Source organism: Pseudoalteromonas sp. SaAl2 (assembly GCF_052947895.1).
The window spans coordinates 2,478,862-2,536,532 of the sequence record NZ_CM129605.1 but is presented as its reverse complement, the minus strand read 5'-3'; the positions used below and the strand labels follow the sequence as shown (position 1 = coordinate 2,536,532).

Annotated in this window: 55 protein-coding genes and 6 pseudogenes (1 of these 61 running past the window's edge); 32 read left to right on the top strand and 29 right to left on the bottom strand. The window is 40.1% G+C overall.

The features are described 5' to 3' along the window. Both ACU8V8_RS12025 and ACU8V8_RS12020 read right to left on the bottom strand, forming a co-directional pair. On the bottom strand, window positions 1-429 hold the 5' portion of the coding sequence (locus tag ACU8V8_RS12025; protein WP_446887646.1) for a VRR-NUC domain-containing protein. 135 nt of this gene lie to the left of the window's left edge; 429 of the gene's 564 nt are visible here — the first part of the coding sequence; the start codon lies at window positions 427-429; the stop codon falls past the left edge of the window. Continuing rightward, the gene (locus ACU8V8_RS12020) at window positions 395-1,585 is read right to left on the bottom strand and encodes a hypothetical protein (protein ID WP_446887645.1); all 1,191 of its coding nucleotides are present in this window, start codon (window positions 1,583-1,585) and stop codon (window positions 395-397) included. Before ACU8V8_RS12020 ends, ACU8V8_RS12025 begins: the two co-directional genes overlap by 35 nt. A 185-nt stretch (window positions 1,586-1,770) precedes the next feature. Here ACU8V8_RS12020 and ACU8V8_RS12015 point away from each other — a divergent pair, with 185 nt between their 5' ends. Both ACU8V8_RS12015 and ACU8V8_RS12010 read left to right on the top strand, forming a co-directional pair. Beyond that, a complete protein-coding gene (locus tag ACU8V8_RS12015; RefSeq protein ID WP_446887644.1) occupies window positions 1,771-2,748 on the top strand; it encodes an LLM class oxidoreductase in 978 nt (325 codons plus the stop codon). Next, window positions 2,741-3,553, top strand: a complete 813-nt coding sequence (locus ACU8V8_RS12010) for an SDR family NAD(P)-dependent oxidoreductase (protein WP_446887643.1) — start codon at window positions 2,741-2,743, stop codon at window positions 3,551-3,553. The genes ACU8V8_RS12015 and ACU8V8_RS12010 overlap by 8 nt, the downstream gene beginning before the upstream one ends. Window positions 3,554-3,555: 2 nt before the next feature. On the opposite strand, the pseudogene ACU8V8_RS12005 reads toward ACU8V8_RS12010, so the two are convergent. Further along, window positions 3,556-4,462 (bottom strand): annotated as a pseudogene (locus ACU8V8_RS12005) (LysR family transcriptional regulator). A gap of 100 nt (window positions 4,463-4,562) precedes the next feature. On the opposite strand from ACU8V8_RS12005, the gene ACU8V8_RS12000 reads away from it, so the two are divergent. Beyond that, window positions 4,563-5,552 (top strand): zinc-dependent alcohol dehydrogenase family protein, encoded by a 990-nt coding sequence (locus ACU8V8_RS12000; protein ID WP_446887642.1) that lies wholly within the window; start codon window positions 4,563-4,565, stop codon window positions 5,550-5,552. A 104-nt stretch (window positions 5,553-5,656) separates the two neighbouring features. Here the strand turns inward: ACU8V8_RS12000 and ACU8V8_RS11995 are convergent, their stop codons facing one another. Together ACU8V8_RS11995 and ACU8V8_RS11990 are read right to left on the bottom strand one after the other, a co-directional pair. After that, complete coding sequence (locus ACU8V8_RS11995) at window positions 5,657-6,319, bottom strand: substrate-binding domain-containing protein (RefSeq protein WP_446889635.1); 663 nt, start codon at window positions 6,317-6,319, stop codon at window positions 5,657-5,659. Continuing rightward, window positions 6,319-6,678: a substrate-binding domain-containing protein gene (locus ACU8V8_RS11990; RefSeq protein ID WP_446887641.1), complete on the bottom strand. Its 360-nt coding sequence runs from the start codon at window positions 6,676-6,678 to the stop codon at window positions 6,319-6,321. The genes ACU8V8_RS11995 and ACU8V8_RS11990 overlap by 1 nt, the downstream gene beginning before the upstream one ends. Before the next feature lie 600 nt (window positions 6,679-7,278). On the opposite strand from ACU8V8_RS11990, the gene betI reads away from it, so the two are divergent. The 5 genes from betI (at window position 7,279) to ACU8V8_RS11965 (ending at window position 13,109) form a co-directional block, all read left to right on the top strand. Next, complete coding sequence (gene betI / locus ACU8V8_RS11985; RefSeq protein ID WP_446887640.1) at window positions 7,279-7,869, top strand: transcriptional regulator BetI; 591 nt, start codon at window positions 7,279-7,281, stop codon at window positions 7,867-7,869. Window position 7,870: 1 nt separating this feature from the next. Beyond that, a complete protein-coding gene (gene betB / locus ACU8V8_RS11980; RefSeq protein WP_446887639.1) occupies window positions 7,871-9,334 on the top strand; it encodes a betaine-aldehyde dehydrogenase in 1,464 nt (487 codons plus the stop codon). Continuing rightward, window positions 9,334-11,004 carry a choline dehydrogenase gene (betA, locus tag ACU8V8_RS11975; protein ID WP_446887638.1) on the top strand — a complete coding sequence of 557 codons (1,671 nt, stop codon included), beginning with the start codon at window positions 9,334-9,336 and terminating at the stop codon, window positions 11,002-11,004. Before betB ends, betA begins: the two co-directional genes overlap by 1 nt. Window positions 11,005-11,174: 170 nt before the next feature. Then, window positions 11,175-12,392 (top strand): BCCT family transporter, encoded by a 1,218-nt coding sequence (locus ACU8V8_RS11970; protein WP_446887637.1) that lies wholly within the window; start codon window positions 11,175-11,177, stop codon window positions 12,390-12,392. Window positions 12,393-12,401: 9 nt separating this feature from the next. After that, entirely contained in the window at window positions 12,402-13,109 is a 708-nt protein-coding gene (locus ACU8V8_RS11965) for a TorF family putative porin (RefSeq protein WP_446887636.1), read from the top strand. 101 nt (window positions 13,110-13,210) lie between these two features. Here the strand turns inward: ACU8V8_RS11965 and ACU8V8_RS11960 are convergent, their stop codons facing one another. The 4 genes and pseudogenes from ACU8V8_RS11960 to ACU8V8_RS11945 form a co-directional block, all read right to left on the bottom strand. Beyond that, window positions 13,211-14,014 carry a substrate-binding periplasmic protein gene (locus ACU8V8_RS11960; RefSeq protein WP_446887635.1) on the bottom strand — a complete coding sequence of 268 codons (804 nt, stop codon included), beginning with the start codon at window positions 14,012-14,014 and terminating at the stop codon, window positions 13,211-13,213. A gap of 171 nt (window positions 14,015-14,185) precedes the next feature. After that, window positions 14,186-15,430, bottom strand: a complete 1,245-nt coding sequence (locus ACU8V8_RS11955) for a hypothetical protein (protein ID WP_446887634.1) — start codon at window positions 15,428-15,430, stop codon at window positions 14,186-14,188. After that, complete coding sequence (locus tag ACU8V8_RS11950) at window positions 15,427-16,263, bottom strand: ABC transporter ATP-binding protein (RefSeq protein WP_446887633.1); 837 nt, start codon at window positions 16,261-16,263, stop codon at window positions 15,427-15,429. The genes ACU8V8_RS11955 and ACU8V8_RS11950 overlap by 4 nt, the downstream gene beginning before the upstream one ends. A 2-nt stretch (window positions 16,264-16,265) precedes the next feature. Next, window positions 16,266-16,641: pseudogene (locus tag ACU8V8_RS11945) on the bottom strand (GntR family transcriptional regulator). A gap of 94 nt (window positions 16,642-16,735) precedes the next feature. Between ACU8V8_RS11945 and ACU8V8_RS11940 the strand changes: the two are divergent. From ACU8V8_RS11940 to ACU8V8_RS11930, 3 genes are read left to right on the top strand one after another with little or no spacing between them, the layout of a single operon-like run. After that, a complete protein-coding gene (locus ACU8V8_RS11940) occupies window positions 16,736-18,256 on the top strand; it encodes an alpha/beta hydrolase (RefSeq protein ID WP_446887632.1) in 1,521 nt (506 codons plus the stop codon). 3 nt (window positions 18,257-18,259) lie between these two features. Then, window positions 18,260-18,994, top strand: coding sequence for an ABC transporter ATP-binding protein (locus ACU8V8_RS11935; RefSeq protein WP_446887631.1), 735 nt, complete (start codon window positions 18,260-18,262; stop codon window positions 18,992-18,994). Beyond that, the gene (locus ACU8V8_RS11930) at window positions 18,991-20,136 is read left to right on the top strand and encodes an ABC transporter permease (RefSeq protein ID WP_446887630.1); all 1,146 of its coding nucleotides are present in this window, start codon (window positions 18,991-18,993) and stop codon (window positions 20,134-20,136) included. Before ACU8V8_RS11935 ends, ACU8V8_RS11930 begins: the two co-directional genes overlap by 4 nt. Window positions 20,137-20,201: 65 nt before the next feature. Here ACU8V8_RS11930 and ACU8V8_RS11925 read toward each other — a convergent pair whose 3' ends face one another. From ACU8V8_RS11925 to ACU8V8_RS11905, 5 genes are all read right to left on the bottom strand, one after another. Continuing rightward, entirely contained in the window at window positions 20,202-22,508 is a 2,307-nt protein-coding gene (locus ACU8V8_RS11925; RefSeq protein ID WP_446887629.1) for a TonB-dependent receptor domain-containing protein, read from the bottom strand. Window positions 22,509-22,780: 272 nt separating this feature from the next. Next, window positions 22,781-23,410, bottom strand: a complete 630-nt coding sequence (locus tag ACU8V8_RS11920; protein ID WP_446887628.1) for an SDR family oxidoreductase — start codon at window positions 23,408-23,410, stop codon at window positions 22,781-22,783. Between the two features lie 184 nt (window positions 23,411-23,594). Further along, window positions 23,595-24,647: an MFS transporter gene (locus ACU8V8_RS11915; RefSeq protein ID WP_446887627.1), complete on the bottom strand. Its 1,053-nt coding sequence runs from the start codon at window positions 24,645-24,647 to the stop codon at window positions 23,595-23,597. Continuing rightward, a complete protein-coding gene (locus ACU8V8_RS11910; RefSeq protein WP_446889634.1) occupies window positions 24,647-25,120 on the bottom strand; it encodes an MFS transporter in 474 nt (157 codons plus the stop codon). The genes ACU8V8_RS11915 and ACU8V8_RS11910 overlap by 1 nt, the downstream gene beginning before the upstream one ends. Further along, the gene (locus ACU8V8_RS11905; protein ID WP_446887626.1) at window positions 25,051-25,821 is read right to left on the bottom strand and encodes an MFS transporter; all 771 of its coding nucleotides are present in this window, start codon (window positions 25,819-25,821) and stop codon (window positions 25,051-25,053) included. The genes ACU8V8_RS11910 and ACU8V8_RS11905 overlap by 70 nt, the downstream gene beginning before the upstream one ends. A 105-nt stretch (window positions 25,822-25,926) precedes the next feature. Between ACU8V8_RS11905 and ACU8V8_RS11900 the strand changes: the two genes are divergently transcribed. Continuing rightward, window positions 25,927-26,835, top strand: a complete 909-nt coding sequence (locus ACU8V8_RS11900) for a LysR family transcriptional regulator (RefSeq protein ID WP_446887625.1) — start codon at window positions 25,927-25,929, stop codon at window positions 26,833-26,835. A 165-nt stretch (window positions 26,836-27,000) separates the two neighbouring features. Beyond that, entirely contained in the window at window positions 27,001-27,474 is a 474-nt protein-coding gene (locus ACU8V8_RS11895; RefSeq protein ID WP_446889633.1) for a VOC family protein, read from the top strand. Window positions 27,475-27,528: 54 nt separating this feature from the next. On the opposite strand, the gene ACU8V8_RS11890 is transcribed toward ACU8V8_RS11895, so the two are convergent. The 4 genes and pseudogenes from ACU8V8_RS11890 to ACU8V8_RS11875 form a co-directional block, all read right to left on the bottom strand. Further along, window positions 27,529-27,912: a hypothetical protein gene (locus ACU8V8_RS11890; RefSeq protein ID WP_087532319.1), complete on the bottom strand. Its 384-nt coding sequence runs from the start codon at window positions 27,910-27,912 to the stop codon at window positions 27,529-27,531. Further along, window positions 27,909-28,276 (bottom strand): annotated as a pseudogene (locus tag ACU8V8_RS11885) (hypothetical protein). The gene ACU8V8_RS11890 and the pseudogene ACU8V8_RS11885 overlap by 4 nt, the downstream one beginning before the upstream one ends. Window positions 28,277-28,455: 179 nt before the next feature. Continuing rightward, a complete protein-coding gene (locus ACU8V8_RS11880; protein ID WP_446887624.1) occupies window positions 28,456-29,346 on the bottom strand; it encodes a dienelactone hydrolase family protein in 891 nt (296 codons plus the stop codon). A 143-nt stretch (window positions 29,347-29,489) separates the two neighbouring features. Continuing rightward, on the bottom strand, window positions 29,490-29,708 hold the full coding sequence (locus ACU8V8_RS11875) for a hypothetical protein (protein ID WP_087531962.1): 219 nt from the start codon (window positions 29,706-29,708) through the stop codon (window positions 29,490-29,492). A 123-nt stretch (window positions 29,709-29,831) separates the two neighbouring features. Here ACU8V8_RS11875 and ACU8V8_RS11870 point away from each other — a divergent pair, with 123 nt between their 5' ends. Next, window positions 29,832-30,692 carry a PA4780 family RIO1-like protein kinase gene (locus ACU8V8_RS11870; protein WP_446887623.1) on the top strand — a complete coding sequence of 287 codons (861 nt, stop codon included), beginning with the start codon at window positions 29,832-29,834 and terminating at the stop codon, window positions 30,690-30,692. A 1-nt stretch (window position 30,693) separates the two neighbouring features. Here ACU8V8_RS11870 and ACU8V8_RS11865 read toward each other — a convergent pair whose 3' ends face one another. Next, the gene (locus ACU8V8_RS11865) at window positions 30,694-31,920 is read right to left on the bottom strand and encodes a TMEM143 family protein (protein WP_446887622.1); all 1,227 of its coding nucleotides are present in this window, start codon (window positions 31,918-31,920) and stop codon (window positions 30,694-30,696) included. Between the two features lie 297 nt (window positions 31,921-32,217). Between ACU8V8_RS11865 and ACU8V8_RS11860 the strand changes: the two genes are divergently transcribed. From ACU8V8_RS11860 to ACU8V8_RS11850, 3 genes are all read left to right on the top strand, one after another. Beyond that, window positions 32,218-33,432, top strand: coding sequence for a L,D-transpeptidase family protein (locus ACU8V8_RS11860; protein ID WP_446887621.1), 1,215 nt, complete (start codon window positions 32,218-32,220; stop codon window positions 33,430-33,432). A gap of 165 nt (window positions 33,433-33,597) precedes the next feature. Then, window positions 33,598-34,593, top strand: a complete 996-nt coding sequence (locus tag ACU8V8_RS11855) for a D-Ala-D-Ala carboxypeptidase family metallohydrolase (RefSeq protein ID WP_446887620.1) — start codon at window positions 33,598-33,600, stop codon at window positions 34,591-34,593. 18 nt (window positions 34,594-34,611) lie between these two features. Then, on the top strand, window positions 34,612-35,193 hold the full coding sequence (locus ACU8V8_RS11850) for a YqaA family protein (RefSeq protein ID WP_446887619.1): 582 nt from the start codon (window positions 34,612-34,614) through the stop codon (window positions 35,191-35,193). Window positions 35,194-35,195: 2 nt separating this feature from the next. Here ACU8V8_RS11850 and ACU8V8_RS11845 read toward each other — a convergent pair whose 3' ends face one another. From ACU8V8_RS11845 to ACU8V8_RS11815, 7 genes are all read right to left on the bottom strand, one after another. Continuing rightward, entirely contained in the window at window positions 35,196-36,293 is a 1,098-nt protein-coding gene (locus ACU8V8_RS11845) for a hypothetical protein (protein ID WP_446887618.1), read from the bottom strand. Window positions 36,294-36,408: 115 nt separating this feature from the next. Continuing rightward, window positions 36,409-36,858 (bottom strand): hypothetical protein, encoded by a 450-nt coding sequence (locus tag ACU8V8_RS11840; RefSeq protein WP_446887617.1) that lies wholly within the window; start codon window positions 36,856-36,858, stop codon window positions 36,409-36,411. A 22-nt stretch (window positions 36,859-36,880) separates the two neighbouring features. Beyond that, window positions 36,881-38,023, bottom strand: coding sequence for a PepSY-associated TM helix domain-containing protein (locus tag ACU8V8_RS11835; protein WP_446887616.1), 1,143 nt, complete (start codon window positions 38,021-38,023; stop codon window positions 36,881-36,883). Between the two features lie 129 nt (window positions 38,024-38,152). After that, the gene (locus tag ACU8V8_RS11830) at window positions 38,153-38,977 is read right to left on the bottom strand and encodes a mechanosensitive ion channel family protein (protein WP_446887615.1); all 825 of its coding nucleotides are present in this window, start codon (window positions 38,975-38,977) and stop codon (window positions 38,153-38,155) included. A gap of 49 nt (window positions 38,978-39,026) precedes the next feature. Further along, window positions 39,027-39,734 (bottom strand): LrgB family protein, encoded by a 708-nt coding sequence (locus ACU8V8_RS11825; protein ID WP_446887614.1) that lies wholly within the window; start codon window positions 39,732-39,734, stop codon window positions 39,027-39,029. Further along, the gene (locus ACU8V8_RS11820) at window positions 39,727-40,113 is read right to left on the bottom strand and encodes a CidA/LrgA family protein (RefSeq protein WP_446887613.1); all 387 of its coding nucleotides are present in this window, start codon (window positions 40,111-40,113) and stop codon (window positions 39,727-39,729) included. Before ACU8V8_RS11820 ends, ACU8V8_RS11825 begins: the two co-directional genes overlap by 8 nt. 87 nt (window positions 40,114-40,200) lie before the next feature. Continuing rightward, window positions 40,201-40,992 carry a crotonase/enoyl-CoA hydratase family protein gene (locus ACU8V8_RS11815; protein ID WP_446887612.1) on the bottom strand — a complete coding sequence of 264 codons (792 nt, stop codon included), beginning with the start codon at window positions 40,990-40,992 and terminating at the stop codon, window positions 40,201-40,203. A gap of 266 nt (window positions 40,993-41,258) precedes the next feature. On the opposite strand from ACU8V8_RS11815, the gene ACU8V8_RS11810 reads away from it, so the two are divergent. The 6 genes and pseudogenes from ACU8V8_RS11810 to ACU8V8_RS11785 all read left to right on the top strand — a co-directional run bounded on the left by ACU8V8_RS11810 (window position 41,259) and on the right by ACU8V8_RS11785 (window position 47,364). Then, a complete protein-coding gene (locus ACU8V8_RS11810) occupies window positions 41,259-42,467 on the top strand; it encodes an efflux RND transporter periplasmic adaptor subunit (RefSeq protein ID WP_446887611.1) in 1,209 nt (402 codons plus the stop codon). A gap of 8 nt (window positions 42,468-42,475) precedes the next feature. After that, window positions 42,476-42,871, top strand: a pseudogene (locus ACU8V8_RS11805) (efflux RND transporter permease subunit); the annotation flags it as partial. Then, window positions 42,783-45,593 carry an efflux RND transporter permease subunit gene (locus ACU8V8_RS11800; protein ID WP_446887610.1) on the top strand — a complete coding sequence of 937 codons (2,811 nt, stop codon included), beginning with the start codon at window positions 42,783-42,785 and terminating at the stop codon, window positions 45,591-45,593. The pseudogene ACU8V8_RS11805 and the gene ACU8V8_RS11800, both read left to right, overlap by 89 nt. A 107-nt stretch (window positions 45,594-45,700) precedes the next feature. Beyond that, window positions 45,701-46,021: an HI1450 family dsDNA-mimic protein gene (locus ACU8V8_RS11795; protein WP_087531975.1), complete on the top strand. Its 321-nt coding sequence runs from the start codon at window positions 45,701-45,703 to the stop codon at window positions 46,019-46,021. Window positions 46,022-46,080: 59 nt separating this feature from the next. Continuing rightward, complete coding sequence (locus tag ACU8V8_RS11790) at window positions 46,081-46,896, top strand: DUF481 domain-containing protein (RefSeq protein WP_446887609.1); 816 nt, start codon at window positions 46,081-46,083, stop codon at window positions 46,894-46,896. A gap of 18 nt (window positions 46,897-46,914) precedes the next feature. After that, window positions 46,915-47,364 (top strand): hypothetical protein, encoded by a 450-nt coding sequence (locus tag ACU8V8_RS11785; RefSeq protein WP_446887608.1) that lies wholly within the window; start codon window positions 46,915-46,917, stop codon window positions 47,362-47,364. Between the two features lie 50 nt (window positions 47,365-47,414). On the opposite strand, the gene ACU8V8_RS11780 is transcribed toward ACU8V8_RS11785, so the two are convergent. After that, a complete protein-coding gene (locus ACU8V8_RS11780; RefSeq protein ID WP_446887607.1) occupies window positions 47,415-47,900 on the bottom strand; it encodes an FKBP-type peptidyl-prolyl cis-trans isomerase in 486 nt (161 codons plus the stop codon). Window positions 47,901-47,912: 12 nt separating this feature from the next. Beyond that, entirely contained in the window at window positions 47,913-48,824 is a 912-nt protein-coding gene (ygfZ, locus tag ACU8V8_RS11775) for a CAF17-like 4Fe-4S cluster assembly/insertion protein YgfZ (RefSeq protein WP_446887606.1), read from the bottom strand. 174 nt (window positions 48,825-48,998) lie between these two features. On the opposite strand from ygfZ, the gene ACU8V8_RS11770 reads away from it, so the two are divergent. Then, window positions 48,999-49,250 carry an FAD assembly factor SdhE gene (locus ACU8V8_RS11770; protein ID WP_446887605.1) on the top strand — a complete coding sequence of 84 codons (252 nt, stop codon included), beginning with the start codon at window positions 48,999-49,001 and terminating at the stop codon, window positions 49,248-49,250. Window positions 49,251-49,257: 7 nt separating this feature from the next. Beyond that, window positions 49,258-49,641 (top strand): hypothetical protein, encoded by a 384-nt coding sequence (locus ACU8V8_RS11765; protein ID WP_446887604.1) that lies wholly within the window; start codon window positions 49,258-49,260, stop codon window positions 49,639-49,641. Here the strand turns inward: ACU8V8_RS11765 and nadB are convergent. After that, window positions 49,631-51,246 (bottom strand): annotated as a pseudogene (gene nadB / locus ACU8V8_RS11760) (L-aspartate oxidase). The gene ACU8V8_RS11765 and the pseudogene nadB sit on opposite strands and share 11 nt — an antisense overlap. 266 nt (window positions 51,247-51,512) lie before the next feature. On the opposite strand from nadB, the gene rpoE reads away from it, so the two are divergent. From rpoE to rnc, 7 genes and pseudogenes are all read left to right on the top strand, one after another. Continuing rightward, on the top strand, window positions 51,513-52,094 hold the full coding sequence (gene rpoE, locus ACU8V8_RS11755; RefSeq protein WP_087531983.1) for an RNA polymerase sigma factor RpoE: 582 nt from the start codon (window positions 51,513-51,515) through the stop codon (window positions 52,092-52,094). Between the two features lies 1 nt (window position 52,095). Then, a complete protein-coding gene (locus ACU8V8_RS11750) occupies window positions 52,096-52,701 on the top strand; it encodes a sigma-E factor negative regulatory protein (RefSeq protein WP_446887603.1) in 606 nt (201 codons plus the stop codon). Window positions 52,702-52,705: 4 nt separating this feature from the next. After that, window positions 52,706-53,662: a MucB/RseB C-terminal domain-containing protein gene (locus ACU8V8_RS11745; protein WP_446887602.1), complete on the top strand. Its 957-nt coding sequence runs from the start codon at window positions 52,706-52,708 to the stop codon at window positions 53,660-53,662. 6 nt (window positions 53,663-53,668) lie between these two features. Beyond that, window positions 53,669-54,118: a SoxR reducing system RseC family protein gene (locus ACU8V8_RS11740; protein ID WP_446887601.1), complete on the top strand. Its 450-nt coding sequence runs from the start codon at window positions 53,669-53,671 to the stop codon at window positions 54,116-54,118. 69 nt (window positions 54,119-54,187) lie between these two features. Continuing rightward, a pseudogene (lepA, locus tag ACU8V8_RS11735) lies at window positions 54,188-55,976 on the top strand (translation elongation factor 4). 38 nt (window positions 55,977-56,014) lie between these two features. Further along, window positions 56,015-56,950 carry a signal peptidase I gene (lepB, locus tag ACU8V8_RS11730; RefSeq protein ID WP_446887600.1) on the top strand — a complete coding sequence of 312 codons (936 nt, stop codon included), beginning with the start codon at window positions 56,015-56,017 and terminating at the stop codon, window positions 56,948-56,950. Window positions 56,951-56,952: 2 nt separating this feature from the next. Further along, window positions 56,953-57,630, top strand: a complete 678-nt coding sequence (gene rnc, locus ACU8V8_RS11725; protein ID WP_087531989.1) for a ribonuclease III — start codon at window positions 56,953-56,955, stop codon at window positions 57,628-57,630. The last annotated feature ends 41 nt before the right edge of the window (window positions 57,631-57,671 follow it).

Below are 57,671 nucleotides of genomic sequence, written 5' to 3'. Positions count from 1 at the left end.
GGTGGTTAGCTGATTACGTCTGAGTTTATCACCTGGTGCTTTTACTTCTTCAAAATGAACTGTGTTATTTTTTAAAATCATTAAATCAGGGTAGCCGTCTTTTAGTTCTAAAAAGCGCATCGTCATATTTTTCAAATGATTTTTTAGTGATGTTAAAGAGGTATTCAAAATCAGTACTTCTAGTGGTTTTAACAGCTCGCTATGCCAACGAAATAGGCCATTTACTTGATCAAAATAGCGCGCTGCGTTTTTGCATACATGCTTTAGTAAATCATCAGTTGTGTGCCACTGCGCCAGTAGTGCATCAATCTGCCCGTGTTGCGTGTGATAAAAGCTGTTAGTGCGTAAAACGTGTGGAAATAAATCAAACTCGTTACACGGTGGGTGAGGAGTTTCAACGTAAAGTTCGTGCCAGAAACACGAGACCAAACAGGCTCTGCCATAGGGTGTTTTCTGTATAAAATACGCGCAGTCCTTGCTTTGTGTAATGCTCGGCAACGCCTTGCTCTACATCACCGCGGTAAACTTCATCTATTTCGATTACACACTGGGTATCCGCAAGCATTGCACTTAAGCGAGAGCGGGTTTGTTTATTAAACTTACGCATTAGAAAATCATCAGCAAAATAGAGTAGATCATCGGTCAGTGGATCTTCGATGATCTCTTCAAGTTTGGCTTTTACCCAGTCTTTATTACCTTGACGATATTGTTCACGTAATTGTATTTCAGTGGCTTCAGGGCTGTTTTCACAGGCGTTTAATATATTAAAACTGAGTATTTCATCTGTTTTTTTTAGTTGCTGATAGAGCCTGAGCAATAGCTTGTTTTTAAGGTTTATTGCCAGTGTGCCTTGTGCTTGTTGCGCAATTACGTTGTGAGCTAAATCGTGATAGTGGTCATCAGTTTGTGCTCTTTTAAATGCTAAGCGAAAGCGGTTTAACGCATAGTTTGATTTGGCCTCATCGAAAGTGTCGAAACGCGCTAAGCTTTGGTTATGGCTTTGTCTGGTTGCTCTAACACCTAAATCACGTAGGACAAAACTATTTTGGTGATTGATATCACCACTGCTTAACCGGCCGATGTATAAAAATTCAAAGTATTCATATATATCGGCTCTATTATTAATAATAAATTGATTATATACAGGGGTTAAATACCCAAGTTTCTTGGCAAAGAAATCGCAGGCCTGTGTTACTAATTGTGCTTTTGTGGCGCTTTTTTTTATATTTAGTTGTGCGTCAAAAGGGGCTAGTAGCGCAAGTAGGGCAGGCTTGGTTAAGTGAGTAAGTACCCGTTGGTAGTGACGTGCATTGGGGTGACTTGTAAGCTCAGTCTCTATTAATTCGTCGAGTGCTTGTACAGGGTTGGCTATTTCATCGTAGTTAAGACTCGCTATCGTTACTAATTCAGGTTTACGTGAAAATATACGCGCGAGCATACACTGCCCTTGTTCACTCAAAAGGTTTACTTTGGAAATAAATTCAATGTGGTGCTGTTCTAATAGGTGTCTACATTGAGACTCGATAAAAGTTATTAGCTCTTTAAAGTGGGCTAAATAATACTTTGCAGGCAGCTCTTTTTTCAAAACTTTTTCCACTTGTAATTGCTGTATAAAAAAACAGTATCCAGTATTTTTAAATAACTTTCAATAAGGTCATTGATTATCAATGCTAGCTATAAACTGATTCGTTTATTTTCGTTATTATCAATTTATAGCTGAGTAATTACACTATTGCTCTATATTTTAGACTCATATTTTTTAGGGTAGTTATGGCTCACAATTCACAGCAACCACAATTTCAAACCTTAAATAAAGGATATAACAGTGTATTTAAGTTAGGCTCCTTGAGTGTGGGTTTAGTTGTGCCAATTGAAAGTTACCCAAAGCAGAATAGTCCATCTATGAGGCATCACCTTGAGCGCGTTAAACTAGCTGAAAAACTTGGTTTTTCTGCTGTGTGGCTAAGGGATGTGCCATTTAATGTTCCTTCATTTGGTGATGCTGGACAATTATTTGACCCCTTTACTTATCTGGGGTTTTTAGCGGCTCAAACAAGCGAAATTGCGTTAGGAGTGGCGAGTATTGTATTACCACTGCGTCATCCTGCTCATGTTGCCAAGTCGGCGGCGAGCGTTGATGTGCTTTCACAAGGTAGGCTGTTGCTCGGAGTTGCATCTGGAGATAGACCACAAGAGTATCCTGCAATGCAGTTACAGTATGAAAATCGCGGCGAGCGCTTTGCGCAAAGTGTTGACTATATCCGCCAGATGCAGACGTCAAACCCGGTGTTTAAAAACGACTATGGTCAGTTTAATGGGGAAATTGATATGCTGCCAAAAGCGACATCTGGCAAAATACCCTTACTTATCACAGGGCAAAGCCAGCAAAGTGATGAGTGGATTGCACAGCATGCTGATGGCCGTATGTTATACCCTCATAAGGTTGAGCTACAGCGGCAGTTAATTGGTACTTGGCAGCAACAATTGGCAGCGCTTGGCCGCGGTCCACAACCTGTGATGCAGCCGCTCTATTTCGATTTAGCTGGTGATAATGAAGCACCTTCGTCTTTGCATTTAGGGCTTAGAGCTTCAACCGAGTACCTCGTTAACTATTTAATGCAATTGGAGCAAGCCGGAGTTAATCACGTGGCGTTGAATTTACGCTTTAATCAAGCCGATATAACCGATACCCTGCACTTATTAGCAGAAAATGTTTTACCTCACTTTAGGAACAATCATTATGAATAAAACTATCTTAATTACAGGGGCAACAGATGGCATTGGCTTAGCCTGTGCAAAATCGCTGGTTTTACAAGGCCACACAGTATTATTACATGGTCGAAGTGAGGAAAAATTAGCCGCGGCGAAAGCGCAGTTATTAACTTTGATGCCGGATGCGACGGTAGACACATTTCTAGCTGATCTATCACTACTGCAAAATGTGGCAACCTTAGCCGATAATATCATTGCTAAATACAAATCGTTAGATGTTTTAATTAATAATGCTGGTGTTTATGTTGTGCCAAATACGGTTTCTAATGAAACATTGGATATTCGTTTTGTGGTTAATACTATTGCACCGTATTTGTTGACAAAACGTTTGCTCACTATTCTAACGTCACATAGCCGCGTGGTTAACTTATCGTCAGCAGCGCAAAGTTCGTTATTAGCACAAGAGCTCAGTCAGCCTAGCACGCTTTCTGACACAACCGTTTACGCTAAAAGTAAGTTAGCATTAACTATGTGGTCACGAGACATGGCGCTTAGCCTCGAAGGTAAAGGGCCGATGGTTGTAGCGGTCAACCCTAAATCATTTTTAGGCAGTAAAATGGTAAAACAAGCGTATGGGGTTGCGGGCTCAGATGTGCAAATAGGGGCCGATGTATTAATTAAAGCTGCGCTTTCAGAGGGATTCGCAAGTGCGAATGGCTTATATTATGACAACGATATAGGTCAGTTTGCTAAGCCACACTCTGATGCATTAAAGCCTGAGCTAACCGCTAAGCTAGTGGCCACATTAGAGCAAATATTAGCAACAAAAGAGCTTAATTAATATTAGCGATCGGTTTTGCTTTCCCAATACGGGGTTTGGCCATAATACTCGCTGAAGTAATCAATAAATGCTCTTACTTTTGGCGCAAGTAGCCTTGCGCTAGGGTAGACTGCCCAAATAGCTGTGTTAGATATAAGCGGGTAATCTGCCAGTATCTGCACCAGCTCGCCGGATTTTAGTTTTTCGTATGCGCACCACGTTGACATAAGTGTAATACCAATGCCTTGTGCGCATGCATCTCTCACTGCTTCACCATTATCTGCAAATAAAATTGTATTGGTTTTTATACTTTGCGGTTTATTATCCACTGTAAATTGCCAGGTATCTAAACCATGTAAGTTTACGCATTTATGTTGGCTTAATTGCTCAGGGGTCTGCGGCTGAGAATATTTTTTTTAAATAAGCAGGCGACGCACAAATAATGCGTTTATCACGGGCTAACTTTTTCGCGATAAGACTTGAATCAGCCAGAGCCGCATCTCTGATAGCAATATCAAATCCACCTTCAACCATGTCTACTATACTGTCGCTGAGCCGTAAATCTAATGTGAGATCGGGATAGCGAGTTAAAAAATCATTTAATGCTGGGATTATATGCATTCGGCCAAACGATGCTGGCGCGGTCACTCTTAACTTCCCTTGCGGGATTAAACTTCCTGAGCCAACAGAGGCACGGGCTAAAGCAACGTTTGCCAACACTTCTTCTGCATGAGGCAAAAATGCTTGACCTTCTTCACTTAAAGAGACTTTTCGGGTGGTTCTGTGCACCAGCTTTACGCCTAAGGATTCTTCTAATTTATTAATATAAGTGCTTGAAACCGCAGCTGATAGGCCAAGCTCTTTGCCAGCCATACTAATATTATGGGTGGTGGCTAAACGTACAAATAAGGCAAGGTGATCTAGGTTCATTATCAATGAAATCTAAAAACTGATTGTTATAAAAACTATATTATCAAAGTAATCATATGTAAATATACTTTTAAGCACTGACAATAAAGAGGTGTTCAACATGAAAGCAATGATAATTAATGAATTTGGTAACAGTGATGTTTTTACTGCTGCAGAAATTGCAAACCCACAAGTTAAAGCCGGTCACGTTGTGATTGAAGTAGCCGCTACCAGTGTCAATACGGTTGATATGATGATCCGTGAAATGGGTGAAGCACTTGCACCATTATCTCCGGCATTACCGGGTGTACTGGGAATGGATTTTGCTGGCACAATTACCGAAGTAGGCGAAGGTGTTACTAAGTTTGCTGTAGGTGACGAAGTCTACGGTTGTGCTGGTGGATTAGCGGATTTACAAGGCGCGCTTGCGCAATATATGCTTGCCGATGAAAGATTAATTGCTCATAAACCTAAAACTCTCTCTATGCGTGAAGCTGCTGCAATCCCATTGGTAGGGATTACCGCCTATGAAGGTTTAGTTCGTGCTGGTGTAAGTAAAGGTCAAAACGTTCTTGTTCATGGTGGTGCTGGCGGCGTTGGGCATATTGCTTTACAACTAGCTAAACACTTTGGTGCTAACGTATTTACTACGGTCGGCGCTGACTCGCAATTCAAATTAATGGAAAAGCTAGGCGCTACGGCTATTAATTACCGAACTGAACAAGTTGCAGATTATGTTGCCAAGCACACTGAAGGCAATGGTTTTGACGTTGTATTTGATTCAGTCGGTGGCGCTAATATCAGCAACTCTTTTGAAGCTGCCGCGCTAAATGGGCAAATTGCTACCACAGTTGCCATGCTTGATTTAGATTTGACGCCTGCACACTTCAAGGGGCTGTCATTACATGTTGTGTTCATGTTGATCCCCATGTTACATAACTTTAAGCGTCAACAGCATGGTGACATTTTAACTGAACTTGCCAAAATTGTTGATGCAGGTGAATTGACTCCGATTGTTGATGCTAACGAATTTAGCCTAGAATTAGTGGCTAAAGCACACGATCACCTAGCCAGTGGTAAAGCACTAGGCAAAGTTGTGATTGACGTTTAATTAGTGTTTCAACCGTAGATACTTAAGGCCTTTGTTAAGTACGATGGTTTTATGTCACAGTAAAACCATCGTATATTTAATTATAAGGTCTGAGCTTTTAAATATCAGTACCAAAAATGGTTCATGGTGCATGTTTTTGTATTGTTTGGTTGGCAATAATGAAAATCTAAAAAGTAAAATTCTTTCGCTGGTTTTTTATTATTTACGAGCACTTCATACATTAACTGAGCGCTTAACCGACCCATTTCAAATGGGTTTTGACCAATATTGGATGACGACAACCCTTTATTTAACGCCTTTAATTGAACTTCTTCAGTATCAGCAGAAATAAAAATTAATTCTTTTGATCCAAGTTTCTCTTTATACGGGCTCATAAATTCAATGTACTTAGAATTAAACTGTGCAAACCCAGCAACGGCGATTATAGCCGGCGTTTCTGCCATTTTTACAAGGCTTTTTACTTGCTCAAGCGAATCCTCTCTTTTCCCTAAGCTATAAAGAGGGCAGCGGCTAAACTCATGCCACCCATTCTCTCCGGATAATCGCTTCTTACTTTGCCCCGAAAGTGCAAATCTAATTCCTGCGATACGTTTGTTTAAGTTAGGTGCTGTTTGGTGTCCTGACTGAATACAAATATTTTTACTTTTTGTATCAATTAATACTTTAACTTGGTTACCTAAAGCGACACCAAAATCAAAGTTGTTTGTACCAACATAGGCTAAGCGGTAACGACTGTCTTTAGGGTTTAAATCAGAGTCGAAGGTAATTACAGGGATATTTTTTCGTTGAGTTCTTTTAAAGCCCGATTAACCAAAAAATCAGAGTCTGTGGTGGCAACTAATAAACCATCGATACCACTTTTAACCATATCGTTAATTATTAAAGCTTGTGTACGAATATCTTGATAGTCATCAGGCCCATCGTATCTACATGTGACCTCAGGGTGTGATTCGGCGAACTTAAGGCACCCTTTGTACGATTGTACATAAAAACTGTCATTTTTCGTTTTTCCAACCATGCCAATTATAAGTTTTGCGCTTCCTAAGTTGGGTGAGAGCAACAGCAAATAAAAAAGTAAACGTGCTACTTTGAGTGTAAAAATATTCTCAGGCCTAGTTAATGACAAATTTAAAGCTTCCTCAATTAAGGATGTTAGGCAATTAGCATTACTTAACAGAAACACGTGAAAAAAGTTTTTGTTAATAATGTAGTAATAAGTGATAGGTGTTAATTTAGTTCATAGTTTTAACACCTGGTCTATTTTGGCTTTGTTATAACTGTACTGATAATCTGGCTTTAAAGATCACTTCATCCATATCAAAAGTTATTCATTACCAATGGGTTTAATCAGATGCATTTATTGACTTAGTAGAAATGCTTTAAGGTCATCTTCATTTTATTGTTAGTGTTGATTAGTTCTCTAACTATATCCAAGCTTTTTTATACTCATAAACTAATGATTTATGAGTTCAAGACCTATCATTATTAGCTTATTGAGATCGCGATTTAGTATTTTATTTGAGTCAACTAATCCCTATTTCATTAGAGAACGAAGTATTTTTTTAATTTATTTTATCTTTTTCTATTTTGTTTTAACGACATTATTACAATCACTTAGCGTATATTTTGCAACTATATGTTTAGCTGTTCAAAGTTTGTCAACCTTGAATTATCAGTTCACTTACTCTAACCTTTATTTTTATTGAACGTTCAATTAATAAAAACTATGCCGAAAGTTGGAATGGAACCTGTCCGTCGTCAGCAGCTAATTGACGCCACGATTGAGTCGGTTGCTGAGCTTGGTTTACAAGGCACAACCATTAACAGTATTAGTAAAAAGGCTGGTTTGTCGTCGGGCATTATTAGTCATTACTTTGGTGGTAAGCAGGGGTTGATAGAAGCCACTGTGCGCTATTTATTAACCAACTTAAAGCGTGAGCTAATTAAGCGTGTTACCGCTACGACCACGCCAGAGAAAAGGTTAATGTTTATTATTGAGGCAAACTTTGCGCGCTTACAATTGCAAAGCGATACCACAAAAACCTGGTTAAGTTTTTGGGCGCAATCAATGCATGATGCGCAATTGCATCGTTTGCAAAATGTTAATAGTTGCCGCCTTTTTAGTAACTTAATGAGTTCGTTTAAACAACTCATGAGCGAGGCCGACGCTAAACTTGCTGCAGAACTATGTGCGGCCATGATCGATGGTCTATGGTTAAGGGCGGTATTGAGTAAGTCTGACGAAGATCAATTTGAACATTGCGAGCAATTAGCCAAAGGCTATGTAAATTCACTTATCAAACAGTATGGAGCTTAATGTGACAACGCCTGTTTATCAAAATTTTATCAACGGTCATTTTTTAAAGAATCAAAGCGGCGACACGTTCGCTGTTAAAAATCCTGCCACAGATGAAGTAATTTACCATGTAGAAATCGCTGATGCATTTGTACAAAATGCAGCCATTGAAAGTGCAAAACAAGGTTTTGCTGCTTGGTCTGCAATGGCGCCTATCGAGCGAAGCCGCATTTTATTAAAAGCCGTTGAATTACTACGCGCACGCAACGATGAATTAGCAAAAATTGAAGTGCTTGATACGGGCAAGCCTTGGCAAGAAGCTGAGTGTGTTGATGTACAAACCGGCGCAGATGTTATTGAATATTTTGCAGGACTCGCTCCTGCACAAGTTGGCCAACAGCAAATGGTTGGCGAAGATTTTTATTATACCCGTAAAGAACCATTAGGGATTTGTGCGGGAATTGGCGCATGGAACTACCCACTGCAAATAGCCTGTTGGAAATCAGGCCCTGCACTGGCTGCCGGTAACGCACTTATTTTTAAACCTTCAGAAGAAACGCCACTTGGCGCAATTAAACTTGCTGAAATTTTTATTGAAGCGGGCGTACCTGCAGGCGTGTTCAATGTTGTACAAGGTGCGGCTGAGGTAGGCCAATGGTTAACACAAAGTCCAGATATCGAGAAAGTATCGTTCACTGGTGAAGTCGGCACAGGTAAAAGAGTGGTGGCTAGTGCAGCAGGTTCGCTAAAAGATGTGACTATGGAGCTGGGTGGCAAGTCGCCATTATTAGTATTTGATGATGCTGATATTTCGCAAGCGGTGAGTGCGGCAATGCTGGGTAATTTTTATACTCAAGGCGAAATTTGCACTAACTGCACACGTATTTATGTACATAAAAACGTGTATCAGCAATTTATTGATGAACTTAAAACGCGCACTGAACAAAACATTATTGCTGGCGATCCGATGGATCCAAACGTGAACTTAGGCGCGCTAATTTCAAAGAACCATCATGAATTAGTAATGGGTTACATTGATAAAGGGATTAGTGAAGGCGCAACATTACTCACGGGTGGTAAAGCGCTGCAGCCGGATTCTGCACCTAATGGTTATTTTGTTGCGCCTACGGTTTTCACGGACTGCACTGACGACATGACTATCGTTAAAGAAGAGATTTTTGGCCCTGTAATGAGCGTGCTGGTGTTTGATGATGAAGACGATGCAATTCGTCGTGCTAACGATACCCACCTTGGTTTAGCTGCGGGCGTATTTACCAAAGATATCAAACGCGCACACCGTGTTATTCATCAATTACAAGCGGGTATTTGCTGGATCAATAGCTATGGTAACTCACCTGCAGAAATGCCTGTAGGCGGTTATAAGCAATCGGGTATAGGCCGTGAAAACGGTATCGAAACCCTTGATCATTATACCCAAACCAAATCAATTTATGTTGGTATGACTGATATAGAGAGCCCATTCTAATGACTGCACAAACATATGATTACATCATAGTTGGTGCAGGCTCAGCAGGGTGTGTACTGGCGAATCGATTATCAGAAGATAGCAGCAACCGCGTGTTGCTATTAGAAACTGGCGGCAGTGATAAAAGCATTTTTATTAAAATGCCTACAGCGCTTTCAATTCCGATGAATACGGATAAATACGCATGGCAGTTTCATACTCAAGCGGAACCTTATTTAGATAACCGCGAAATGCATTGCCCACGGGGTAAAGTGTTAGGTGGCTCGTCGTCAATTAACGGCATGGTTTACGTACGTGGCCATGCAAAAGATTTTGACGAATGGCAACAACATGGCGCACAGGGCTGGGATTACCAGTCATGCTTGCCGTATTTCCAAAAGGCCGAAACCTTTTATTTAGGTAAAAATGACTACCGAGGCGATAACGGCCCTTTAGGTGTCAATAACGGCAATGAAATGGCTAACCCGCTGTATAAAGCCTTTATAAATGCCGGTCAACAAGCAGGTTACGCAGCTACTGACGACTACAATGCAGGGCAACAAGAAGGTTTTGGCTCGATGCATATGACCGTTAAAGACGGTGTGCGCAGCTCGGCAAGTCGTGAGTATTTAGATCCAGTAAAATCGCGTAGTAACTTAACTATTGTGACTGGCGCATTAGCCGAAAAAGTATTGCTTGAAGGTAAAAAAGCCACCGGTGTTGAATACAGTATCAATGGCCAAAAGCAGCAGGCCTATGCTGATAAAGAAGTTGTATTAAGCGCTGGGCCTATCGGTTCACCACACTTGTTACAACTTTCAGGTATTGGCGACAGCGACACGCTGGCTACAGCAGGCATTGAAGTTAAGCATCATTTACCGGGCGTTGGTCAGAACTTGCAAGATCACTTGGAATTTTATTTTCAATACAAGTGTAAGCAACGCATTACTTTAAACGGCAAGCTTGGGCTTATTTCAAAAGGCCTGATTGGTGCCCGCTGGTTGTTAAATCGCAGTGGCTTAGGTGCGACTAATCACTTTGAATCGTGTGCCTTTATTCGTTCAAAAGCTGGCGTTGAATGGCCTGATATTCAATACCACTTTTTACCGGCCGCTATTCGCTATGATGGCAAAAGCGCGTTTGATGGTCATGGCTTTCAAGTGCATGTGGGTCATAACAAGCCGAAAAGCCGCGGCAGTGTAACTATACAATCGGCAGATCCCAAAGTTGCACCGAAAATTCAATTTAATTACTTACAGCATCAAGATGATATTGAAGGGTTTAGAGCGTGCGTACGCTTAACTCGTGAAATCATTGAGCAAAGCGCGTTTGATGATTATCGCGATGATGAAATTCAGCCAGGTAAAGACGTGCAAACTGATGAGCAAATAGATGCCTTTGTGCGCCAAGCGGTAGAAAGTGCTTATCACCCGTCTTGTTCATGCAAAATGGGCGAAGATGAACTGGCTGTTGTGAACTCAAAAACGCAAGTACATGGTATTGAAGGGCTGCGAGTGGTTGATTCGTCAATCTTTCCTACAGTGCCAAACGGTAATTTAAATGCGCCAACCATTATGGTGGCAGAAAAAGCGGCTGACTTAATTTTAGGTAAGCCACCACTTAGTAAATCGCATGCAGCGGTTGCCATCGATTCACAATGGCAAACAAAGCAGCGTAGCTCGGAGATTTAACAAATACCCAAACTCGCTTCATGAGGTGGTTTGGGTATCGTGCCACCTGGAGTGCATTGCACTTCGGGGCCTGCAGTGGCGCGCATCATGAGTTGTTTGTGGTGCGTTAATGCGGGGCTAAAAACACGGAGAAAAAATGACGTATTATCATTTATTTTGGGGAGGAAATTATGACCTTATGGCTTAGTGCTGGCATTATTTTTACCCTACTAGCAATTATCGCAATATTAGTAAAATGGGGGAATGTTCAATGTGTAGGCGTTACACCGGTTAGAACATTTACCTTTATTGCGATCTTATTTACATCAGGCTTAGACGTTGGCTTGATTATGTTTCCACTGACTGAGTTTGCAGGTTATGCAGACATAAAAGCAAGCCCAGAGTATGCGTTTGCCAATCCATTAGCTATCGAGTTTGGATATTGGGGCTTTCTGATCTGGGGATTTTATTTCCTTACGTGCTTTTATTTCTGTGTAATAGAACCCAAAGTGAAGTTTTTCGAAATTCCCTGGGTTAAATTAATCAATAATGTTGTAATTATTGGTACTTGTGCATTTACTGCTTTTTTATTGCTGTCTAACTTACCTTGGTATTTACCGGGCTTAGGTGATGGCGAGTCGATTATTCTTTCGTTTTATCTGATTGTTTTTGCCGCAATTTGTTTTGCCGTGTATTCAAGCACCGATATTAAGTACGTGCGTTTTTTAAGTATTTCGACGACTTGGTTATTTATTGGTTTGATTGCTTTTATGTGGCTTGGCGCGTACATGGGTGAAAACGGGCAGGTTTCTGACTTTACAAGTAATATTGCCTTAATCGGAAATTATTTTGGCAACATCAATGAGTTTGTTTTACCGCTTAATGATTATCATGAGTTTTACTTATTTTGGTGGTTTGCTTGGAGCATCATGATTGGCCAGTTTACCTCACGTTTTGTCGGTGGATTAAAGACCTATCAAGTGCTTGGCGCGATGTTAATTTTCCCTTCAATCCCAATAGCCATTTGGTTTAGCGTGCTTTATCAATATCACGAAGCGGGTATACCAACGCAAGGAATTAAAAATATTGCCATGGTGTTCGTTGGGGTTATATTTGTCATTAACTCACTGGATTCACTCATTCGTTTGTACACTGACAATCTAAATATGACTGTTAAGCGCTTAGGTAAATTTAACTATATTGCACTTAATGTCGTGGCGCTTTCGTTGCTAACTCTGCTATTTAAACTAAACTTTTTACAAATACAATGGGTTGGGGCGCTGGTAATTGGCTTGTTCTTTGGTTGCGCTGCATTTATCGCTTATAGCAAATTTAAAACAGTAAGCAACATTGATAGTTCGCCAAAAGATAACAAAATTGACTACACCAAAATCGAATCAGTAAGCTAAGGAATTAACATGACCACACAAAAAACATTACTAGCAGTAGTACTGCCATTCGCTCTTTTTTCAGCTTCTGCATTAGCTGACTGGTCAACGACCATCACCGGTGTATCGGATTATACCTTTAATGGTGTGAGCCAAACGCAAAACGATCCAGCTATTCAAGGTAGCCTTGATTATTCTTTTGGTGACTCAGGTATGTACGCTGGTACGTGGGCGTCAAACGTGGATTTTGGTGACGATACTAACATTGAGTGGGATGCTTACTTTGGTAAATATGCGCAAATAAACGATGCACTTAGCGTTGATTATGGTTTAGCGTATTACAGCTATCATGGCCAGAGCAATTCAAGCGATGGTAATTATTTTGAAGCTTATACTAAATTTGGTTATGCCAGCGATTTAGGCCAAACCGAGCTTAACTTTTGGTACAGCTGGGATTATTTTGGTACAGGGGCTGGGCATGTGATTTCTATGGTTGCACACACCATAGAGCTTGCGCCTAATCATGCATTACGTGCCAGTTTTGATATTTCAAATTCACTCGATGGTGACAAACATACTTGGGATGGAAACGGTAAATCATATAACCACTATCGCCTTGCTTATCAAACCAGTTTAGCGGGTTTTGATATTGAGGTCGCGGGCGAGAACACCAGCTTAGATTGGGATACCGCAGATGAGCGTATAGTGCTGTCGATAGGGCGTACTTTCTCTCTGTAAGCGCTTTTTATTATTTTGTTTAAGCACCAAAACGGTCATTAAAAATGGCCGTTTTTTATGCGCTACTTTCTAAGATTGGTTGTAAAAAATAATAATGACTATTACTTGGTAATATACAAAGGTAAATAATCACCTTGTTCTAACCCTTTAAAATAGGCTTGATATCGTCCATCTTGCTTAAACTGTGCTAAGTGTAAATTGAATATTTGTAATAGCTTTTCACTTTGCTCTACCTTATTTGGAAATAGCAAAAAACTGGTGTTAATGAGCAATGGCTTAGAATGATGAGTGATATCTTTGATGAGCTCTGGAGCTTGGCTATTAAGGGTGTGGTAGCCCACGCTTATTTCTTCAGCGAAAACATCAATGCGACCAATTGCTAAACGACGAAAATTTTGTTCTGTTGTGCCGACACGTGATAATGCGAAAACACCGTTTTCAATTGCTTGATCAAAAGCAGCGCCATAACTGTAACTGAGGCCACCACCAATAATTAGCCCTTTAAGATCAGCTATGCTCTGCCAATCAAAATGGTTCTTTTGTTGATAAAAAAAGACAAATCTTTCGTTTAATACGGCATCACTATAATAGTAAGCATTCTCTCTTTCCTTGCTGTGCATCCATACTGCTGTTGCATCATACTTACCGTTATTTGTGTCGTGATAAGCTCGACCCCAAGGCAAGAAGGTAAAGTTTACCTGCATACCCGCTTCAGCGTAAATATCGCGAATAAGGTGAGCAACAGCACCTTGATGAGGCAGAGATTCACTTAAAAAGGGTGGCCATTCACCTGCACTTATATTGATGGTTTTTAAGTTTGAGTTTGCTACGATTGGCACTGCTAGTAATGGGCTAGTAAAGCAATATAATATGCAAAAGATGAATACTTTTTTTATTATAAGCATACGCCACCTCTTTGCTAAAATATTGAACTACTTTATGGTAGTTATTTAAACTAATTTGATAATACCCTAGCAAATAGTCAAAAGCGAATTAAAGATGAGCGCCTTAATAACCCTAAAGCACTTTACCCTTAAAGCCATATTTGTATGCATTACTTCCTTGGCGCCATCCGTTTACATATATCTGACAGTGACTCGATTTAACCCCGCCATGAATAAAGCATAAGCAGCTATTAAAACGAGTTTACCTACACTGTCGCCATGATCAAACATGTAGTTTGCTAAGGCCATACTTAAGCCAAAAGAAAGGCATAAAAACAGACTGAGTAAATTAATATTCTTGCATACGTTACCAATAGTAAAACTGAGCAATAACCCCGCGGAGCAAGCCAATGAGTAACTTAATATATTAAATATTAAAAATGTTGAGTTAGCTAAGCTGAGCGCTGAAGCCGTCAAAAAACATAGGCCCATAACGAGTACAGCCAGCTTTAGAACGCTGTTACTAAGGGCTATTTTTGCGCTGTGGCTACTATTATAAATGGGCAGCGTAAATAACAGCTCCCATGAGTTTTGTTTTTGTACTTTGCTCCATAAACTGAGTGTAACAATTGCGAATAAAGTCAGTGTTAACACAAAAATGACATGTTCAGTGATGTTGTGAAATAAGTTTATCGCAACACCGATAATACATAAAAGTGTAAGCAAAATAAGATACTGAGAAAGCCCTGAGCCAACAAAGTAACTAAGAGGGAATAACCCTTTATTAATAGGGCTGCCGTAATTTGATAAAAAGCCACTGGGAATCGGAGACCAACCTGATTGCAAACCATTACGATAATTTATTAATGCGTCAGGGCGCCATACATAGGCAGATGAAAAGTTATTATGTAATAACGCAATAGCAATAAAAGCAATGATGTTAACGGGGATCAGCCAAACAGGAAGTTGCTCGATAAGTACACATATTAAGGTCGCAATAAAAAAGCTAAAATAGCATACAGGGGTAAATAAGTGGCTGAATGACCGATTTAAAAACCAGATAGTGATGCCAACAAGGTTGGCAACTGTGAGGGTTGCTAATAGATTAATATTGCCAGCAATTATGATACTCAACAGAGCAATTAGGTTACTCAATATTATGAATACCTTACCTTGGAACATCACATGTTTACGATAACCAACAACTAAACTTTGCCATTCAGTAGCTTGCATACGAATACTTTGCCAAGCTATCGCGCTGTACATACAGATAATTGAAAACATGATCATTAACGTAATAAGCTCTTCAATACCAGTAGCTATAAGGCACAGTAAAGACGTGATAATTGCCCCGATAAAATAGCTGGCAGAACCCACATCTTTTAACCAAAAGTTGATCGCTCCTTGATACCAAGGGCGTTTACTGACTTGCATCATCCATGTAGCTCCACAAACAACTGTTCTAGAGATAGCGTATTGATTGCTAAAGCATTTGGAATAACTTCACCTGTATAACCATAAATGATGGCACTATTTTGCTGTCGGTTCAGTATCTTGTATGCACTAAGGTCTATCGTCGATGCTTTAAAGTTGATTTTTCTAACGGTGTCGCGAATGACATCTAGTTCGTCGAGTAATAATAATTCGCCTTGCTTTATCAGTGCAATGTGGCTAGCGACGCGCTCTATGTCTGAGGTGATATGGGATGAAAATAAAATGCCTGAGCCCGAATCTAACGCTAAATCGAACAGATCACTCATAAATTCGCGCCGAGCAATAGGGTCTAAACTTGCTACCGGCTCATCCAAAATAAGCAACTGAGGTCTATAAGCCATGGCCATAATAAGGGCGAGGGTCTGACGCTGACCTATCGAGAGATCATTAACCGCACTGTTGCTATTTAATTCGAAGCGGGCAAGCCATTTTTCTTCTAATTGCAGATCCCAATTAGGGTAAAAACTACGGTGTAATGCTAACGCATCAGCAATTTTAAAACCTTCATAACCAAATGTTTGCTGTGCGACATAACCAATTTTTTCTTTATTGCTGGCACTTAATTGATGGCTTAATTCACCTAATACTTCTACCTCACCTTGGTCTGGATTTATTAAACCCAGTGCACTGCGCAATAAGGTTGTTTTGCCTGCGCCATTTTTACCCAATAAGCCAATCACCATGCCAGGCTCAACGCTTAGGTTTATGTTGTTTAATATTAGGCGCTGGTTGTAATGTTTAGAGACACTTTTATAGCTAAGAAGTGGTTGTGTCATTGTTATAATTCCCACCGTTTTTTTATTAGTTCGGATAATGTTGATTGGGGTACATCTAGCTGTTTTGCTTGTTGAATAAGTTGATCAATAGCTTTAAAAAGTAGTGTTTCTTGCTGATCAGTTTGCTTTACTGTTTTTTGTGCCACTTTGGTTGCTTGACCGCGACGGCGGTTCAAGCCAACCTTGGTCGACTAACTGGCCTATCGCTCTTGAAACAGTCATTGGGTTAACAGCAAAGTGATCGGCTATTTTTCGTACCGACGGAAGTTCATCTCCTGCCGACAATTGCCCACCTACAATCAAGCGCACAACTTGCTCGTGCAACTGTTTGTAAATTGGATCACCACTATTAGGGTTGACATTAATAAATTCTAGCATTACTCTTTCTCTACTGTATTAATACATTAATACACCGATACACTAAGTAATAAGTTATCACATTAGGTGTTAAATGCAAATAAGGGAAAGCGCAATGATAAGTACAACCAAATATCGTAATAGGCTGATAAAATTAGCTATTTTACCTTTTTTAATCGCCAATTCAGCGATTTTACAGGGACAAGAAAATGATAATAATCCTGTAAAATTAACGCCATGTTACATGGAAGGCCTATCAGATAGATTAATGTGTGGCAGTATTGCTCAGCCTTTATCTGATAACCCAGCCGATGGTGAAATTGATATTCACTTTGCCGTTATACCAGCAATAAAACCAAGTAACCCAGATGAAGCTGTGTTGGGTTTTGCTGGTGGACCAGGTCAAGGAGCGATAGATTTAGCGAGAGTATTTGATCATAACTTACGGTTTGCCCGAGAAACACGAGACATTGTACTTGTCGATCAGCGCGGTACAGGTTATTCAAATCAGCTGCAATGTGACAGTGATGATTTAAAAACACAGTTTGCATTTAATGATGCCATCACTGATTTACAAACCGTGAGTAAGCAAGACACCGAGCAATGTAAAGCGAAGCTCAACGTTGATTTAAGCCACTTTACTACCTCGGCTGCGGCAAAAGATTTTGAAGCAGTGCGTGTTGCACTGGGTTATAAAGGCTTTCATTTATATGGAGTGTCATACGGTACACGTATAGCGCAAGAATACACTCGTCAGTTTCCAGCTTCAGTTATTACAAGCACCTTAGATGGTGTGGTCCCTATGCAACAAAGCTTAGCTGCAATCGGCGAGGCAATAGACGCCTCATTGCAGGCTTTGTTTGAACGTTGTGAGAGTGATGCCGCCTGTAATGAGCAGTTTCCCTCTTTGCAAATACGTTTTAATGAGTTCCTAGCTAAACTTGAGCAGCAACCCATAGAGGCGCAAGTCAGGCACCCTCGCACTTATGAACTAATCCCTTTTACTGTTACTAAAATGAAGTTTTACAGTGCCATTCGTTTAGCGCTTTATAGTCACACAACCCGCTCAATTGTGCCTTTAGTGATTACCAAAGCGGCTCAAGGTGATTTTTCCCCATTGGCAGGCTTAATGGCAAACGCTGACTTAACTCAATCGCTCGCAATGGGCATGCATAATGCCATTGTGTGCTCAGAAGATTGGCCCCAATTGACACCTCAACTACGCACTAAATACAGTGATACATACATGGGTAAAACCATGATTGAAGGCCTTGATATTGTCTGCCCAATTTTAGCAGTAAAACCCGCTGATAAAGCATTTTATAAACCATTACAAAGTGATTCACCAACCTTATTGTTATCTGGGGCGCGCGATCCGGCAACACCACCAAGCTGGGCAGAACTTGCAATGGTAAATATGGTAGATGCAACACACCTTGTTGCTCCAACCGCCACTCATGGCATTGGTTCACAAACATGTGCGCCAAAGATTGTCGCCCAGTTTATTGAGCAAAAAACCATGCAAGGTATTAACACCGATTGCATTAATGAAGAAAATGATAAGCAATTTTTTATGAACATTAATGGGGTTGCAAACACTCATTCAACAGCAACAGCAACAGCGAACAAGGAGTAAGTCATGATTAATGTATCTAATTTGAGCAAAAAGATTGGTGATGTTAACGCATTAAACGGATTAAGTTTTAGTGCAGAAAATGGCAAAATTACTGGCTTATTAGGCCCTAATGGAGCCGGTAAAACCACCTGTTTACGCACTGTTTTTGGCTTATTAAAAGCAGACAGCGGGTTTGCTGAAATTGACGGTATTGATGTTGCAAAACAGCCTATGCAAGCAAAACAGAACTTGGGGTTATTTCCTGATCCATGTGGTTTATATGAGCGACTTACGCCGCGGGAATATATTAGCTTTTTTGCTCAGCTGAGTGGCCTTAGTGCTTCGCAAGCAAAGGAAGCGACTACGCAAGTAATTGATAAATTGAGTATGAATGATATTGCTGATCGCCGTTGCCAAGGTTTTTCGCAAGGCCAACGAATGAAAACGGCATTAGCACAAGCGGTTGTTCATAATCCAACAAACGTTATTTTGGATGAGCCAACGCGTGGTCTCGATGTAATGAGTACACGTATTTTAAGAGAGCTGCTATTGCTACTTAAAGCACAAGGGCATTGCGTTTTATTTTCATCTCATGTGATGCAAGAAGTCGCGGCTTTGTGCGACCACGTTGTCATTATGGCAAAAGGGCAGGTAATTGCTCAAGGGTCTATAGCGCAGCTGTGTGAGCAAGCAGATAAAGACACATTAGAAGAAGCATTTATTGCGTTAATCGGTAGCGATGAGGGGATTGCAGCATGATCAATATATTAAAAGTACTGTTTAAAAAAGAAGTCATGGATGCAAGTCGTGATAAACGCTCTGTTATGGCTGGGCTTTATTACGCAATTGGTGCGCCGATTGGTATATGTCTGCTGATGAGTGTACTACTGCAGCAGTTCGCTTCACCTGAAACGCTTAAAATTACCATTGAAAACCCCAGTAATGCACCGGGTTTAGTTGCTCATTTAGCCAGTAGTGATATTAAAATGGCGGATGATAAAAATGATCCTCTGCTTAAACCGATTACGCTGTCTATTAGTGATGATTATAAGCAAAATTTGACTGAAGGTCGTCCAGCGACGGTGACACTTATTGCTGACAAATCTGATGATAAACTGGCTAAGCATATTAATCGCGTTGAAAAAGCGATGGCTGTTTATAGCTCAGAGATTGCCAGTTTACGTTTGGTATCTCGCGGTATAGACCCAAACCTAATGCGTGCACTCGCGATTGAAATCAATGATCAAGCAACTCCAGATTCTAAAGGCGGGATGATCTTAGGGTTGGCAACATTCACTATTATTCTAACGTTATTTTATGCGGCAATGAGCTTAGCCATTGATACCAGTGCGGGCGAGCGAGAGCGTAATTCTTTGAGTTTATTACTAAGCCATCCTTTAAGTAGTTTGCATATAGTACTAGCTAAAGTGGGCGCAATTACGGCGTTTTCAATGTTAGGTTTGGTTATTATTTTGATTGTATCTAAAGTGGTTTATCCTATGGTTGCGTGGGAGCAATTAGGGTTTAGCATAACGATTACACCAGAGTTTATGCTATTTTGCATTGCGATATGTTTCCCAATTGCTTTGATGTCGTCAAGTTTGCAAGTGTTTGTCTCTTTTATGGCAAAATCTTTTAAAGAAGCGCAATCTTACGTCACCATGGTGTTATTTATTCCAATGGCATTAAGTATGATCACAACTTATGACATTGCGACAGATGTTGTGCAATGGCTGCCTATAGCCGCGCAGCAATTTGCATTAATGGAATTTATAAAAGGTAATCCTATTCCTGTTCCGCAGTTACTGCTATCAACACTTATTACACTGATATTATGTGCCATATTTAGTTTTTTAAGTGCAAGAATGCTGAAAAGTGAAAAGGTGGTATTTGGCTTATAAAAAGTAGTGATTAAAAAAGCGGCCAGTTGGCCGCTTTTTAGTATGTCGCTTTTAAATCGCTTCGCTTAGAAATAAGCAGTTACGCCAATCCAAAAGTTACGACCTTTATCTTTAACATTGTAGTCATCAGTAAAGCTTACTTCGCTCACTGCACCACGCCCAGAAGCATACTCATATTGACCGTCACCATTTAAGTCGGTGTAGCTGGTGCTATACGAGGTAAAGTCTTCGTCTAATAAATTATTGATACGGGCATTAATTTGTACATATTCATTAACGTAGAACTGTGCACCTAGGTTAAATAGGTTGTGGTTCTTATAGTAAAGCGCTTGGTCGTGCACGTTATCCCAACCACGGTAACGATCTGAACGATAGACACCTTGGAGGTATATTTCCATGAAGTCAGTGGCTTCCCAGTTCAGGGTTATGTTAGCCATGTGCTCAGCGCTGTTTGTTAGTGGTTGTCCTTCTTCTGGACCACTTTGTTGCTCGCTATCAGTCCACGTGTAGTTACCATTTAATGAAACTGTCTCAGTGATTGTATATTGACCCGCAATTTCAATACCTTGTAAATCAACTTCATCAATATTGATTTTTTGGCTATAGCTTTGATAACCAAGTTGATCATATTGTCCTAAATTAACACAAGGGCGAACATCGTTGGTTTGCTCGCAGCTGAAAATGGTATCGCCGCTGGCAATTTTATCTTCAAACTTGGTGTTGTAATAGGTGATGTTAAAGTTATGCGTACCCTCTAAAGAATTCCAGTATAGAGCAATTTCAGAGTTTACACTGGTTTCCGGCTCAAGTTCAGGGTTACCTGCAAATGGGCTGGTACCTTGGCCACCAAAGCCTGTAATGCCATCGTACAAGTCAGTTGTTTTTGGTGTTTTATAACCAGTGCTTATGCCACCTTTAACAGTCCAACTGTCATTAACGTTATACACACCATATAAGCGTGGTGACACTTGGCTACCAAACACGTCGTGATCATCAAAGCGAGCACCGGCTGTAAGCGTAAAGCTGTCAGATATCATCCAGTTATCTTCAGCAAAAATAGAGTACATGGTTTGTTCTTGTACTTTACCGGCTTCATTGCTTTCTAAACCAAACACGCCGTCTTTTAGCTCGCCATCAATTAATTGACCACCAAGAACAAAATTGTGATCGCCTAATGCGCCAGTAATAGGTATATCAAAGCGAAGGTCATACGTATATTGGCTGCTTTCTAGTGGGCGTACAGGGCGTGGTAAGAATGTTTCTTCAGCAAGGTCTTTACGCGCTTGCTCATCCATATTGGCGTATTCGCCAGTGCCATCATACATTTCTTGTAACTGCAGGCGCTCAGCTACACTTAGCGGTAAGGTTCGGCCATTATTTTGTGTATCTACATAAGACACGGACGCTTTCATTGTTGCCCAACTAAGCTCGCCATCGTAGCTCAGTGACCACCATTGACGGTCAAATTTTTGGTCCGCAGCATAACCAGCACGTGGGTTTACTTGGCCACCACGGCTTGCCCAGATAGATTCAATATTATCTTTTGTGCCGAGTGGGTATGTGATAGTTCCAGATTCGATATCATAGCTAGGTGTATTATCATACACTTGGCTAGAGTTATCGTAATCAAAACTTAAGTGATGATTTTCAAAAGGCGAATAGTTGATAGTAAAACCAAATTGTTCATTGGTGTTATCAACAGTACGGCCACCGCTACCAAAACCAAGTGAACGTAGATGTACATCACCATTAGGATCTGTTGCAGGCTCAAAAGTGGGTGATGAAGCTTGTTGCTCATAAATACTGCCACGTACACCTAGACTTAATACATTTTCAATTAGTGGGCCTGATACATTGAAATCGGTTGTAATATCGTCACCGAAGCTATCATCTTGCTGTAATGAGCGACTAAATGAAACAGCACCACCCCAACCAGCCATGTGCTTTTTGGTGATGATATTGATAACGCCACCTAACGCATCTGCCCCATAAAGGGTCGAAGCTGGGCCGCGTATCACTTCGACACGTTCAATAGCATCAACCGGTGGGACGTGATTAAAGGCATTACCGCCAAAGTTATTAGGGTAAATATCACCATGGTTATTTTGACGTTTGCCATTAATGAGCAATAAAGTGTATTCGCCAGTTAGGCCACGCATGCTAACACTGCCTTGACCGGTTTTATCGCGAGTTGTACCTATATCAATACCTTCTAGGTATTGCACAGCATCTAATACAGATGTGAAAGCATGAGACTTAATGTCTTCATTAGTAATTATAGAGATACTCGCTGGTGCCTCAGTGACTTTTTGTTCAAAGCCGGTTGCTGTAACAACCATACGTTCCATGTTTTTTTCGGGGATTTTTTTCATCAGCGTGAACAGAAAAGTTAGCAGCCACAGCAAGTGCGATTAAACTAGGTTTTACTAGGTATGACATTGATTTCATCTCTTTATTATTTTACAACAATTAGGTACAACGGCGGGTATGATACAGAAGGTAGAAATCTAATCAAGAACTATTTCTATTTGTATTGGTTTTTTTCTATTATAAACAGGTAAACTTAAGTGTTATTTTAGGGGCATAAGTAAAGTGAGTAGTAAGTCTTGAAATAGCGACCCTATTAGGGTCGCTAGCTGATATTTTATAGTACTGAAATAGATTTATCACCGTCAAATAATTCAAAAACTTTATTGTCAGAAAAAGTTTTTGTTGCAATATGAACCAAGGTATTAGCAACATTTTCACGGCTAATTTTTGCGTCACTTCTGTCGCTGGGGCGCTCAGAGCTTATCTTCATGGATGCACTTTCGTCAGTAAGCGCACCAGGTCTTACTATCGTGTAATTTAAGTCGCTTAGCTTTAAATGCTCATCAGCCATATGCTTTGCAACTAAATAAGGTTTTAACTCACTTTCAATAGCATCGGGATCATCTGCACCAATCGAACTGACCATGATAAAGTGTTTTATATCATGATTTTTTGCATAGTTTACCGCTTTAGTAGCGGCCCATAAATCGATTAAAATCGTTTTATCAGCGCCTGTATTTCCACCAGAGCCTGCTGCAAATATTACTTGGTCACAGTCTTCAAAGGCTTGGCTAAAATCACCTTCAAGATCTTGTTCAACAATAGTGAGAAAAGAGCCACTTAAATCACTTAATTTGCTTTTATCTCGAACAAGCGCAACTACCTGCTGTTGTTGAGATAGTAATAACTTCGTGGTCATTTTTCCTATTTGACCACTGGCGCCGATTATTAAAGTTTTGCTCATAATTAACTCCTTCTGATTAAATTTATCACCTACAAGAGACCTTGGGGGTTAAATTGCTTTTTAAAGTCTTTAATGTAAATTAATTACGTTTTTATCTTTTTTGATAAAGAGTTCACGACCCAATAATACCGCGGCGATAAAACCGGCCAGCAACATGTATGAGATAAAGATAGTGCTAGTCTCACTATTTAAAAACTCGAGAAATGACGTTAAAAACTGTCCTGAAAAAAACGGCCATAGTAAAATAAGATAAATTACGACCTCTGACTAAAGCTGGGCTTTTTTGTACTGTTAGGTAATTGAGTAACGGAATACTGAAGCCAAAGCCAATACCCATTAAAATAGCGCCTGCCACTAAAAGCGGTAACCCCGTTGCGTAGCTAAAAGCAAAATATGCAAGGGCATAACTAATAAACGCCAGAGCAAGTAATTTGATTTCGCCGATCCGTTGCTCAATTTTAGGTATTGAATGGGCAGTAATGACTGCAATTAAAGATATAAAGGCTAACACATACCCGATTATTTTTTCATTGTACCCTTGGCCTGCCATACTTTTTGGTAACAAAATAAATGCAGAGAAGAATGTAACCATTGCGAGTAAAGTAACTAGGTACACGCCAAATAACGATAAACCGTTGCGAGATACTTCAGCCGGTGTATCTATTTCAATAGACTCAGTTGACTTTGGCGGCTGTCTTGGCACCCACAATAGCAACATAGCTAAAAACACCCATGCGAACAAATAAAGGGTTAGTGGTAACCCCCAGTGTGATGCTGCAAATTGACCACCAAGAAACAAAAATACTACGCCGCCAAGCTCAATAGCCATCCCTTGTTTAGCAATCATCGCCAAGCGTTGTTTTTCTTGATACCACTGTGAAATTAATACTGTGCCACTGGCCATAACAACGGCTGTGGTGGCACCAAGGAAAATTCGATTTATAAAAACCAGTTCTGGTCCGTAAAGCCAAAATACAGTAGCACCCACGCCACCATATAAAATTAAGCCAATGACTAAACTTGGGTATGCGCCATACTTATCAATCAACTTACCGGCAAAGGGCGCAAATAATATGGCTCCTAGTGAGGGGAGGGTTATCAACCATGATGAATGCTCAGCTACGCCTAGAGCATGGGCAATATTTAATAAGCCAGGGGCAACGACCGAGCCGACCATAATCGTTAAGCTGGCGATACAAAGTAGGCTGAAGCCGCCAAGGCTAGAAAGTTTATTCATTATAACTCCTGTTGTTTAGGTGCAAAGTAGTTAAACGTTAAGGCAAGTAATACAAAGCCAATACTTAAGCAGGCAACACCTGGCCATGCATAATATTGATATGCTTTAACACCAGCCAGTGAGCCGAGTGCACCACCTAGGTAGTAGCCGAGCATATAGACTCCGTTTATCCGGCTTTGCGCGTTAGGGTCTATTGAAAAAACTCGTACTTGATTGGCGACTTGTGCACTAAATACACCAAAATCGATTAAGATAATTCCTATGATCAGCGCGGTTAGACTATTTGCATACACCCCAGTTATTATGAAACCAATTGCAATGATAAATAATGCAATTTTTACCAATGATTTAGAGCCTAATTTGTTCACCCATTTACCGGATGATTTTGCCCCTATGACGCCAGCTAAAGCAATAACACCGAATAACCCCGCTTGCTGCGCATTATAATTAAATGGCGCATGACTAACATGAATTGCAAGCGTTGCCCAAAGTGCGTTAAAAGCAGCAAACCAACTGGCGCCTGCAAAGGTAAATATTTGTAATGACCTGTGTTTTTAAAAAGGACGAATGTGCTTTTAAGTAGCTGGGTGTATTTTAAGTTTGTATGAGCTGTATTGTGAGGCAGTGCTTTATAAAGCAATAAGCCAAATATGGTAGCTAATAAGGCTGACATCACAAATACAGCGCGCCAGCCGAAGTATTCAGCAACTGAGCCGCTAAGGGTTCTTGATAATAAAATACCCACAGTAAGGCCCATCATTAGGGTGCCTAGCGTTGCCCCTTTTTCTTTTGGTGTAACTAAAGATGCTGCAAATGGGATAAGCTGCTGGGTAATATTAGCGCTTAAACCTATAAAGAACACGCCTATGAGTAAGACTGTTAAGTTTGGTGCTGTCACGGCGAGTAGAGAAGATAAAACAAGTAAAATAGAGAGTATAGCAATAAGGCGTTTTCTCGGGACTGAGTCACCTAATGGCGATATAAATAATAACGCCGCGGCATAGCCAAATTGAGTTAACGCGATAACACTGCCGGTCTTTGTATTTGTTAAACCAAACTCTTGCGCTATTAATGGCAATATGGGTTGGCTGTAATATAAGTTAGCTGCTGTAGCCGCAATAGCGGCGGTCATCAAAAATAACAATAGTTTGCTGATAGTGGGCGTCGTAGTCATCTTGCTCTTATCTTTAGTAAGTGTAGTACTAGGATAAAATGCATTCGACTATAATAAAAATGATGTTATTTTATAGAATCTATAACAAATTCGTATGGGTGATGTGTGGATCTAAAAATACTAAGAAGTTTTGTCAGTGTGGCAACTCATAAGAGCTTCTCTGCTGCTGCGCGTGAACTACATACAGTTCAGCCTGCAATTAGTCGCCATATTGGAATGCTTGAGGCTGATTTACACGTTACATTGTTTGTTCGAAACTCTCGGGAAGTAAATATAACAAGTGCTGGGGAACAGTTATTAAAAGATGCAAAACATATTTTGGCATTAACTGAGCAAGCTAAAAGCCAAGTAAAACAAGCACAAAATGGACAAGTTGGCACGTTAAGAATCGGCTATTTAAGCTCGGCATGCTTAAGTTTTATGGCAAGTTTAGTTAGAGAATACAAGCATCAATACCCAAATGTGCACGTGAGTTTATTTGAGATGACCGCTTCAGATCAAGTTTCAGCATTTAAGGATGATTTAATTGATATTGGGTTTTCTAGGCCGTTACCTCAAGAAGTCGTTGAGGGGTTTACAAGTCATGAAATTTATACTGATCGGCTGGTGGCTGTGGTGCCTAAGTATCATCCTCTTTGGCAAAATGAAGAAGCCCAGCTACAGCAATTAAGTAATGATAAGTTCATTTTATTTAATAGAGAAGAAGCAGTTGGCTTATTCGATGATGTAATTAGTTTGTGTAAAAGAGCTGAGTTTTCACCAAACATTGTTAGTCAACCAAGGCACATGCAAACCTTATTAACAGAAGTTTCTGCAGGGCTTGGTATCGCAATAGCCCCATATTGTATTCGCAAGTTATTCCATGAAGGGTGTTACTTTTTACAGTTATCAGATATAGAAAAAGCCATTCCAACTCAGTTACAGTTTAAAAATACACAGCTAAGTACAACGGTTGCTGAATTTGTAAGTATTACCTTAAAGAACAAGGCCGTGATCAAAAAGAACATGGAATAAAAGTGAAGGTGCCTTTAGCCAAGAGGAAATCATTTAATTATTTTTTGCTGCGAGTTTATTTGGCTTTTGTTTTAGTTTATCTAAAGAGTGATCATACAATTGAATAACTGACTTTATCGTTTTTTTGACTATGCTTATAGAAAGTATTAATTCATGGAGACAATGATGGCCGTTTCAGCGATACCAAAAGGTTACCATGCCGTGACCCCTTATTTAATTATTGATGGGGCGGCAAAAGCAATTGATTTTTATTGTAAAGCGTTGGGGGCACAGTTGATTATGCAAATGCCTTTGCCTGATGGTGGTATTGCTCACGCGGAAATTAAAATTGGCGATTCTCACATTATGCTGTCAGATACGTGCCCAGAAGCACACTTTAAAAGCCCCCATGAATTAGGTGGCACACCGGTCAGTTTAATGTTGTATGTTGAAGATGTTGATTCCGTTTTTAAACTCGCTATTAGTTTAGGTGCGACAGAAGTACGCCCGCTACATGATCAGTTTTACGGTGATAGAGCGGGTACTTTACAAGATCCATTTGGACATATATGGACGATAGGCACTCATAAAGAAGATTTGACTGATGAGGAGATAAACCAACGGATGGTTGACCTTATGAGTAAAGAGCAAGATGCATAGCAACAATATCCTATAAAAGTCAGCAATGCGGCTATAGTTTATCTTAAGTTTAAATTATTCTAGGTGTTTCTTGCTTCTCGGTGCACCGAATAAAATTGCCAAATGACAAATACAAACAGAGATAAAAGCGCTGAGTCCTAACGCTCCGCCGTAGCTCTTAATTAATGGTACAAAGTAATAAAATAATAAAGAGAACATAATACTGGCTGAGCATAGTGTATAAATGCCAAAGCGCTTAGGAGTGCTCATTCCGATGAATGTACCACCAAAAAAGAGCGTTCCATAGAGCTCTGAATTTAGTTCGGCGGCAGAAAAAGCGAGGTAAGCAATAATTGATAAAATAGCAGATGCTCTGATAGCGCCAATTTTATCGTGCTTAGCCAAAAGAAAGGTTAAAAACGCGCCAAGTAGTGAAATTAATATCGTGATTAAGTTCATATAATGATGCCTTTTGCTAGAATAAAAAGCGCCACACTTACAAAAGCAATACTGCCTAGCTTCCCACCAAAACCAGTAAAAACCTTAGTTGTAATAGCGTATAAAACCGCACCGATTACAGAGATGCCGGCTGGTTCCAGTAACTTGAGATAAGACCTTCTGAACACATGCCTGCAAAGCTACCTGCATATATCGCTGCATAGGGGTGTTGCCCATAGATCTTTGGCATTGGTATAAATGTGCCAATTAACCCGACCAAGCATGAAGCAATAACGGCGGGGAGCGAAAATTGCGTATGTAAAATAAAGCACGAGGCACAGCCGCTAAAAAAAGCGATATATTTTAAAATAAAAAATTTAGTCATGTAGGGTAGAGTAAATGACCGTGAAAAAATTATCTATAGCTAGTTAATAGTACAGCGTTATTATGACGTATATATAAAACAACATATATTTGAGGTTAAAAGTAATTTAGAGTCCGTTGAGTTTACAATAGCTATTTAGCTCACAAGCTCAACAGGCCCAAATAATAAAGCGATAATACTTATGCTAGCTTTTTCGTGAAAAACGCTAATGTGCGCTGCCAAGCAAGCTCTGCGTTCTTTTCATCATATCGGCCTGTAGAGTCATTATGAAAACCATGATGTGCACCTGGGTACATATGCATTTGATACGGGACATTATTGGCTTTTAAATCGGCTTCATATTCTGGCCAAGTGGCATTTACACGTTCATCTAACTGGCCAAGTTGGATCATTAGTGGCGCTTTAATATTTTTTCGTAGCTCTTTACTGGCAGGAGTGCCATAAAATGGCACGCCAGCACTAAGCAGTGTTGTATCAACAGCGGCTAAGTAATTAACAATGTAACCACCAAAACAAAAGCCAACCGCACCGAGTTTACCATTACTACGAGGATGAGATTTTAGATAGTGTGCAGCAGCGACAAAATCATTTTGAATTTTCTCTCTGTCCATAGTGCGTTGCATCGCTCTACCTTCATCATCATTACCAGGGTAACCATCTAGCGGATGCAAGGCATCCGGTGCAAAAGCGATAAAGCCAGCTTTCGCTAAACGACGAGCAACGTCTTTAACATAAGGGTTTAATCCGCGGTTTTCATGAATCACTAATACAACAGGAAGTTCACCACTTTGATTCGTTGGTACGACTAAATAACCTTGTCCTTTACTATGACCTTTTGGTGAGTCAAAGGTTTGATACGTTGCTTTGATATCATCATCATTAAAAGAGACTTGTTCTGCGAGAGCGTAATTTGGAAGCAAAGCTGAAGTTAGCACAGCCATTGAATACCCTAGAGCGGCTAAGCCACCGAGTTTTTTCATAAACGTTCGCCTATCCATCATGCCGTGGGCGTATTCATCATACCAATCAAAGGCTTCTTGAGGGATATGACTCGTTTTTGGCTTATTCATGTTCACTCCTTAAAGTTATGTAGCGCAGTCAATAACAAAATTATTTAGTACTGCCACTAACATAGCTGAGCTAATACAAAAAGTATATTAATCTATTGCAAGCATGGAAATAATCGCCGTCAGTATTAATGAGTCATATACTTTTAGTTAACTTCTTCTCCTAGGTGCTTAGCGGCTAAGTCATCAAGCTCAGAGCATGTATAATCAAACCCAGTGCCATCAAATTGGTAACTTACTTTTACATCTAATCCGCCATTGAGTAGGGTTGTTTTTACTTTCGCAACATGCCAGTCTTTAAGCTCATTTAAAAAGCGATTGGCGATTTGTCCTGACTGAAAACGATAACGTATCTCTGAGTTCATAATTACTCTCGCAGTTGGAAATTTTTACCACGCAGTTTGTGCATTTAGCTTAATTAGTCAAGTTTTTTATAATATTATCAATAGAGCATTTCATCTATAAGCTAAGTACGGTATAAGGGCGGTATGAAAACACCTAAACAAATTTTACCGTTAATCGAAGACGGTATAGTTGATGAAGTCATCAGCCAATTAATGAGTGGTAAAGAAGCCTCAGTCTATGTAGTACGCTGTGGGGAGGCTATTCGCTGCGCCAAAGTTTATAAAGACGTGCAACATAGAAGCTTTAAGCAAGCAGCTAAATACCAAGAAGGCCGAAAAGTGCGCAATAGCCGTCGTGGTCGAGCGATGGAAAAAGGCTCTAAGTTTGGTCGTAAAGAACAAGAAAACGTGTGGCAGAATGCCGAGGTAGATGCACTATTTACATTATCAAAAGCGGGCGTAAAAGTACCGCAACCTTATGGCTGTTATGATGGAGTCCTAATCATGGATTTAGTAACAGACGATGAGGGGGATATTGCTCCACGCTTAAACGATGTCAGCATGACCGAAGAGCAAGCAATTGAAGATCATGCCACTATGGTACATTACATTCGACTGATGCTATGTGCAGGTATTGTTCATGGTGACTTGTCAGAGTTTAATGTGCTGGTGGATAGTTATGGTCCTGTGATTATTGATTTACCTCAGGCGGTTAATGCCGCAGCTAATAATAATGCACAAGCTATGTTTTTACGAGATGTACGTAATATGCGCCAATATTATGGTCAGTTTGCCCCTGATATTTTGGCTACACGTTTTGGTGAAGAAATGTGGGCGTTATACCAAGCAGGCGAATTAACACCACAAGTAACTTTGTATGGTGATCTTGAAGAAGATAATACCACAGCAAATGTTGACTCTGTGCTTGATGAAATAAAAGCTGCTTTTGAACAAATGCAAGAAAATCAAGAGCGCATAAAGGCAGCGCAAGCACCTGATGAATAAATTAGTTATATTTAAATAAGTCGTCCCATTGTTTATCAAGGCTCGCTTTTGCTTGGTGCAAAGGGATGGCAGTAAAAATCTCATTGTGTTTGTTAACTAACTGCATTTTAGTTAATTTTTGCAGCGCATCGTTGATTTCAAAATCGAGCAAACAGTTATGTTGTTGCTCAAACCAAGCCTCAATTTTTTCATCTAGTTGTGTTGGGCTCAGACCCTTAGGTGAGTTGAGTAAAAAGGTATATGCAAGTAGTGCTTCTTTAACGTCTTCTTCTTGTGCAGAGTCAACTAATGTATGAAAAACGCCAGCGTTATTATCTAAATTTTTAAAATATAAGTTATCGGAAAGTGCTTTCATAAAGCGAATTTTTCGGTTTTTAAATTTACTCCATTCTTTGAATATAAAGCCACCAAAAACCCCTATGCCAATTGCAAAAGTAATAAAATGTTGTTGGCCCATATGAACTTCTTCGCTGCGCCAACCAAGCCAAAAAGAGAATAGTGCAGCTAGTAATACAATTGAAGCCCCTAATTTAGTTACCAGTACCACAGCACCACCAACCAATGCTGAAGAGGCGATAACAGCCTTATCGATGGGGCGCATTTTTACTTCACTGTTTGGAAAGAGCATTTCTAAATCGGCTTTTGGTACATTCTGGAATAATTTTACAATGGTAGAGTTTGGCTCATATCCTAGTGGTTGTTTATTTTTAGCGGCAAAGTAATCAGCATCTTTAAAGCGAATAAATACGGCTACTCGGTCGTAATTGGTAAACTGCAAAGGCTTTTTTCTCATTCCCCACCATGATGTTAAAACCTCGGTTTTTTGTGACTCGCCCCGTCGATAGAAAACGACTTCTGCAAAATCATCGAACTCGACGGCCAAGCGTACTTTAAATAATGACTCTTCATTGAGCGCATCTTGTAAATCATCTTGTGTGATTTTTTCGTAATTAGCCGCATTGAGTATTTGCGCAAACCCTTTGGCAAACTCGCTTTGATGTGCTGCTTTTTGTTCTGTTGTTAGCTGTTTAATTTTTCGAGTGTCGCTGTTTGGATCAAAAGGCGCATAGTGATACTTAAGAGATTCAAGGTGAGTATAGTATTGATGATGAATTAAACTCGATAATAGGTGACTAAATTGCTTAAACGATTCAGGCTCAGGGAGTAATTGAGCACATAAATTAATAACATCGTATTTTGTAAAAGGGATAAATCTATCGTAAGGCATATTATTTTTTTCACCTATTTATCTATCTTGCGATAGTAAGAAATTCTGCAACAGAATGCGACCTAAATTTAGGGTGAGCGCCTTGGCATATTTACACATAAGAGTATCGACTTTACATTTTATATTAAACATACAATCCAGAGTTAGCTGTTACTTTTTAATGTAAGTTTATGATATTAAGTATTTTAAATTCTATTCTTGTTACTGGCACCTGTATTGCAACTTGTTGTGTACGTAATAGCTCTTAAAGGATTTATTTTGAGCTTGGCATATCAATTAATGTGATAGGTGAATGTAATGAGGTTAATCAGGCAAGATAAAAGTAGTCGCTCCACTTTATTAACAGCAAAGAAAACACTTGTTCAAGGCGCTGTATTTGCAAGTTGCATTGTTGGCTTTAATGCATCTTTGTTATCTGCTAAAACATCGGCGGGTATAACACAAGGGCACAGTGTACAGCATGCGGCTAGTTTATCTGAACCTGTCTACTTAGATCCTAATTCCACACAGTTAATTGAGAAAATGAAGAATGTAATTAGCTGGCATCGTGAGCTGGTTAATCAAGGGGGCTGGCAAAATTTAAGTCTTGATGAAGTTCTTGAGTTTGGCAGTAAAGGACCCGCGGTTGCAGCGTTAGCAAATAGATTAATTCAAGGCGGAGATCTGACTCACACTAGCTGTATTAGCTATTCAAGACTTAGTCAGACTAAAGCGATAGAGCCCTGTGTTTTTGATTTAAATATTGAACAAGCTGTGAAAAGTTTTCAGCAACGTCATGGATTATCAGTTGATGGGGTCGTAGGTAAAAATACCCTGCGTGAATTAAACATACCAGCGAAAAAACGTTACGCGCAACTATTACTTAACTTTCAACGCATGACCCAGTTTACGGGGTTAACGAACGAAGAGTATGTGTTGGTCAATATTCCTGAATTTAAACTGCGTTACGTAAACAAGGGGAACGTCATTTTAAAAAACCGTGTCGTTGTAGGTAAACCGAGTTGGAAAACTCCCGCATTTAGTGACCAAATAGAAAAGTTTGTAGTTAATCCAACCTGGCGCATACCGCTTTCGATTACAACAAGGGAAATCGCACCTAAAGTTGCTGATGATCCTGATTATTTAGCGAAGAAAAATATTGAAATCAGAGAGAACAGTTATATTGATAAAAATATAATTCCCGCTGATAAGATAGATTGGGATGAGATCACGCCATACCAGTTTAAGCACTTTTTAGTAAAACGTGCAGGCAAAGATAATCCTCTAGGGGAGATAAAGTATTTATTTCCAAATGTGAACGCCATCTATATTCACGACACGCCGGCCAAAAATTGGTTCAAACAAACTAAGCGTGCGGCTTCACATGGGTGTATTCGTATGGAGCAACCTTTCTCCTTAGCGAAGGCAATTATTGAAAAGCAAGGATTAGATGTTTTTAATGAAGTAAATCAAGCGAGAGATGCAGATCAAACACGCACATTTCATTTGAAAAGCCGGTGCCAATCCACTTAGTTTATTGGACTGCGTGGGTTGATGAAACAGATACTGTCAATTTTAGAACTGATGTTTATAACAGAGACAAGAACTTACACTTGCTAGAGTCGCAAGAACCAATGATTGCGGCTAATTACTCGGTGGATAAACGTGCAGTCACGCCTTAGTATAGTTGGAGGAGTTATGAAGTATTTTTATGTATTCACCTGGCTCTGCTTCGGGTTTTTACTACCGAATTATGTGATTGCGCAAGCTAAAAGTAATCATGAGGCGGTTGTTATTAAAAATACAGATGCCTTACCTGATGCAGAATTTAGCCTAAAAATAAACGACATTGTTGTGCCTTATAGTGTGTTTTCAGTATTTGTATTACCAAGTGAAAATGTAGAATTTGAAGTGCTTTATTCTCAATCACAAAAGGGCTATGTGTTAAGGCAAGTAGACAAACAACTCAAGGCGATATCAACGAATCGCTGGGTATGGCAAGCCCCTAAAAAGCCAGGCTATTATCAGTTGATCATAGAATCGAGAGACGGCCAGCAGCAGATGCAAATTAATGCGTTTGTTAAAGTACCATCAGAGCAAGTGGAAGGCGGGAAACTAAAATATTTTCATATTGGTCACTACCCCAATGAGACTGAGCTTGAAGGTAAAGATCACTACATTGTACCTGATGGCTACATAGAGGTAACACAACAAAATCAGAATGTTCTTGTGTCACCACATTTCAGGTTAAAAGAATTTATAAGTAAACAGCGAAGCAAGTTTCCTAAGTATGTGTATTTGCAAGGAGCATTGTTACTCAAATTAGAAAAGGTAAGGAAAGAACTGGAACTTGAAGGGCATCCTGTGTCAAATATGGTTGTCATGAGCGGATACCGTACGCCTTATTACAATAAAGCAATTGGAAACGTAAAATTCAGCCGACACGTATTTGGTGATGCCGCAGACATATTTGTTGATAATAATGGTAATTACCGAATGGACGATCTTAATCGTGATGGTAAATTAACCATAGCGGACGCTGATGTGATGGCGAGCATCGTAGAGTCTTTAAACAAACGGGATTCTTTTAAAGGCTTAATAGGCGGGCTCGGTGTATACGGACCAAAGTCGCACCGCGGTGCATTTATACATATAGATACGCGTGGATTTAAGGCGCGCTGGCGTAACCCCTGAGCACCCATAAGGATGGACATGTCGTTAACAAAAAATGTGAAACAAAAAACACGCAATTTCATAGACTCCAAGCATATGCTAAGCGGTATTACGGTGGCTTCTTTTTTAGAGTCAACCATAGTGCCTATTCCACTTGAAGCGGTAATGGTGCCACTTATGCAGGCTCGAAGAGAAAAGTTATGGTTTATTGCATTAATGGCCACGATCGGCTGTATTATTGGGGCGGTTTTTGGTTATGCAATGGGTTATTATTTATTTGATTTGATAGGTGACTGGGTTATTAATTCTTTTTCATCTGCTGAGCAGTTTGAAACGGTCAAGCAAAAAATGCAGGAGCAAGGGTTTTGGTTTGTGATGACTTTAGGCATAGTGCCTATCCCCTTTCAAATTGCTATGCTTGCCGCGGGAGCCACAAAATACTCGCTAGCTTTGTTCCTTTTAGCGACGACAGTTGCACGCTCGATACGTTATTTTGGTTTGGCTTTAGTGGTTTATTACGCGGGTGATAAAGCTGAAAAAGTAATTAAAAAGCACAAAACCAAAGCATTAATTGGCATAACCGCAATGGTGTTAATTGCATGGTGGCTAAGTACTTTGTAAAGCTATTGTTTATTTGGTAGTTGCTTGTTCATATAGCTAGGTTCTATTGAGCGCTGCCAAATAGCTTTAAAAGCTTTGTTAAATATATATAAAAATAGTAGTGGCATTAAAATGAGTTTCACAACTAACAAAGATAAAAGATTGATAAAATCGATAAAGAGCGTCTCTAATGATGTAACCATCTCAGTAATACCCGATGTTACTGCATCAGCTACTTTACTCACCATATTCCCCGTATTGCCTGCTAATTGATCATTATATAGCTGCACCTGTTGTTGTAATCGCTCTGTTTTAGCATGTAATGCCGCAAGCTGATTATTCAGTTTGGCTTGCTGTTGTTTTAAATATTGTTGTTGCTTAATAAGTGGCTTAGCCTGTTCAAGCTCTATCATTGTCAGCTTTTGTGTCAAGCTACGGTTAGCTTGAATTGCATCAATACGAGTCCTAAGCTGTTTTAATTGCTCTTGGTTATCTTTAACAGTTTTGTTTAATTGGTGTTGCTCAGTGCTGAGCATTGTTAGCTCATCTAAAGTTGTTTGTTTTTGGCTTGTAATTTGCGAGCGCATATCTGCGGATAATGCTGAGGTGGCATGTGCTTGATCTGATAGATTGTTGACGGTTTGACTGACTGCTTTACTTTGCGTATCAATTTCGTCATCTAAAAACACTTGGCTTGCAAACCCTGTGGTAATTACCACAAGCGGTATTAAAAAGCGGATCAATATTAAGCTGGCTAACACGTTCGTGCTTAGCTTTTTTAAGTAACCAAAGTAATCACACACAACATAGCACGCAACACTTAAGCTAAATAGAGCACTAAAAAGTACTCCCGAGGCAATGCTAAATAAAATACGCTGTATAAATAAAGAGCCTAAGGCCAGACGCATCGCATCTGACATATATTCAGCTAAATCATTAACAGGGTCGAGTAATTGCGCAGGTTGAATACTGGCTATACCTATACCTACTTCAGCGGATTGTAATAGCGATATAATGGCATTTACAGAGCGTGATGAGGCATACAGGATACTTGACTGTAATAATGCTTGATCAATGAAGTCGAGAATAAAGTTCTGAAAATGAGGTAACCAAGCTAGCAAAACTAAGCTACTTAGCAATATATACTTAATGACTTGGTGCGAAGTAAAAGGCAAGCTGACCTCAAATAAATAGCTAGGTGTTATTCACTATAAAGCGAACAAAACCTATTGCCAATTATTTATCACCAATGAGCTGTTGTGGGATGTCCCAACTGTGTTGGAGTAATTCATTCTGCCAAGTTTGAATGGTGACCCAAAGTTTATCATTTTGGCCAATAGTGGCAGGAGCAATTGCATGAGCGTGCTGGCCGTGATCCGTGCCATGCATTATACCTTCGTCACTTTTAGCAAATTCACTTAATGGGAGTGGTGCAGGGCCAATATTTAAGTACGCTTGGCGGATATTGCTAATGTCACCTTGGTTAAACGCTAGATAAAAGTCTTTCACATACTCATTGTGGTGAGAATATGGCTGTTCCATGTTAAGTGGCATTGGAGCTATTTTAAACCCACCAACGGCGTGTTCTTGCCATAAATCCGGGAAGGTTGGGTTTAAAGCTTGGTAAATAAACACACAGGGTAAAACCAAAACCAAAGCATTGAGTAAGTATTTTTTTGTTGCCACCAAGTGCTTTGTAAACGCGCCATTAGTTTGCCTCCGCAGTATTGCTGATGGTTGCTGAGCAAGGCTTTTTAGCTTTAACCAGTTTTTTTGAGTACATCATAAAACCTGTAATTGACATACCACTTAAAATAACACCAAAAATAAACCAAATTATTTTCGTCCAAATACCGCCAATCGTGCCGTAATGTAGAGGATCTGCAATGTGAGATAATGTTTGTAAAGTGGTCATTGTTTCAGGGCTTTTACTCGTGGCTATTTCGCCTGACCATGGATTAACAGAAGTAGAATATGAGTAACCATCGTAAAAAATTGTATCACCCGCACCCATGATGTTGTACATACCGCGATTGTGTTCAGGTAGCATGATATAAGTAGGAGTAAAATCGCCAAATTTATTTTTAGTCAAGGCAACAGCACTATCTAAGCTAATAGGTTGAGTGTTTTTAGAGCTGGGTAATTGAGCTTCGCTTACTAATGGCGCATGCTCTTCAATATCAATTTCGTTGTGCCACATAATTGATTGAGCCAAGTACCAAAGCCCAGTTAAACTCATGATTGCCATAAACCAAATGGACCAGACGCCACTGACAGTGTGCAAATCTTTTAGTAAAGTTTTACGACCTTGGTTGAAGCGAATTTTAGGTTGGACAAAGGCGCGCCAAAAGCTTTTGTAAATAATTAAGCCGGTGATCAATGCCCCTAGAATAACGATTGCCATAGCACTAACAAGGTAATAGCCAACGCTGTAACCTTCTTGCCAAGGGAAATATAGCCACCCATGTAATGTGCGCATAAACTCAATAAAAGAGGTTGTTTGGTTTATTGCTTGTACTTCACCTGTGTATTGGTTTACGTAAGCTGTGGCGTAGGGTTTATCTGTATCAGTAAAAATAAGTGCATTTACTAAATAAGGTTCATAGCTCACAACACTCATTACATCAGCTGTAGGGTACTGATCTTTTAAGTTTTCGATCAGTGTTTGTTTAGATTTCTCTGGCAGGTTGTTAGGGTTGCTAGCGCGTGCCTCAGAGTTTGTAAGCCAGGTTAACTCGTGACTGATCACCGAAATTGTGCCAGTTATACAAATAAAACAAAATAAAACCCAAATAGGCAGTGAAAACCAGCCATGCAACTGAAACCAAAACCGCTGGCTTATTTTCGCCATGTTAACCCCTGATGTTAATAATAAGAATTCTCAATGTATTTTACAATTGTACTATTAAAGATATAAGGAACTCAATTAGCTTTGCCAAATGTTCCTTATACAGGGGAATGGGGCTTATTTTAAATACAGCTATTCTTTATTAAAAGTAACCACTCTCTGAGGAAATGGGATTTCAATATCAGCGCCTTGGATTGCGTTATAAACACCACCGTTAACAGCGAGCTTGGTTTCAATAATTTTAGTTGTAGGGACCCAATAGCGATAGCTAATCGTCACGCCACTATCAGCAAAGCGTTCTATACCAACTTGTGAATGAGGATCATCTGCGACGAGCTCATGTTCTTTTAATACGTCTTCTATTAAGTCTATTGCTTGCTCCGCACTGGCGTTATACGCAATATCTATTTCACCTTTTACGAGAGAGTAGTTAAATGAGTTGTGTAATATTTCACCAACTATGTGCTTGTTCGGAATGGTTATCTCGACTTTTTCTTCGTTGATAAGTACCGTATGACCAAGCTCAATGGTTTTTACTTGTCCACTGACATTTTTAACTTCGATAGTGTCGCCAACAATGAAGGGTCGCGTAGCTATAATCGCAAGGCCTGCACCATAATTTGACAGCATTCCTTGTAATGCTAAACCTGCACCGAGCGAAGCGGCACCAATCGCAGCAACAAATGGGGTAACACTGATGCCAATTTTACCCAGCGCGATAATTATAAACATGATGATTAATAGTACTTTGACAACGTTACTGACAAAGTTTGTGAGTGTTATGTCGATGTTGTTGCGAGACATGATCCCTGCAACCATCTTAGACAGTTTTTGCGCTATCCATAGTCCAAATATTAAGATCAGCAATGCACCAATTAGCTGCATACTATACTTGACTAAGTACTCGCTGATCATTGTGTAATATTTTTCGACTTGTTCTATCTCTGAATTGATCATCCAAAATCCATGAAGTGATAATTAAAAACGTTGTAACTAAGTGTGTGTATCATAACAGAGCTTGATACAAAAATGGATAAAGCCAAGGCACTATAAGTGCAGTTAAGAGGGCGCTTAATGCCATTGCTACAGATGCATAGGCACCAGCTGTAACATTTTCGTTTAACACAGCGGCTGTGCCAATTGCATGGCAGGCTGTGCCAATTGCGACACCTTGCGCTTGGTGATTAGATATACCAATAAAGCGCAAAAATAACACGCCAAATAAAGCACCTAATACACCAATAAAAATTACCATTGCTGCAGCTAAAGAGGGCACGCCACCGAGTGAATCAGTCACCAGTAAGGTGATAGGTGTTGTTACTGACAGAGCAGCCACTGAAGCAGCCAGTTCTTTTGGGGCTGCAAAGGAAATACCTAGAAGAGTGCCCACCAAGGTTGCATTTATAATCCCTGCAGTACAACTTAGTAAGATTAAGATCGCATTTTTACGAATATGTACAAACTGTTGATATAAAGGAACGGCAAGCGCAACAATTGCAGGCTCTAACAACCAACTTAGTATTTGTGTATGCTGATAAAGTTGTCTATAAGGTAATTTAAAAAGTACTAATAGGGCGGCTATAATGGTAATTGCGAGGAAAACAGGGTTTGTCAGTGATTTTATAATTGAGTTATGGCTTAAGTTATTTAACCGCTTAAGAAGCATGAATAAGCCAACCACCGCAAAAGAGCTTAACCACCAGTAATTAATCATGCTGCGAACGGCCTTTACAATAAGTAATTATATGGCTTATCAATAATAGGCTCGTTAACGGGATGAGAATTAAAGTTGCCGTAAAAAATTGCCAGTATTGTTGTATTAACCCTAAGTGCTCAATAAATCCAACACCTGCTGGGATAAAGAACAATGGCATAAAATTTAATAGAGGTGATGCAAAGGGGGTAACTTGGGCCTCTTTTATTATGCCTGACAAGAGCAAAGTAACTAAAAATAGCATACCTAGTATGGGAGCTGGAAAGCTGCCGCCAATAAAGTGCATAGCCAACTTAGCTATTAGCAAGCAGCCCAAAATAATGCCACAACTGACTACAAGCTGGGAGCTTGTTTGCAAGAATAACTTTAACTTTGTCATAGTAGGCTCTGTAATAATTTAAGATTTTATAACACTAAAATTAATCATATTCGGTGACTTTTTACTATGCGACATATTGATAAATAATTACCAGCGTTTTGGGTCTGCGTATTCAATGTTCTCGTCACCTTTTGCTTTAGCAATTGCCTTTTTTGTATTTTTATTGAGTAACAGACGAATTTGGCTAAATGTTTCTTTTGCAAGAATTTTTCGTCTAGGAGTTGCGTAACTTTGCTGAGTAACACGTTTAATTGCTGCTAATGTGTCAGGTGAGCGAGTCATTAAAGTATCAACCATAGCTAAACACGCCTTTAGCGGCTCATTGCTAACCTCTGTTATTAACCCTAGTTGCTTGGCAGTCTTTGCATCAATTGCGGATGCGTGACTGGCAAGCCATTGCGCTTTATCTTTTTGCATTAAACTAGGCAGCACTACGTTTGCTCCCATGTCAGGACATAAGCCCCAGCGAGCCTCCATAATCGCTAACTTAGCATCTTCATGTACAATTCTATAATCTGCGCCTAAAGCTATTTGTAGACCACCACCAAAACAGTTACCTTGAATTACAGCAAATACAGGGACACTTAAAGACTGCCAACCTAACACAACTTGCTGAGCTAAATTACAGTTGCCTGGCAACCACTTGAATAACAAGCTAATAATATTCATTGGGTTTTTCATCACTGCAGCAACATCTAGGCCAGCACAAAAATTAGCACCTTCGCCTTGGATAATAACTGCGCGAATAGATCTATCTTTTTTAATTTGCTTAATCACTGATGCCAGCTGTTTAAACATGATGAAGTTGAGTGCATTTTGTTTTTCTTCGCGAGTTAAAGTTACAAAAGCAATGTGTTGTTGTTTTTCAAGCTTGATCATGCCAGCTCCTCTGACCTGTTGTTTGGGTTAGCTTACGAATTTAATACAGGTATGTAAAGCTATGCTGAGTCATTGAAAGTTACAGCACGATATTTATATTTGAACATCGAACCTACAAAAGGTGACAAAGTGGTGTATATTTTTAACTGAACTAATTGTTATCTATCTTATCGATTAATACTAGCCCAGAGCGTGTAACGCATTGCGTTGTATTTACAAATAACCATCAACGGTAGTTTTATGTAAACTATCAAGGAGAACTCCCCATGCTTAAACGGTTTGCGCCAAGCATTTTAGTAAGTTATATGTCGTTAGCTGTCAAAGGCACCTTAGGTATGGCATTTATTGTATCGTTAGCAGGTTGCTCTGATGAAAATGCAGCAAAACAAGTAACTCCTTCGCCTGCGGTTTCTGTATTTAATGTGGTTTTGCAGGATGTTGGTGACTACCGGGAGTTTGTAGCGCGAACAGAAGCACACCAAGAAGTTAAAATAAGAGCCCGTGTTGAAGGAGAGCTGATAGAACGTCACTTTAATGAAGGCTCTTATGTAGAAAAAGGCCAGTTACTACTTCGTATTGACCCCTCAGAGTATAAATCTTCAGTGGCTGAGATTGAAGCTGATATTAAAAGTAAAATGGCAGGTGAGAATGGAGCGCTGCGTGATTTAAAACGAGGCAAAGAAGTTGCTGCACAAGGTTTTATCTCACAATCTGATCTCGATAAATTAACAACTAATTATGAACAAGCAGCTGCTGCAGTTAAGTCTGCCAAAGCGAGTTTGGAAAAGGCTAAATTAAACTTAAGTTATACAGAAATTCGCGCTCCATTTGCCGGGCGTATTGGTAAAGTAAATTACGATGTAGGCAATATCGTAGGACCAAGCTCTAGTGAATTGGCAGAATTAACAGACGTTGATCCCATTTATGTCAATTTTCAGGTAGAAGAAGCAGATTACATAAGTTACCGACAAAAACACCAAGATAGTGTGAATGACCCACAAAATGTGCCGATTGATTTAGCACTTCGATTACCAAATAACACCAGTTTTGCAGCAAAAGGACAATTAGATTTTGCAGATACGAAAATAGACCGCAGCACAGGTACCGTAGAACTACGTGCAACTTTTGCTAATGAGAAGAGCATTGTTATGCCAGGCTTGTTTGTAACTTTAATTGTAGAAAGTAAAAATAAGCAAGAGCATGCATTGATCCCACAAGCCGCAGTACAAGAAAATCAGCAAGGTAAATTCGTACTAGTGGTTGGAGACGATAATAAAGTTGCGACGCGTATTGTAACTTTAGGTCGTCGTATTAACGCTATGTGGGTTGTTGAGTCTGGCTTACAAGAAGGTGAAAAAGTTATCGTTGAAGGGTTACAAAAAGTACGACAGGGTGTTGAAGTTAAGCCAGTTGAAAAAGTAGTAGATCACACAACAGGTACTATCTCAAATAAAATGGGCTCTGTGAGCCAATAGGAGCGTACATGATAAGTAAAACGTTTATCGCGCGACCTAAATTTGCACTAGTGATTTCGATAGTTATCACCTTAGCAGGTTTGATTTCTATAGGGTTGCTACCAGTGAATATGTATCCAGAAATTACACCGCCACAAGTACAAATAACGGCTGTCTACCCTGGTGCGAGTGCGCAAATAGTTGAAGAGTCAGTGATCCGACCCATTGAAGAGCAAGTTAATGGGGTTGAAGATATGATGTATATAGAATCTAGCTCCACTAATAATGGTACAGCTAACATTACTGTATACTTTAAAGTAGGCACTGACACTGATATTGCTCAAGTTAACGTGCAAAACCGGGTTGCGCTTGCAGAACCTGGCTTACCAGGAGAAGTCACTCGACAAGGGGTCTCGGTTAAGAAAAAATCCAGCTCTATGTTATTGGGTATTAACCTTTACTCTAAGCAAGAAAATATTGATGCGATTTTTTTTAAGTAACTACGCTACCAACTATTTGACTGAGCCTCTTGGTCGTATCGAAGGTGTCGCGTCAGCTGAAGTGATGGGGGAGCAAACTTACTCCATGAGGTTGTGGCTACGTCCTGATAAAATGGCGTCTCTGGGTCTTACTGTTACTGAGGTGCAAGCTGCACTGCAAGAACAAAATACGATAGTCGCTGCAGGTAAATTAGGCGCTGCGCCTTCACTACCGAGTCAACAGTTCGAATACTCAATACAAGCAAAAGGACGCTTAAAAACCCCTGCTGAATTTGGGCAAACTATTATTCGCGCTAATCAAGATGGTAATTTTGTGCGCTTAAATGATATTGCGCGAATAGAGCTAGGTTCGGCCGATTACAGTATAGCGGCTAAATTGAACCAACAAGATACCGCATTTGTGGTTATTTACCAGCTAACGGATGCAAACGCTACACAAGTTGCCACAGATGTAAAAGCAACAATGGCAGAGCTTGCTAAACAACTCCCTGACGGCGTTGAGTATTCTATACCCTATGATACCACTGAGTTTATTAATCGATCGATAGAAGAGGTGGTGGTTACTCTATTTCAAGCAGTTGGCTTGGTTGTGTTGGTGGTGTTTTTGTTCTTACAAAACTGGCGGGCCACGCTTATTCCTACCATTGCAATTCCAGTTTCTTTAGTTGGTACTTTTGCATTTATGATGGCTATGAACTACTCAATAAACCTTATAACTCTGTTTGGCTTAGTACTGGCAATAGGTATTGTGGTCGATGACGCAATTATTGTTATAGAAAACGTTGAGCGGATCTTAAAAGAAGAGAAGCTGCCAATTAAAGACGCTGTAACCAAGGCCATGGAGCAAGTGACAGGGCCAATTATTGCTACAACCTTAGTGTTGTTAGCTGTATTTGTACCTGTTGGTTTTATGCCGGGGATCACTGGTGAGTTGTATAAACAGTTTTCGGTGACGATTTCATTTGCGGTGCTTATTTCATCGGTTAATGCTTTAACATTAAGTCCAGCCCTTTGTGCTTTGTTATTAAACGAAAAAGCCATGAAACCCATAAAATGGCTCGCACCCATTGAGCGGGGTATTAATAGTTCTACTTCTATTTATAGCAAAGTCATTCACTTTATCCTTAAGCGTGCTGGTCGAATGAGTTTATTTGCGATCATCATATTTGTTGCAGCCGGGTGGCTTGCGAAAAGTGTTCCGACAGGGTTTGTACCAGCAGAGGATCAGGGTTTTGTATTTGTTGATGTTCAATTACCTGATGCCGCGGCGTCAGGACGCACGCAAGATGTGATGAAAAAAATAGGCGATATAGTTAAGAACGAGCCCTCTGCGACCGACTTTATTGCCGTGTCTGGTTTTTCTTTAATTGGCGGTGCAGGGTCAAATAACGCTTTAGGTATTGTTATTTTAAAAGACTGGGAAGAGCGCACAACATCTGAGCTAGGGCTCAAAGCAACGATAGGTCGTCTTATGGGGCAAATGTGGGCGATGCCAGATGCGCAAGTAATGGTGTTTAATCCGCCGCCAATCCCAGGGCTTGGCACAAGTTCGGGGTTTGAATTTAGGTTACAGGACAGTGAAGGACGGGATCCGACTGAGCTGGCTCAAGTGCTTAATGGTTTGGTGTATGAAGCAAATCAACACCCGATCCTAAACAATGTATACAGTACATTTCGTGCTAACGTCCCGCAGTACTTTTTAGAAGTTGACCGTAATAAAGCGAAGGCACAAGGTGTTGCTCTAAGCGATATATTTATTACCCTGCAAGCTCAATTGGGCTCTTTATACATTAATGATTTTAATCAGTTTAGTCGCACATATAAGGTTATTATGCAGGCTGAAAGTGAGTTTCGTAAAGACCCAGCTGATTTACAGCATTACTTTGTTCGAAATGACCAAGGAGATATGGTGCCGTTAACAACCCTTGCTAAACTTGAACCGATTCTTGGACCTACCACATTAAACCATTTTAACTTATACCGTAGTGCCAGTATTAGTGGCCAGGCTGCGACTGGGTTTTCAAGTGGTGATGCTATTGCTGCTATGCAAGAGCTTGCAGGGCAACTACCTGGCGGCTATACGTTTGAATGGGCTGGACAATCTAAGCAGGAAATAGAAGCAGGTAATATGGCGCCATTACTATTTGGTTTAGCCGTTATTTTTGTTTATTTATTTTTAGTTGCACAATATGAAAGTTGGACCATTCCATTTTCTGTTATTGCGGCAATACCGCTTGCCATGTTTGGTGCCATGCTTGCTTTGTATGTGATTGGTATTGAAAACAATATTTATGCTCAGGTTGGCTTAGTATTATTAATAGGCATGTCGACTAAAACAGCTATTCTGATAGTTGAATTTGCCATGGAAGAGCGAGCTGCTGGGAAAAGTATTTTTGATGCTGCATTAAGCGCTGCTAAAATGCGTTTTCGTGCAGTACTAATGACCGCACTTTCTTTCGTTTTGGGTGTTCTACCGCTCGTGTTTGCAACAGGTGCAGGAGCGGGCAGTCGTGTGTCATTAGGTGTCACTGTGCTTGCAGGTATGCTAGCAGCTACTATTTTGGGTACTTTACTGGTGCCGTTATTTTATAGCTTAGTACAGACTATGCGTGAAAAAATCAACGGCACAGCCACCACAGAATCTTAAATGTGAGCTTTGCGTAAAAAAAGTCAGGGAAACCTGACTTTTTTTTGGCATAATTTTGCTGAGATTTGATACTATAACAACCATAAAGTCGATAAAGAGTAATGGCAATGACAGGACCACGTTTATACAGCGAAGAAGAAGTGACGCATCAAGCGTACGATATTTTTTTAGAGTTAGCGCCAGATAATTTAACCGATCAAGATGTTGAAGACTTTAATATGCACAGGGAAAACCTCGGCTTTATTGAAGAAGGTGAACCAGACGAACAGTGGCAAGACTTCGTTGCATTAGAAATAGAGCCAGAACATTTTTTACAGGTGTTAGTTGGTCTTGAATTTGAGAATCAAGACATTTTATTTGCTAAAATTTTAATCAGTCGCGATAAAGATGCGCCGTTTTGTCATATTTTGTGGAAAGATAGCGAATAAACAATGAATTATTTTGGTGAATTAGCTAGCAATAGCGTTTATGTATTAGCGAGTAAACAGTGAATCGTTTTTTACTGTTTTTTTGTTTATTTGTGAGCTTTAAAATTTGGGCAGTTGATCCGTTTGAAGACTTTCATGAATATGGCCAGCTTTCTGAAGAAGAAATACATAAAATACATCAAGGTGAAATGCTGTATGGTGATACAGAGTTTGGTTTTATTGTAAGCCGCGGCAATACAACCTCTACCAGTTTTAAGCTCAGAGGTAATTTGTACCAAGACTTAGATAGTTGGCGAAACCAATTCAAAATAGATACGTTGTACAAGCGTGATCGTAATGATACTACTGGCAATGATGAAGTTTCGGCTAATCGTATATTTATATCGGCGCAAGGAAACTATAAAGTGGGTGTTAAAAATGCCTCTTTCTTTGTCTACGGTGATTATGAAAATGATGAGTTTAGTGGTTTAGAATTTAAAAGCACAATTGCAACCGGTTATGGTAATCGCTTGTACCAAGGTGTAAAAAACCAAGTGGATTTTGATATAGGGCCTGGTTTATACCGCTCTGTTGCTGATGACGAAACAGAGTTGGCAACAGATGAAGATGCCACCAAAACCGGTTATTTATTACGAGTTGCGTTGCAGTGGGAGCGTACAGTTTCAAAGCGCACCCGATTCAATCAAGATGTGAGTATTGAGCAATCATTGTCTGGCTTAAACTCACGCCTTAAGTCTGAGACATCGTTGATCAGTCAAGTGATGGGGGCTGTGTCATTAAAGTTTGCCTACCTATATCGATATAATTCAAAGCCAGAAGATGACAAGCTTAAGTATGACTCTGAGCTTAGTGCTACTTTTGTATATAGTTTTTAACCCCTTATAGAGATTTTTATGTATCAACATAAGCAGTATGCTTTATTTATTTTTGCGATACTAGCGTGGATTGGCAGCTTCGTCGGCCTTGCATGGTATTTAATTGGCGCAGATATGCCATTAATGGTATTTGCTGGGATACTTGTTTTAGTGGGTTTTATTTTCCACGGTCTAACCATTAAAGTTGATAGTGAGACTATTGGTTGGGGCTTTGGTCCGGGTTTATTTGGTCAAACGTTAATGCTTGCAGATATTGTAGAAGCAAAAGCTGTGGAAAATTCATTTCGCCATGGTATTGGCTTACGGATCACTCATGATGGCTGGGTTTATACTGTGTCCGGGTTTAGTGCGGTTCAGCTAACGATGAAAGATGGTAGCCAGTATCGTTTAGGTACTAATGATCAAGCGGGGTTACTTAGCGCGCTCGATGGTAAAATTTTTCCGTCAGAAGCAGTTGAAACAACTTAGGAATTGCTCATAAAAAAGCGCCTCGGCGCTTTTTTTATGAGCAATTGTGATTAATGCTCGTGACCACAGCCACCTTCACCATGTACATGGCCATGAGCAAGCTCATCAGCAGTTGCGTCACGCACTTCGAGGATTTCGACGTCAAAGTTTAACGTAATACCTGCAAGTGGGTTGTTACCATCTACGATGACTTCTTCATCTTGAATATCGATGATCATAACTGATTGGTCGCCGTCATCCGTTGTTGCACGAAATTGCATACCAACCTCAATTTCCATACCTTCAAACATAGATTTAGGCACAGCTTGCATTAATTCATCATGACGTTCGCCATAGCCGTTTTCAGGCTCAACGGTAACACTAAGTGTATCACCTGCTTGCTTGCCCTGTAGCGCATCTTCTAGGCCTTGGATTAAATATCCAGTACCAACGATAAAAATGAGTGGCTCGCCATCAAATGAATTATCGATAGAGTTATTGTCATTATCCGTTACTGAATAATGCATTTTTACCACTTTGTTTGTTGCAATGAGCATAGTCATTCCTATTTATTCGTCTTCTAGAGAGTAGGGTAGAGGCTGGATTGTGAGCTCTACCTGCGGTTCATGTTTTACACGCAGTGATTGACTAGGTTCACTGTCGTTTGGCAACACAACAAGGCCATAAAAAGTATTCGTTTGTTTATTGTAGGCTTGGCTAATTAATTTTCCAGCACGACGCCGGTTCTCTCCTACTTGGGTTTCTAAATCAAGCTCATCAAAGGTACCTTCACTTGGGCCTGATACAATAAACATGGCGCGTTTGTTCTTGCCAAGGTATTTCATGCGGGCTACGGTTTCTTGCCCGGTGTAACAGCCTTTACGAAAGCTAATGCCACCTATCGCTTGTAGGTTAACCATTTGCGGCACATATTCACCAATCGCTGCTTGGTTAAGCGCTGGCTCACCAGCTAAAATAGCATGCTGTTGCCATAACGCATCATCGTCTAGACAAGTAATGTTTTGCGGAAGTGAAAAGTGACTGTCTACCATTAATAAAATACGATTGTTTGCTAATTTTAACGCTTTACCGCCACTGAAGTCACACGCTGTTGTGTCATTTAAAAACTCAATTGCTAATTCATTTTTTACTTGTGTGAGGTCATCGCCAAGTAAACCAATGAGTTGTAAAGGTGATTGTTGGATCTCGACTTTAGAAAAAACCGCATATTTTTTTAATTCGCTTAAAGATTGTTCCACTTCGTACGCTGTGGCTGCAAGATAGTAATTATCCTGATGAGCAAATAACTTAGCAACACTCCAAAGCTTGCCTTTAGCATTACAGTGTCCAGCCCACAAAAAGTTATCTTGTTTGAGCTGGTTTAAGTCCTGGGTAATTTGGCCATGAAGGTAAGCGAGTTTATCAACCCCACTTATACTGATCAGCTTATGTGATAAAGGACATGCATATACAGTTGACATAAAAACCTTCTTTGCGAGAAATTGAGATGCTTATAATAACGTAGATGATGCTATGGGTATAGATGCAACTAAATGATATGTCAGCGTATTGGAATTATTTAGTGAGTGTTATTTAAAGCTGTTTATTCAGAGGTAATTTGGTAAACTCAGTAGCAACTAAGTACGAGGTAAAAAATGACTGAAATTCATAGTAAAGCACGTATTCGCTGGGCATGTCGCCGTGGTATGTTAGAACTTGATGTATTGTTTATGCCATTTGTTGAAGAAGCATTTGATTCATTATCTGCACAACAACAAGCAGTATTTCAGCGTTTATTAGAAGCGGACGATCCTGATTTGTTTGCTTGGTTTATGGGCCATCAAGAATGTAAAGATGCAGAACTTAAGCAAATGGTGAACCTTATTTTAGATCGAGTTCGTGTATAGATTTACATTGACGAATAATAAAGCAGACCACGTCCCTTTAGTGGCCTGCTTTAGCCTGTTTGCATTTTTTTCTGCCGCTTTCCTTACAACACCCTTGGGGCAAATTGCCAGTGTTATTGTCACAGGCATTACTGGTTACATAACATGGCTTTACTTTAAGCGTTTACATCCACTGCGTGGCACGATAATTTTAGATTTACCACATTGTCATTTTATAAATTTTGAGCAAGAAATTAAGGGCAAAATAAGTGCGAAAAGTCGAGCTTATCAACACTGTGTTTGGCTTTATATAGAAGGGTTTGCAGATTCCCACTGGATTGTGATTAATGCCAGTGGGGTCGATGAGCAAAGCTTTATCAGGCTCAAGCGCGCAATTATTGCTAGCTCTTAGCTTTAGCTGGGATTAAAACTGTTGGTTTTGGGTCGCCATTTTGTTCGGGGTAGTCAATGGTATAGTGTAGACCGCGACTTTCTTTTCGTTCCATCGCACTGCGTATGATTAACTCAGCTACTTGCACTAAGTTTCTTAACTCGAGTAAGTTATTCGTGACTCTAAAATTAGCATAATAGTCATGAATTTCTTGTTGTAATAATTCAACGCGATGCAATGCCCGTTCCAAGCGTTTTGTTGATCTAACAATGCCTACATAATCCCACATAAATAGGCGCAACTCATGCCAGTTATGCGTTATCACAACTTCTTCGTCAGAATTCGTTACGCGGCTTTCATCCCATTGCGGTAAAGCTTGCTGAGGCGGGCTGCTAGCAAGTTTTGCAAGAATATCTTTTGCTGCGGCATGGGCAAATACAATACACTCTAGCAGTGAGTTACTTGCCATTCGGTTTGCACCATGTAAGCCAGTGTACGCCACTTCGCCAACGGCATATAAATTGGCTAAATCGGTTTTACCGTTAAAGTCGGTCATTACACCGCCACAGGTATAGTGCGCTGCGGGAACCACAGGGATCGGCTCTTTGGTGATATCTAAACCTACACTTAAACACTTTGCATAAATGGTAGGGAAGTGTTCAATTATAAAGTCTTTATCTTTATGGCTGATATCTAAATAAACACAATTGGCACCGAGGCGTTTCATTTCAAAGTCGATTGCGCGGGCGACAATATCGCGTGGGGCAAGCTCTTCACGTTCATCAAAATCTTTCATAAAGCGAGTACCATCAGGGCGTTTTAAATAAGCCCCTTCACCTCGCATAGCTTCAGTAATTAAGAAGTTTTGTAGTTCAGGGTGGTATAAGCTCGTTGGATGAAATTGATTAAACTCCATGTTTGCAACTCTACAGCCTGCGCGCCATGCCATTGCTATACCATCACCACTAGATACATCAGGGTTTGACGTATATAAATAAACTTTACTGGCACCACCTGTTGCTAAAGCAACGAATTTAGCTGCAATAGTTTCAACACGTTTAGCGCGTCGATTCCACATGTAAACGCCGTGGATATGATCGCCCGTGTTACCTAACTTTTTATCTCCAATTAGGTCAATTGCATTATATTGTTCAAGCAAAGTAATTTTAGGGTGGGCTTGTACTTGGCTAATTAACGTCGTTTGTACTGCGCGACCAGTGGCATCCGCGGCATGTAAAATGCGACGGTGGCTATGTCCACCTTCGCGGGTTAAGTGAAAGCGTTCTTTGCCCTTGCTATCGAACTCCATATCGAATGGCACGCCTTGTTCAATTAGCCATTTTAAGCAATCGGGGGCATTGCTTGCAGTGTAATGGACGACTTCTCGGTCGCATAAACCCCCACCGGCATCGAGGGTATCTTGTACATGAGACTCGATACTGTCGTTCTTTTATCGAATACAGCAGCGATACCACCTTGTGCGTATAGCGTGGAACCTTCTTTTAATTCACCTTTACTAATTACAGTAACTTTACAATGATTTGCTAATGAAAGGGCCAGAGAAAGTCCGGCAGCGCCGCTGCCAATTATGACAACGTCAGTGGCGTGGTGTTTATTTTGGTTCATGTCCGTGGTCTTTGCGGTTACAATGCTCTAGGATACTAATTTAAGTAATTGGTACGAGCAATCAATATTATTGTGATAAGCGTATATGTATCATATTTTGACATGACACTATTAGTGATTTTCAACTTTTACGTATTTATTTATACGCTATTTTATAAAAAACAATATTAAATGAACTTTTCATTCATGCCTCAGTCAGAGTATTTGTAAACAATGGCTAAGATATGAATAACAAGTAATAATTAGATATAGGAGTACCGGCTCGAATGAGCGAGCAGGATTTAGATTTAGCGCTAGTAAAAAGGGTTCAGCAGGGTGATAAAAATGCCTTTAACCTATTAGTAAAGAAGTATCAGAATAAAATAGCCGGCTTGATTTCTCGTTATGTTTCAAATCAGGGCGATATTGCTGATGTGGCACAAGAAGCTTTTATTAAAGCATACCGTGCACTTCCAAACTTTCGTGGAGATAGCGCCTTTTATACTTGGTTATACCGTATCGCTGTTAATTGTGCTAAAAATTACTTAGTGGCTCAGGGCCGCAAACCGCCAGCAAATGACGTCGACGCTGATGAAGCCGAGTTTTATGACGGCGCGGATGCAATGCGTTCTAACGCATCACCTGAGAATTTATTATTAAGCGACGAAGTTCGCGCTGTAATTTTTAACACGATTGATAGTTTGCCTGAAGATCTTAAAACCGCGATCACCTTACGAGAAATCGAAGGGATGAGCTATGAAGAAATAGCCGTGGTAATGGATTGCCCAGTCGGGACGGTGCGTTCACGTATTTTCCGTGCCCGTGAAGCAATTGATAACAAATTAAACCCATTAATAGGCGAGTCTTAATATGACAAAAGCACACGTTAACAAGTTGGATAATCAAGACTTATCCGCATTACTTGACGGCGAGCAACTCTTAACAAATGAAGAAATTGCTGCGCAAGATACTACAACCTTAGGGCGTTATGCGTTAATAGGTGATGTAATGCGTGCTGAGTTAGAAGACGCTTTTGTGCTCGATATTAGCGACAGTGTTGCTAAAGCATTAGAAAGTGAACCTGTTTATGCTGATTTTAGTCAAAAGCAAGATACGCAAGTTGCTGCCACTGGCACTGACAATGTTATTGCTTTTAATTGGCGTAAACCAGTTGCACAACTTGCCATTGCAGCAAGTGTAGCTATGTTTGCAATTGTTGGGGTGCAAACGTTACCTCAAGGTGAGGACTTACCTGCTAACGAAATTCCAATATTGCAAAGCACACCTTTAACGGGGGTTGCTTCTCCAGTGAGCTATTCGTCAGAGCCAGCCCTTGAAAATGCAGAGCAGGGCTTACGTGAATTACAGCAACAACGTATTGGTGCACTAGTTTTAGAGCATCAACGTCAAGCACGCGTTGCATATTCACTTGAAAAGGCTCACACTAAGGGGCAAGCTGAAGAGGAAAAAAACTAATTAAATGAAAGTAATTACTTTTATCTTGTCGTTGGTAATACTGGTCCCCGCCTATGCCAGCGACGAACCCCCTGCAAAAGAGCTTTTGCTTAATATGGCTGAAGCCGTTCACAACCGTAACTTTGATGCGTCTTTTGTGGTTGTAAAAGGCAAGTCAATGGAACCGTATCGTTGGTTACATGCTAAGCAAAATGAGACTGAATTAGAGCACTTAAGTTTACTTAACGGTGCTGGACTCGAAATGGTCCGAATCGATGATCAAGTAACGTACTTTGAACCGCAGTCAGCGCCTTATTCAATCGCGACAGATTCAATTGCAGGTCCAATTCCTGAAGTGCTTTTTAAAGATATTGAACGTTTGAGTAAAGAATATGACTTTGTACTTGGCGGTAAAGGGCGCATAGCAGGACGAGCAGCACAACTAGTGCGCATTGAGTCAAAAGATGAATTTAAGTTTAACTATTGGCTTTGGATTGATGCTGAGTCGTCATTACTTTTAAAATCAGCCTATGTAAATCAAGACGGTGAGATGCTGGAGCAGCTACAGTTAACGCATATAAGCGTTACCGAAGAGCCCGCGCCATTATTGCTTGAAATGCTTAATCGTGATTTCCCGACTCCCTTACCAAGTAATGCTGTTGCGCAAGAGCAACCCAATGTTGCGAGTAATAATTGGCAAATAGGTTGGTTACCAGATGGCTTTAGCTTATTAAAATCTGATAGACATAAACTTGACCTAAATAATGAATTAACCGACTACTATTTATACTCAGATGGCTTTGTTGAAGTATCTGTATTTGTACAGCGCCCGTTACCAGGACGCAGGCCTAGTGGCTCTTTATCATCTGGGGCTACTACGATTTATGTGCATAATGCAGGTAGTTTTGATGTGTCAGTGGTGGGTAATATCCCCGCTATGACAGCAAAGGCAATTGCAGAATCAGTCGCACGGCCACTTTAAAATCTCATGATTGAACAAACGCTTACCGTGGTGTCTATTACAGGCGCCACTGCTCATTTAGAAGCCCAACAAAAAAAGGCCTGCGAAGGCTGTAATGGACGTTGCGGTTCGCAAGTTTTTGGGAAACTTTTCGGCACAGCAAAGAAAACCTTTCCTTACCAATTTGACACTCCTGTGCAGGTTGGGCAAAAAATAACCTTAGCTTTAGATGACAGTCATATGGTTAAACATGCATTTGCCGTGTATATGTTACCTTTGTTATTAAGTATGTTATTTGCTTTGCTTGCTAGTGAATTATTTAAAGCCGCGGAATGGATACAAATAATTGCCGCTATAACCGGTGGTATTACTGGCTTTGGGATTGCTAAAAGTCGGGTCAAAAGTCTAAAACACGATATAAAAGTAATAAAAATTCACCCAATTAGCCTCCCTTTAACTCAAATAGATGGTGATTGAAGCCAATTAAATGTAAAATTGCGGCTTTATACACTTAGTCCTTTAAAATAGAAGTTTAGAATCCAGTTTATGAAGCATATCCGTAATTTTTCGATCATCGCCCATATTGACCACGGTAAATCGACCCTTTCTGATCGTTTGATCCAAGTTTGTGGTGGCCTAACCGACCGTGAAATGCAAAAGCAAGTATTGGATTCAATGGACATTGAGCGTGAACGTGGTATTACCATTAAAGCGCAAAGTGTTACCCTAAATTATAAAGCCAATGATGGTGAGACCTATCAGTTAAACTTTATCGATACACCAGGACACGTTGACTTCACTTATGAAGTATCGCGTTCACTTGCAGCTTGTGAAGGTGCATTACTGGTTGTTGATGCAGGGCAAGGTGTAGAGGCGCAAACATTAGCAAATTGCTACACTGCGATAGAGATGGACTTAGAAGTTATTCCGGTGCTCAATAAAATTGATTTACCGCAAGCTGATCCACTACGTGTAGCTGAAGAAATTGAAGATATTATTGGTATTGATGCTTTAGATGCAGTGCAATGTAGTGCTAAAACAGGCGTTGGTATTGCCGAAGTGTTAGAAATGATTGTAAAGGATGTCCCGCCACCAGAAGGCGACAAGGATGCACCATTACAAGCATTGATCATCGATTCATGGTTTGACCCATACCAAGGTGTTGTATCACTTGTTCGTATTAAGCATGGTGAGTTACGCGCTGGCGACAAAATAAAGATTATGTCGAATGAGCAAGTACATATTGCCGATCATGTGGGTATATTTACACCAAAACAAACAAATACAGGTGTACTTAAAACCGGTGAAGTTGGCTTTGTTATTGCGGGTATTAAAGAGATTCATGGTGCACCAGTAGGTGACACAATTACACACCAGAAAAATGCTGCACCTGCACGTTTACCCGGTTTTCAGAAGATTAAACCGCAAGTTTACGCGGGCATGTTCCCAATTGCATCTGATGAATATGAATCGTTCCGTGATGCGCTTAACAAGTTAAGTCTAAACGATGCGTCATTGTTCTTTGAACCTGAAAACTCAACAGCACTTGGCTTTGGTTTTCGCTGTGGCTTCTTAGGCATGTTGCATATGGAAATTATTCAAGAGCGTTTAGAACGCGAATACGATATTGACCTTATCACTACTGCACCAACGGTAATTTATGAAGTGGTAACCAAAGAGGGTACTAAGCAGATAGATAACCCGTCTGACTTACCGCCAGTAAATGATATTTTAGAAATTCGTGAGCCAGTTGTTGAAGCAAATATTCTTGTGCCGCAAGAGTATTTAGGTAGTGTGATCACCTTATGTATCGAAAAACGTGGTATGCAAACAAAAATGAGCTATCACGGTAAGCAGGTTGCAGTGACATATGAGCTACCAATGGCTGAAGTGGTGATGGACTTTTTTGATAAATTAAAATCAACTAGTCGTGGTTTTTGCTTCGCTTGATTATAACTTTAAACACTTCCAAGTGTCTGACATGGTACGTGTAGATATCTTAATCAATGGCGACAGAGTTGATGCCCTTGCTATAATTGTACACAGAGAAAGTGCGCAATCACGGGGTCGTCAATTAGCCGATGCACTTAAAGAGCTTATTCCTCGCCAGATGTTTGATATTGCAATTCAAGCTGCAATTGGTCAGCATGTTATTGCCCGTACGACAGTTAAGCAATTACGTAAAAATGTAATCGCGAAATGTTATGGTGGTGATGTAAGCCGTAAGAAGAAACTTCTTCAGAAACAAAAAGACGGTAAAAAGCGAATGAAGCAACTAGGTAATGTTGAAGTACCACAAGATGCGTTCTTAGCTATTCTTAAAGTTGGTAAATAAGTTTCAAACCCAAGTTAGTAAGATAAAGGAATGAATGAATGGCAGGTTATTTTTCAATATTTTTAGTGCTATTAACTTTAGGTTCGGGCTTAATCTGGTTAATTGATCATTTTATGTTTGCACCTAAAAGACAAGAGCGCTTAGCCTTGGCTACGAGTTCTGCTGGTGGTGAATTAGATGAAGAAACTGCATCGTTGATTGCACCTGAGCCTACAATTACTGAAACGGCAAAGTCTATTTTTCCGATGATTGCAGCGATTACGATTTTTCGCTCGTTCGTATTTGAACCGTTTCAAATCCCGTCAGGCTCTATGATGCCAACCTTATTAGTTGGCGACTTTATCCTAGTACAAAAATACTCATACGGGGTAAAAGACCCGGTATGGCGTACGCAACTGATAGATGTTGCTGAACCTGAACGTGGTGATATTGTGGTGTTTAAATATCCGCTTGATGAGCGTGTGGATTACATTAAACGTGCTATTGGTCTACCAGGTGATAAAATAGTATACCGTAATAAACGCTTATACATTCAGCCTAACTGTGAGCAAGGACAAACTCAGCAAGGTGATTTATTGTGTAATGAGTTTAATAAGATTGATATGGAAATCATCAATCGTGACGAATTTAAGCAAGGCTCTATGGATTTAGTACGTTTAAATGAGAATTTAACAACACTAAACCATGATATTTTAATCAACCCAGAAGCGCTTGAAATGAAAGGGCGCTACTATCAACAACCGGGTACACGTTCTGATGAATGGGTAGTACCGGCTGATCATTATTTTATGATGGGTGATAACCGCGATAATAGCCAAGATAGTCGTGTGTGGGGCTTTGTACCAAAAGAAAACTTGGTGGGTAAAGCCGTCTTTATATGGATGAGTTTTGAATTTGATAATGGCCCAGATGACATTTTACCAGGCTGGGTTCCAACTGGAGTTCGTTTTGAACGCCTAGGTAATATTCAGTAACAATGAAAAAAAATGTAACAGAGTTATATAAAAAAATAGGGTATACATTTACTGATCAAGGTTTACTTGAGCAGGCGATGACCCACCGCAGCCATAAAGGCCAGCATAATGAACGTTTAGAGTTTTTAGGTGACTCGATTCTAAGCTTCGTCATTGCCAATGCACTTTATAGCAAATTTCCAAAAGCCCGTGAAGGTGACTTAAGCCGTATGCGCTCTACTTTAGTGCGTGGGCAAACTCTGGCTGAGTTTGGCCTTGAATTTGGTTTAGGTGACTATTTACGTTTGGGTCCAGGTGAGCTTAAAAGTGGTGGTTTTAGACGCGAGTCTACACTTGCAGATGCCGTAGAAGCGATTATTGGTGCTGTATTCTTAGACTCCGGTATCGATGTATGTGGTGAGCTAATTTTACAATGGTATGAAGCGCGTCTTGATGCGATTTCTCCAGGTTTAAATCAAAAAGATCCTAAAACCTTACTACAAGAGTACCTTCAAGCCCGTAAATTATCACTGCCAGGCTATACGGTAGTAGATACGAAAGGCCAAGCACACAATCAAACATTCACGGTTGAATGTATTGTTGAAGGTATGGATAGCATTATCTCAGTAGGTAGCTCACGTCGTAAAGCCGAGCAAAAAGCCGCTGAAAAAGCATTGAAGATACTCAAAAATGAATCTTGATACACTGATCCAACCACATGAAGGTGAGCTAGATACCTTTT

Excerpts from the sequence above, each read along its gene's own strand:
- ACU8V8_RS11850 (WP_446887619.1), top strand. The coding sequence starts at position 34,612 with ATGTCGTTAACAAAAAATGTGAAACAAAAAACACGCAATTTCATAGAC.
- ACU8V8_RS12010 (WP_446887643.1), top strand. The coding sequence starts at position 2,741 with ATGAATAAAACTATCTTAATTACAGGGGCAACAGATGGCATTGGCTTA.
- ACU8V8_RS11795 (WP_087531975.1), top strand. The coding sequence starts at position 45,701 with ATGACAGGACCACGTTTATACAGCGAAGAAGAAGTGACGCATCAAGCG.
- ACU8V8_RS12000 (WP_446887642.1), top strand. The coding sequence starts at position 4,563 with ATGAAAGCAATGATAATTAATGAATTTGGTAACAGTGATGTTTTTACT.
- ACU8V8_RS11865 (WP_446887622.1), bottom strand. The coding sequence starts at position 31,920 with ATGCCTTACGATAGATTTATCCCTTTTACAAAATACGATGTTATTAAT.
- ACU8V8_RS11870 (WP_446887623.1), top strand. The coding sequence starts at position 29,832 with ATGAAAACACCTAAACAAATTTTACCGTTAATCGAAGACGGTATAGTT.
- ACU8V8_RS11915 (WP_446887627.1), bottom strand. The coding sequence starts at position 24,647 with ATGAATAAACTTTCTAGCCTTGGCGGCTTCAGCCTACTTTGTATCGCC.
- ACU8V8_RS11930 (WP_446887630.1), top strand. The coding sequence starts at position 18,991 with ATGATCAATATATTAAAAGTACTGTTTAAAAAAGAAGTCATGGATGCA.
- ACU8V8_RS11745 (WP_446887602.1), top strand. The coding sequence starts at position 52,706 with ATGAAAGTAATTACTTTTATCTTGTCGTTGGTAATACTGGTCCCCGCC.
- ACU8V8_RS11875 (WP_087531962.1), bottom strand. The coding sequence starts at position 29,708 with ATGAACTCAGAGATACGTTATCGTTTTCAGTCAGGACAAATCGCCAAT.
- ACU8V8_RS11740 (WP_446887601.1), top strand. The coding sequence starts at position 53,669 with ATGATTGAACAAACGCTTACCGTGGTGTCTATTACAGGCGCCACTGCT.
- ACU8V8_RS11890 (WP_087532319.1), bottom strand. The coding sequence starts at position 27,912 with ATGAACTTAATCACGATATTAATTTCACTACTTGGCGCGTTTTTAACC.
- ACU8V8_RS11960 (WP_446887635.1), bottom strand. The coding sequence starts at position 14,014 with ATGCTTATAATAAAAAAAGTATTCATCTTTTGCATATTATATTGCTTT.
- ACU8V8_RS11810 (WP_446887611.1), top strand. The coding sequence starts at position 41,259 with ATGCTTAAACGGTTTGCGCCAAGCATTTTAGTAAGTTATATGTCGTTA.
- rpoE (WP_087531983.1), top strand. The coding sequence starts at position 51,513 with ATGAGCGAGCAGGATTTAGATTTAGCGCTAGTAAAAAGGGTTCAGCAG.
- ACU8V8_RS11855 (WP_446887620.1), top strand. The coding sequence starts at position 33,598 with ATGAAGTATTTTTATGTATTCACCTGGCTCTGCTTCGGGTTTTTACTA.
- ACU8V8_RS11820 (WP_446887613.1), bottom strand. The coding sequence starts at position 40,113 with ATGACAAAGTTAAAGTTATTCTTGCAAACAAGCTCCCAGCTTGTAGTC.
- ACU8V8_RS11950 (WP_446887633.1), bottom strand. The coding sequence starts at position 16,263 with ATGACACAACCACTTCTTAGCTATAAAAGTGTCTCTAAACATTACAAC.
- ACU8V8_RS11940 (WP_446887632.1), top strand. The coding sequence starts at position 16,736 with ATGATAAGTACAACCAAATATCGTAATAGGCTGATAAAATTAGCTATT.
- ACU8V8_RS11955 (WP_446887634.1), bottom strand. The coding sequence starts at position 15,430 with ATGATGCAAGTCAGTAAACGCCCTTGGTATCAAGGAGCGATCAACTTT.
- ACU8V8_RS11965 (WP_446887636.1), top strand. The coding sequence starts at position 12,402 with ATGACCACACAAAAAACATTACTAGCAGTAGTACTGCCATTCGCTCTT.
- ACU8V8_RS11860 (WP_446887621.1), top strand. The coding sequence starts at position 32,218 with ATGAGGTTAATCAGGCAAGATAAAAGTAGTCGCTCCACTTTATTAACA.
- betA (WP_446887638.1), top strand. The coding sequence starts at position 9,334 with ATGACTGCACAAACATATGATTACATCATAGTTGGTGCAGGCTCAGCA.
- rnc (WP_087531989.1), top strand. The coding sequence starts at position 56,953 with ATGAAAAAAAATGTAACAGAGTTATATAAAAAAATAGGGTATACATTT.
- ACU8V8_RS12015 (WP_446887644.1), top strand. The coding sequence starts at position 1,771 with ATGGCTCACAATTCACAGCAACCACAATTTCAAACCTTAAATAAAGGA.
- ACU8V8_RS11970 (WP_446887637.1), top strand. The coding sequence starts at position 11,175 with ATGACCTTATGGCTTAGTGCTGGCATTATTTTTACCCTACTAGCAATT.
- ACU8V8_RS11835 (WP_446887616.1), bottom strand. The coding sequence starts at position 38,023 with ATGGCGAAAATAAGCCAGCGGTTTTGGTTTCAGTTGCATGGCTGGTTT.
- ACU8V8_RS11750 (WP_446887603.1), top strand. The coding sequence starts at position 52,096 with ATGACAAAAGCACACGTTAACAAGTTGGATAATCAAGACTTATCCGCA.
- ACU8V8_RS11770 (WP_446887605.1), top strand. The coding sequence starts at position 48,999 with ATGACTGAAATTCATAGTAAAGCACGTATTCGCTGGGCATGTCGCCGT.
- ACU8V8_RS11825 (WP_446887614.1), bottom strand. The coding sequence starts at position 39,734 with ATGATTAATTACTGGTGGTTAAGCTCTTTTGCGGTGGTTGGCTTATTC.
- ACU8V8_RS11920 (WP_446887628.1), bottom strand. The coding sequence starts at position 23,410 with ATGAGCAAAACTTTAATAATCGGCGCCAGTGGTCAAATAGGAAAAATG.
- lepB (WP_446887600.1), top strand. The coding sequence starts at position 56,015 with ATGGCAGGTTATTTTTCAATATTTTTAGTGCTATTAACTTTAGGTTCG.
- ACU8V8_RS11905 (WP_446887626.1), bottom strand. The coding sequence starts at position 25,821 with ATGACTACGACGCCCACTATCAGCAAACTATTGTTATTTTTGATGACC.
- ACU8V8_RS11880 (WP_446887624.1), bottom strand. The coding sequence starts at position 29,346 with ATGAATAAGCCAAAAACGAGTCATATCCCTCAAGAAGCCTTTGATTGG.
- ACU8V8_RS11785 (WP_446887608.1), top strand. The coding sequence starts at position 46,915 with ATGTATCAACATAAGCAGTATGCTTTATTTATTTTTGCGATACTAGCG.
- ACU8V8_RS11895 (WP_446889633.1), top strand. The coding sequence starts at position 27,001 with ATGGCCGTTTCAGCGATACCAAAAGGTTACCATGCCGTGACCCCTTAT.
- ACU8V8_RS11925 (WP_446887629.1), bottom strand. The coding sequence starts at position 22,508 with ATGAAAAAAATCCCCGAAAAAAACATGGAACGTATGGTTGTTACAGCA.
- betI (WP_446887640.1), top strand. The coding sequence starts at position 7,279 with ATGCCGAAAGTTGGAATGGAACCTGTCCGTCGTCAGCAGCTAATTGAC.
- ACU8V8_RS11830 (WP_446887615.1), bottom strand. The coding sequence starts at position 38,977 with ATGATCAATTCAGAGATAGAACAAGTCGAAAAATATTACACAATGATC.
- ACU8V8_RS11780 (WP_446887607.1), bottom strand. The coding sequence starts at position 47,900 with ATGCTCATTGCAACAAACAAAGTGGTAAAAATGCATTATTCAGTAACG.
- ACU8V8_RS11935 (WP_446887631.1), top strand. The coding sequence starts at position 18,260 with ATGATTAATGTATCTAATTTGAGCAAAAAGATTGGTGATGTTAACGCA.
- ACU8V8_RS11815 (WP_446887612.1), bottom strand. The coding sequence starts at position 40,992 with ATGATCAAGCTTGAAAAACAACAACACATTGCTTTTGTAACTTTAACT.
- ygfZ (WP_446887606.1), bottom strand. The coding sequence starts at position 48,824 with ATGTCAACTGTATATGCATGTCCTTTATCACATAAGCTGATCAGTATA.